The sequence below is a fragment of the Stenotrophomonas maltophilia group sp. Smal13 genome (genome assembly GCF_030236855.1).
GTDB classification, from domain to species: domain Bacteria; phylum Pseudomonadota; class Gammaproteobacteria; order Xanthomonadales; family Xanthomonadaceae; genus Stenotrophomonas; species Stenotrophomonas maltophilia_A.
This window is the reverse complement of sequence record NZ_JASJSQ010000039.1, coordinates 1-43,400: the sequence shown is the minus strand read 5'-3', so window position 1 is coordinate 43,400 and position 43,400 is coordinate 1. Positions and strand designations below refer to the sequence as shown.

Below are 43,400 nucleotides of genomic sequence, written 5' to 3'. Positions count from 1 at the left end.
GTCGACCAAGGTCGACACCTACCAACAGCCGCCGGAATCTGTCAGAGGCGGGGCGGTGTCGGAGTGCGGGGTGTCAGCCGCGTGGATGCGGCTGCCAAGCCTACACGGACGTACTTGCGGCGTCCCCGCACTCCGACACCGCCCCGCCAACCTACGGATAGCTCGCTGTTGCTGTTGCCGTTGCTTCGGCTTGAAGCAGGTGCAGGGCTGCAAGCCCTGCCGAACAACCCCCTACCTACGCGGCAGGTAGGTAACCAGTGACAGGTCGTGCCGACTCTCCGGCACCAGCGCCACGTATTGCAGGTCCAGCAACCCCCGCGTTGGGTGGTTCAGCTTCTTCGCACCTTCGTCGAACCGGCGCACGTCGTGCTCCGGCCACCACTGGCGGAACTCCTCGCTGTGCCCAGCGATGTCCTCGGCCAGCGCCAGGAACGGGGCCTTGTCCGGCGCCTGCGCCATCGCCGCGCGGAAGCCTGCCAGCAGGCCGCGGGTCATTTCTTCCCAGTTGAGGATCAGCGTGCGGTACGGCGGATACAGGAACATCAGCCGCAGCGTGTTGCGCTCGTGCGGCGCCAGCTGGCTGTAATCCACGAACAGCTCGGCGATGGCCGGGTTCCAGGCCAGGATGTCGTAGCGGGTATTGCGTACGTAGGCCGGGATCGGCTGCATGGCCTCGACCAGCTGGCGCAGGCCGTCGGTCACGCTCTCGTCCGGTGATTCCAGCGGCACGCCGTAGCCGGACAGCGCGAACGCGTAGGCGCGTTCGTCGTCGCTCATGCGCAGCACCTGCGCCAGCCGCTCCAGCACCTCGGGCGAGGCGCGCACTTCGCGGCCCTGTTCGATCCAGGTGTACCAGCTGACGCTGACCCCGATCGCCAGTGCGACTTCCTCCCGCTTCAGGCCCGGGGTGCGTCGGCGCCCGGCCGGGAGGCCGAGCGTGGCGGGGTCGACACGGGCACGGCAGGCCTTGAGGAAGCCGCCGAGTTCCTTGCGTTCACTTTCGCTGCGCATCATCGGCCCGTCCTACCCTTTGTAGCGTCGAGCCATGCTCGACGCGTCCGCCAGCTCGCGAAAAGCAGCCGAGCATGGCTCGGCTCTACACAAAAACGGTTCAACCACCCTCGGCGTTGCGCGCGAGGGTGACGATCTCCGCGCAGGCACGTCGATCAGGCATCGACGCGCTTGGAGCCCACGGCCAGGCCGGCCTTCAGGCTGGCTTCGACGAATTCGTCGAGGTCGCCGTCCAGCACCTTCTGCGTATCCGAACGCTCGATGCCAGTACGCAGGTCCTTGATACGGCTCTGGTCGAGCACGTAGTTACGGATCTGGCTGCCCCAGCCGATGTCGGACTTGGTGGCTTCCACGGCGTCCTTTTCGGCGTTGCGCTTCTGGATCTCCAGCTCATACAGCTTGGCGGCCAGCATCTTCATCGCGTTGTCGCGGTTCTGGTGCTGGCTGCGGCCGGTCTGGCAGGCCACGACGATATTGGTCGGGATGTGGGTGATTCGCACCGCCGACTCGGTCTTGTTCACGTGCTGGCCACCGGCACCGGACGAACGGTACACGTCGGTCCGCAGGTCGGCCGGGTTGATGGTGATGTCGATGTTGTCATCGATTTCAGGCGACACAAACACCGAGGTGAAGCTGGTGTGGCGGCGGTTGTCCGAGTCGAACGGCGACTTGCGCACCAGGCGGTGCACGCCGGTCTCGGTCTTCAGCCAGCCATAGGCGTAGTCGCCTTCCACGCGCAGCGTGGCCGACTTGATGCCCGCGACGTCACCGCCGGAGACTTCCATCAGCTCGGTCTTCCAGCCGCGCGATTCACACCAGCGCAGGTACATGCGCAGCAGGATCTCGGCCCAGTCCTGGGCTTCGGTGCCACCGGCACCGGCCTGGATGTCGACGAACGCGGCAGCATTGTCCATCTCGCCGGAGAACATGCGCTGGAACTCCAGCTTCTCCACGTGCGACTGGTGCTTGTCCAGGTCGGCGACCACGGCCAGCGCGGTGTCTTCGTCCTGTTCGGACTCAGCCAGCTCAAGCAGTTCGGTGGCATCAGCCAGGCCGTCCAGCACCGAGGCGATGCCGCCCACGGTCTTTTCCAGGCTGGAACGCTCGCGGCCCAGGTTCTGGGCGTATTCGGCGTTGTTCCAGACGTCGGGGCTTTCCAGCTCCCGCGTTACTTCTTCAAGACGCTCTTTCTTGGCGTCGTAGTCAAAGATACCCCCGAAGCGACAGCACGCGATCGGTCAGATCGGTGATGCGCTGGCGGACAGGATTCAGTTCGATCATGTCGGCGGTTATGCATTCAAAAGATGACTGGTAATGATACCGCAGGCCGGGGATGCCCGGAATGAGGGCCTCACCCTGCCCCCAGCGCCTGCCGCAGCAGCGGCAGCTGGCGCCGGCTGCAGGGCACCTTCGCTCCATCGGCCATGTGCAGCAGGGCCTCGCCGCCGTCCAGCGGCTCGATCGAGCGCAGCTGGCCCCGATGGATCAGCCAGCTGCGGTGCGGACGCAGGAACTCACCCGGGTCCAGCCGCTGCTCCAGCACCGCCATGGTGATCCGCAGCGGGTAGTCGTGGCCGCGTACCCGCAGGTTCACGTAGTTCCCCGCCGCCTGGGCGTACTCCACGTCGGCGGTGGCGACCAGGAACTCCTTGCCCAGCTTGCGCACCAGGAAGTGCTGGGGGCGCTCGACCGGCTCCACCGGCGGGCCGACATCGGGCTCGGCCAGCAGGTGCGCTTCACCCTGCCGCTGGCGGCCGAACCAGGCCACGGCGTGCACGGCAATCACCAGCAGGCTGTAGGTCTGCACGTCCTTGAAGAACTCGTAGAACCACTGCGCCGGCCAGGCGCCATAGGTGTAGTGCTGGCCAATCAGGGCGAAGGCCAGCTTGCGCATCAGCACCATGGCACTGACATGCAACAGCCACCAGGCAACGCCACCCAGCACGTAGAAGCCGATCCGGCGCCGCCAGGTGTCTGCATGCAACGGCCAGCGGTGAGCGGCGGCATGCAGAAGTGCCAGCAGGCCCAGGCTGGCAAGCGCACTGCTGAACTCCTCGATCGAAGCCGCAAGGCCCGGGAATGGCTGGGCGTCCCGCAATGCCCGCATCCACTGCGCCAGCACATTGCCCGCAGCGGTACACAGGAACAGCAGCGACCAGAACACTGCAGCCATGCCCGCGCGGTTGGGACGATCTGCAACAAGGGCGGGATCGACCGCCGGATCTCCATTTTCCATGCCGCCATTGTTGCCCATCCGACCCTTTCCGCATCGGCCATTGGTCCCAACAACCCCTCCATTGGACCCTGCAAGGCTGCCACTGCACCCTGTCCGCTGGCGACGCTGAGCCTTGCGGCGGAAGGTGAAGCATCCTCCTGACGCCCATTGCCATGCACCGTCGCCACGATCTGGACACCCTGCGCATCGCCGCCTTCGCGTTGCTGATCCTCTACCACGCCGCCATGGCCTATGTGGCCGGCTGGGACTTCCACCTCAAGAGCGCCTACACCGCCGAATGGCTGCAGTGGCCGATGATCGCGCTGAACCGCTGGCGCATGCCGCTGCTGTTTGCCATCAGTGGTATCGCCTTGGGCCTTTCCCTGCCAGACCACGGGCGACTGCAGCACACGCTCCGCCGTAGCTGGCGCCTGCTGCTGCCCCTGGTCTTCGGTATCGTCGCGGTGGTGTCCCTGCAGGCCTACTGCGAGGCCTTGGACAAGGGTGACGTGGCACCGGGGCTGGGCCATTTCCTATGGCGCTACTGGCAGTTCCGGCCGTGGCCGGGCGCGCACTTCAGTGGTGCCGCCTACGGCTTCACCTGGAATCATCTCTGGTACCTGGCCTACCTTCTGCCCTACACGGTGCTGGCGGTCGTGCTGGCCAGCCTGCTCCGACCATTGCGCAGGGCGCTGCCGCGCTGGCAACCCGGTGATCGCCTGCTGGGCACCCTGCTGCTGGCGCTGCCGGTAGCCTGGCTGGCCTGGTCCCTGCTGGTACTGATGCCGCGTTGGCCACCCACCCATGCCCTGCTGGACGACGTGTATGTGCATGCCGAGTCGCTGCCACTGTTCCTCGGCGGCTTCCTGGCGGCACGCTGGCAGCGCGGCTGGGATCTGCTGGTGCGCGGGCGTCGCCTGACCCTGGCCCTGGCGGTGCTGGGGCTCTGCCTGGAGCTGGGCATCCGCGCGCTGGCGCGCCTGCCGCATGTGAGCGATCTGGATGCGTGGGTGCTGGCACTGCCGTGGGCCCAGACCGAACGCGTCGGCCGCGCGTTGTATACGTGGTGCATGCTGCTGACCCTGTTCGGCTGGGCGCGCGTGTTGCTGGACCGTCCCTGGCACGGTCTGAACTACTGCCGCGAAGCCGTGTTCAGTTGGTACATCCTGCATCAGACTGTGCTGATCGTTCTGCTGTACGCGCTGCGCCCGCTGCAGCTGGGCCCGTGGCTGGAACCTGTACTACTGGTGGCTGGCACGATAAGCGGCTGCCTGCTGATCCACGAGCTGCTGATCCGCCGCTCGCGCTGGCTGCGGCCGCTGTTCGGCCTACGTGCCGATCCGCCAGCGTCGCCGATTGCACGCGCCGCAACGGCGCGCTGAGTTCGGTGCCGTTGTAGAGCCGAGCCCGCGATCGGTTGCTTCTGCCGTGAGCCGAGTATGGGCTCGGCTCCACCTTGAGGCAGTCGAGCAAGCTCGACTCTACAAAAGCCCGGGATCGATCATTTCACCTCGAACTCGCCAACCAGCACAGTCTCGGCACGGTCCTTCAACCGCATCGTGACCATCTGGTCCTTCTGCTTCGGCATGCCCCAGTGCGTGGTCAGCCGCAGCATCAGGGTCGTCGCACCGGTCACCAGCTGCTGGCGGCTGCCGAAGTAGTTCGCCTCCACCTTGTACTTGCCGGGCTTGGCGTTGCGCAGCGAGAACTGCTCAGGACCGTAGCCGCCGGTGAAGTCCTGCGACATCTGCCCACCCTGATAGGTCAGGCGGTTGCCGTAGTAGGCGCGCTCGCCGTTCGGGTCGGTCACCCACAGGTCCATGTCGCTGTTGTCGGCATCCCACGACAGCACCACGCGCAGGTCCAACGGCATCGCCTGCAACAGGCGCGGGTCGATGCCGCGGGTATCCAGCCGTGTCGTGCTGCCTGCCACCAGGTTGGTCAATTCGTCCAATGCGATCAGGGCGATGCCGTCGAAGCGGTTGTCCCACGGCCGCACCACCACCTGGTACAGCGGCGCCAACGCCTGCTGCGGCTTGCCCGCAGCCGCCAGTGCCAGGCCCAGATCGCGGAAGCTCTGCGGTTCCTCCTGGCCCATCGCGAGCACCTGCTCGAACACCGGCACCGCCAGTGCCGGGGCATCGGCCTGCATCAGCCGGTAGCCGAGCACACGTAACAGGTGGCGGTTGTCCAGGTCCATCTCGGCCAGGTTCGACAGCACGCGCAATGCCAGTTCGCGCTGGCCCTGCTCCAGCAGCAGGTCGGCCACGTCGAGGAAGAACGCACTGCTGTCGGCGTGTGCATCGCGCTCGGCCAGGTAGCGGTCATACAGTTGCGACGCCGGGCCCTGGCGCAGGCGCCGGGCGATGGCCGAATCCGGCTGCCACGCCGCCAGCTGGATGCCGAGCTCCCCATTGTTGGCGGCAGCGGGCGCAGCGACACGACCACCAGTGACCGTGATTGAATCCAGGGCCTTGTTCGATGCGGACGCTGAGCGACGTGCACGCGCGCTGCTGGCTTCCATGCGCTGCTCGGCAGCTGCGGCCATCGGTGCCGGCGCGGGCGGTGCCGCGGGGGCCGGCGCAGCGAGCATCGCCACCGGCGCCGAGTCCATCGCGTAGTCCGCGGATGCAACTTCCAGCGCCCCGCCTTTCAACTGTGGAGGCGCTCCCTTCGGCCAGCTGCGGTTCCACCACTGCTGGCGCTCCTTCCAGCGTGCGGCAACCTGGTCCAGGCGCTGGCGATCGGCGGCGGCGCGATCGCTCACCTGCCGTGCGAAGCGGGCATCGTACTCGGCGCGCAGATTGCCGGACGGGCGGATCGCGTAGCGCAGGTAGTCCTCCAGGGTTTCCAGCACGATCAGCGAGGTGTCCGGTCCGACCAGGCCGAACTGCTGCGACAGCAGTTGCATTGCCTCGCGGTTGCCTCGGCGGTCGGCGCCGAGTTGCTGCAGACGGGCCTGCGCCCACAAGCCGGCCAGCAGCTCACCGTCGTCACTCTTCTGCGTTGCCGGCAGCGCCTGCCATTCACCGCCGCCCACGCGCACCCGCATCGGCACGCCGTCCGCCGCAAGGCGGGCATGCAGCCATAGCCAGCCTTCGGCCTCGCTGCGACGATCGATCACAACATCCTGTACGCCACGGCCCGCATCGACCTGCACGTCCAACGGCGACGACAGCAGTTCGCGAGCGGCCGCATCAACATCCTTGCCCAGCGCGACGAAGCGTCCGCCATGGGCTTCGCTCCAGCCGTGCAGGCGCACTGCATCGGTTCGCGCGCCAGCACTGCTGACCGCGAACAGGCGCTGCTGCGGTGCGATTGCTGGCAATGCTTCCGGTCCATAGGTCAGCAGGCCATCGCTGACCAGCAGGTATTCCTTCACGCTCGGTTGCGGCTGCCACTGCGCCAGCGCGCTGGCACCGTCAGGGCGTACGGCCTGCAGTGCTGCACGCAGCTCGCTCCAGTTGCCCGCACGGACACGGAAGCGACGCACCGGTTCGGCGCGGTCGCGCAGCACGGTCAACGCCACTGTGCCGTCACCCATCGCGGCGAAATAGCGATCCAGCAGTGCGAACTCACGTGTGCGGTCGCGCTGACCCGAGGACCCGGAGCCGTCCCACAGCAGGCCGATTTCGCTGGGAAGCGTGCGCGGCGTGCTGCGGGGCGACACCGGCAGCTGCGCCAGCAGGTAGTGCCCGTCCTGCCAGGGCGCCACCTGCACCTGTGCCTGACGTGCTGCGGGCAGGCTCCACTGCAGCTGGGTCGGCAACCGCGCGCCCTTTCCCTGCCAGTGCAGCTGGCCCGCGTTGATGCGGAACGGAGCCGTACCTGCGGTGGCCGCTTCCGGCGCCTGCAGCTTCAACTCAACCGATGCAGCGCCAGCGGCGAACTGCAGCGGCAGCGTCCACTGCCAGCCCTGGCCGGCGAAGGCCAGCGGTTCACGAATCACCAGCTGCACGCGCCGGCTGCCGCCGGCCGGCAGCGGATAGATACGCAGGCGGAACTGGTTGCCGGCAGTCTGTTCCAGCAGGCCCGGGTCGACACCGCGGCGGGCGATTTCCTCGAACACCTGGCGGCCACGGTCCTTGGGCACCGGCACGGCGTCACGCAGTTCACCGTTGATGTCCAGCGCGAAGCCCGTGATCTGCTGGCCATCGGCCAGCGGGAACTGCAGCTCGCCCTCCAGCACGCGCCGGTTCGGGTTGTGGAATTCGAGGGTGATCCTGGTCTGGGCGACGCCGGCCTGGACCCCGCCTTCGATGCGGGCACGCTGCAGCTGCACCGGCTGTTCGGCGGCGGGCGCAATCAACAGCGGGGTGGTGGCTTGCGGCCTGGCAATGCGTGGCGACTGAGCGCCGACAGGCCCGGCCGCGAGGGCCAGCAACAACACAGCGCAGCAACGGACGAAGAGCATGACAGGGCTCCAGAGGAATCGTGGACGTTTGAACGCACGGACAGCCGGAATGGGGTTGGACCGTGCTCGGCTTTTCTTTGCCCCCATCCACAGGCACCATGCCCCACGCTCCCACACGCGCAAGGATGCCGATGCGATTGCCCCTGCTGGCCACTCTGTTGGCACTGGCCTGCCCCCTGACGGCCCTTGCTGCGGCTCCGGCCAAAAGCCTGTATTTCCAGCACCACGACTGGGTCGTGGCCTGTGACAACACCTTGACCTGCCGCGCCGCCGGCTACGCCACCGACGATGACAGCACCCTGAGTGTGCTGCTCACCCGCAAGGGCGGCCCGGATCAGGCCATCCAGGGCCGCCTGACGCTGCAGCCGGAAGAAGGCCAGACCCAGCCCAAGGGCGCACTGCATCTGCGCATCCAGCAGCAGGATCTGGGCGTTCTGGCAACCGCAAAGGGCGAAGGCACGCACAGCTTGAATGCCGCTCAGACCAGCGCACTGTTGTCCGCACTGGTACGCGATGGAGGAATCAGCGTGACCGATGGCGCTGGCCATCGCTGGCCGCTGTCGGACAAGGGTGCCGCAGCGGTACTGCTGAAGATCGATGAGTACCAGGGCCGCCTCCGCACGCCCGGCGCCGTGATGCGCAAGGGCAGCATGCCTGAATCCAGCGTCCCCGCCGGACTGCCGGCGCCGGTTGTGCGCAAGGCCGCCACCCTGGACTCGACCCCGGACGCCCCGGCGTTCGCGCGGCTGGCCGCCTCACCCGCCCTGCGCGCAGCACTGCGTGCCACGCTGGAGGACGACAGCTGCGAAGGCCTGCAGGAAACTGATGCCGACGTTCCGTTCAGCAACTCCCCGCTGCAGGTCCGGCGCCTGGACGCGCAGCATGTGCTGGTCACGGTCCCGTGTTGGCGCGGGGCCTACAACATCGGCGATGGCTATTGGGTCGCGCGCCCGCAGGCGCCGTTCCAGGCGCAATGGGTGACCAGCGATGCGATCGACTACGCCGACGGCCAGATCATTGCCGCGCAGAAGGGCCGCGGCCTCGCTGACTGCATTTCGCACGCAGCCTGGACGTGGGACGGGACGAACTTCATCGCGACGTCCGAGGTGGCACCGGGTCTATGCCGGGGCGTACCCGGTGGCACCTGGGAACTGCCGATGCTGGTCAGCGAGGTCCGCTGACGCCACAGAAAAAGGGGACGGAGGGGATTAAGTCGCAAGTGGCAAACAAGGCACAAGCGACTTAATCCCCTCCGTCCCCTTTTTCTCATGCAGGCAGGCAGTGCTCGACGATCAGTTGGATGGCGCTGCCGCCGCGATAGTCGTCGCAGGCCAGTCGATAGGCCAGATGCACATGACGGCCGGGTGCGTTGCCGTGCCAGCCGCCGAAATGGATCGCATTGATCGTGCCAGGCACGCCCGGCAGGCGCAGTTCCAGCTTCAGGTGGCGCTCCTTCAGTACGCGCCAGTTGGCCACTTCGAAGTGGCCATCGAACAGCGGTTCGGGGAAGCCCTGACCCCACGGTCCAGCCAGGCGCAACGCATCGGCGTGACGATGGTCCAGCTCGTCGGCGGCCAGTTCGCCGTCGCTGAGAACCTGCTGCTGCAATGCCGCGGGGTCGAGCATTTCCAGCACGACAGCCACGAAGGCGGCCTTGAAGTCATCGACGTGATCCAGCCGCATGCTCAATCCAGCCGCCATGGCATGCCCACCGAAGCGTTCGATCAGACCCGGATGGCGCGCGTCGACCAGTGCCAGCGCGTCACGGATGTGCAGGCCGGGAATCGAGCGCGCCGAGCCACGCAGCGTGTCGGCGCCCGGTTCGGCCGGGGCGAAGGCAATGACCGGGCGATGCAGGCGATCCTTCATCTTCGATGCGACCAGGCCGACCACGCCCGGGTGCCAATCGGCATTGAACAGGCAGGCCGCCACCGGGCGCTGGCCGGCCATGTCCAGCACCACGTGGGTCAACGCCTGCTCGGCGTCATCGGTCATCGATTGCTGCACCGCGCGCCGTTCCGAATTGATCTGCTCCAGCGTCTGCGCGATCTCGCGCGCCTGGCGCGGATCTTCGGTCAGCAGCAGCGCGATGCCCAGCGCCATGTCCTCCAGCCGGCCCGCCGCGTTCAGGCGCGGGCCGAGTGCGAAGCCGATGTCGGTGGCAGTCAGTCGCGCGGCGTCACGGCCGCTGGCTTCGATCAGCGCACGCAGGCCGACACAGCCCTGCCCTGCGCGTAGACGGCGTAGGCCCGCACTGACCAGCGCACGGTTGTTCGGATCCAGTGCCACCAGGTCGGCAACGGTGCCGACCGCCACCAGGTCCAGCAGCGTGGTCAGGTCCGGCCCCTTGCCATCGGCAAAGACGCCGGCCTCGCGCATCTGCCGGCGCAGCGCCATCAGCACGTAGAAGATCACGCCGACACCGGCCAACGACTTGCTGGGGAAGGCGTCGCCGTCCAGATTCGGATCGACGATGACATCGGCAGGCGGCAGCTGCGGACCGGGAAGATGATGATCGGTGACCAGCACCTGCCAGCCACGCGCCTTGGCCGCGATGACACCCGCGTGGCACGCAATGCCGTGGTCGACCGTAACCAGCAGATCCGGCTGCAGCTCGGCCAACTCCTCCACCAGTGAAGGTGACAGGCCATAGCCGTGCACCATGCGGTTCGGCACCGCGTGGAAGACATGCTGCGCGCCGAGCATGCGCAGGCCACGCACACCGACCGCACAGGCGGTAGCACCATCGCAGTCGAAATCGCCGACCACCAGGATGCGCTTGTCGTTGGCGATGGCCTCGACCAGAAGGCCCACTGCATCGTCGATGCCGGTCAGCAGCTCGGGCGCATGCAGGCTGCCCAGCTTCGGCAGCGCCAGCTCCGGGGTACCGGCACCGCGACTGGCGTAGAGCCGCGCCAGCAACGGCAGAGTGCCCTCCGGCCAGTTGGCGGGCGCAACCGCATCGCGGCGGCGGATCGTCGGCGTATCAGAGGAGGGCTGCACGGCATCGGCGGCAAGGGACATCGGCATCGCCGGTTACGAAAGACAGAGGGATGATACCGCGCGTGGGAGAGGCTGGCGGGATTGCGCCCGGCTCCTGCGGTAGTGCCGGCCGCTGGCCGGCAACCCCGGCAAACATCGGGGGTCAGAGCCGTTTTCCGATGGAAAACGGATCCGATCCCGCTCAATCGTGAAGCTGCCGCGGCTTTTTCCAGAACTGCCAGCGCTGGCCACGATCCAGCTGAAACTGCAGGCCATCCTCGAAATCCAGCACCAGCCGCTGCAGCTCGCCACGCTTCAGCGCAGCCAGCAGCGGACGGATCGCATCATTGCCGAGCTGCTGCAGGGAGCGCAGCTGGCGCAGGTCGACCAGTGCATCCACCGCCTGCTCGCCATCCACGGCCACGCCCGCCGCCAGAGCCAGGCCCTGCAGCAGGGCATCACGACTGCGCACCTGCGCATGCGCTGTGCTGACCGACACTGGCATCACGCCACCGCCCCAGAACCACAGCGAATTGATCGGCTGTTGTCCCTGCGCGGCGCGCTGCTGGTTCCAGGAATGGTTGTGCAGCAGCACCTGCGCTTCGGTCATGAGCGCCCGCCAGCGGCGACCGCCCTCGCCTTCCGGCAGGTGCGAGAACAGGTCATCGCCCAGCACCTCGTCCGGACTGTCGAAGTCCGGCAGGGCCAGGTCGATCGGAAGCCGCAGGTACCAGCGCGAGGGATCGGGCGCGTCGAGCACGAACCCGGCATCGGCGAACAACGGCTGCAGCACCGGCAGCAGGGCCAGGCTGTCGGCCAGCGTCGGCCGCAGTGTTTCGCCATAGGCCATCATCCGCGCACCGTGCATGTCCGGCACCATGCAGGCCGGATCGGCACGCAGCCAGCCTGCGCCGGCAGCATCGCCGACGTCACGCTGGCGGCTCAGTGCGGCCACCGGCCAGTGCGGCGCGGCGACCGTGAAATGGCGCTGCAGCTGTGCCCGCTCGCCGGCTTCGAACTGCGAGGCGTTGGCGCGGCCCAGGGCACGCGCCACGTCATCAGGCAGCGCAGCCGCTGCAAAGCGGCTGCGCGCGGGCAACAGCAGGGTCGCCGTTGCCACCGGGTCAGTCCACGTAGCTGACGCTGACGATCTCGTACTCGCGCTGGCCGGCCGGGGCGTCGATCACGATCGAATCGCCTTCCAGCTTGCCGATCATCGCGCGCGCCACCGGCGAGGAGATGGCGATCAGGCCCAGCTTGATGTCCGCTTCCAGGTCACCGACGATCTGGTACTTCTTCTCTTCGTCGGTTTCCACGTCGGCCAGAGTCACGCTGGCGCCGAACACCACCTTGGAGCCGGCATTGAGCTTGCTCACGTCGATGATCTCGGCGTGCGACAGCTCGCCTTCCAGCTGCTTGATGCGGCCTTCGATGAAGCCCTGTTCCTCGCGCGCGGCGTGGTACTCGGCATTTTCCTTCAGGTCGCCATGCTCACGCGCTTCGGCGATCGCGGCGATCACCTTCGGGCGCTTGACCGACTTCAGGTGATCCAGTTCGTCGCGCAGCTTCTGCGCGCCCTTCATCGTGATGGGGGCTCTCATGCATTCAACTCCTTGTGCAGCTCCTGCAGCGACCAGACGGGGCCGGTGCCGCGGAATTCCAGTGAATCCACCAGCGCCTTGGCGCCGGCAATGGTGGTCGAGTAGGTGACGCGATGCTGCAGCGCCTCGCGACGGATCGAGAACGAGTCGTTGATCGCCGAACGACCTTCGGTCGTGTTGACGATGTAGACGATCTCGCCGTTCTTGATCGAGTCGACGATGTGCGGACGGCCTTCGACCACCTTGTTGATGATCTCGCAGTCCATGCCGTGCTGCTGCAGCCACGCGGCGGTGCCACGGGTGGCGACCAGGCTGTAGCCACGCGCCAGCAGTGCCTTGGCCACCGGCAGCACGCGCTTCTTGTCCGGATCGCGGACCGAGACGAAGGCCTTGCCGACCGGCGGCGCCTTGATGCCACCGGCTTCCTGCGCACGCGCGAAGGCGGCGTTGAAGGTGCGACCGACGCCCATCACCTCACCGGTGGAGCGCATCTCCGGCCCGAGGATCGGGTCGACGCCCTGGAACTTGGCGAACGGGAAGATCGCCTCCTTCACCGAGTAGTAGTCCGGCACGATTTCCTTGGTCGCGCCCTGCTCGGCCAGCGTTTTGCCGGCCATGCAGCGGGCGGCGATCTTGGCCAGCGGCATGCCGGTAGCCTTGGACACGAACGGCACGGTGCGCGAGGCACGCGGGTTCACTTCCAGCAGGTAGATGGTGTCGGCACCTTCATCGCTGGTCTGGATCGCGAACTGGGTGTTCATCAGGCCGACCACGTTCAGGGCCTTGGCCAGTTCCACCACCTGGCGACGCAGCTCGGCCTGGGTTTCAGCCGACAGCGAGTACGGCGGCAGCGAGCACGAGGAATCGCCCGAGTGCACGCCGGCTTCTTCGATGTGCTCCATCACGCCGCCGATCAGGACGTTGCCCTGGGCATCGGCAATGATGTCGACGTCGCACTCCACGGCATTGTCGAGGAAGCGGTCCAGCAGCACCGGCGAATCGTTGGACACCTTGACCGCGTCGCGCACGTAGCGGGCCAGGTCGGCTTCGCCGTAGACGATTTCCATCGCACGGCCGCCCAGCACGTAGCTCGGGCGCACCACCAGCGGGTAGCCGATCTCGCGGGCCAGCAGCAGGGCTTCCTGGTCGTTGCGGGCGATGCGGTTCGGCGGCTGCTTCAGGCCCAGCTTGTCCACCAGCTGCTGGAAGCGCTCACGGTCTTCGGCCAGGTCGATGGAGTCCGGGCTGGTGCCGATCACCGGCACGCCGTTGGCTTCCAGCGCGCGCGCCAGCTTCAGCGGGGTCTGGCCGCCGTACTGCACGATCACGCCCTTCGGCTGTTCCAGTTCGACGATTTCCAGCACGTCTTCCAGGGTCAGCGGTTCGAAGTACAGGCGGTCGGAGGTGTCGTAGTCGGTCGACACGGTTTCCGGGTTGCAGTTGACCATGATGGTTTCATAGCCATCCTCGCGCAGCGCCAGTGCCGCGTGCACGCAGCAGTAGTCGAACTCGATGCCCTGGCCGATGCGGTTCGGGCCACCACCCAGGATCATGATCTTGTCGCGGTTGCTCGGCGCGGCCTCGCACTCGTCCTCGTAGGTCGAGTACAGGTAGGCGGTGCCGGTGGAGAACTCACCGGCGCAGGAATCCACGCGCTTGTAGACCGGGCGCACCTTGTGCGCACGACGCAGCGCGCGGATGGCGGCTTCGTTGGTGCCGGTCAGCTGCGCCAGGCGCGCGTCGGAGAAGCCGGCGCGCTTCAGCTTGCGCAGGCGGGCGGCGTCCAGCGCGTCGATGCCACCGGCAGCGACTTCGGCTTCGGCCGCGATGATTTCCTCGATCTGGTCCAGGAACCAGTGATCGATGAACGACAGTGCGTAGATCTCTTCCACGCTCATGCCGGCGCGGAACGCATCAGCGACGAAGAACAGGCGCTCCGGGCCCGGGGCCTTCAGCTCGCGGCGCAGGGTCTGCAGGTCTTCTTCGTTGCTCAGGTCCAGGCCGGTCGGGTCGAAGCCGACCTTGCCGGTTTCCAGGCCACGCAGCGCCTTCTGCACCGACTCCTGGAAGGTACGGCCCATTGCCATCACCTCGCCCACCGACTTCATCTGGGTGGTCAGGCGGGCATCGGCGGCCGGGAACTTCTCGAAGGCGAAACGCGGGATCTTGGTGACGACGTAGTCGATCGACGGCTCGAACGAGGCCGGGGTCAGGCCACCGGTGATTTCGTTCTTCAGTTCGTCCAGGGTGTATCCCACGGCCAGCTTGGCGGCGACCTTGGCGATCGGGAAGCCGGTGGCCTTGGAGGCCAGCGCCGAGGAACGCGACACGCGCGGGTTCATCTCGATGACGACCACGCGGCCGGTCTTCGGGTTGATGCCGAACTGCACGTTCGAGCCACCGGTATCGACGCCGATCTTGCGCAGCACGGCGATGGAGGCATCGCGCAGGCGCTGGTATTCCTTGTCGGTCAGGGTCTGCGCCGGCGCCACGGTGATCGAGTCACCGGTGTGCACGCCCATCGGGTCCAGGTTCTCGATCGAGCAGACGATGATGCAGTTATCCGCCGTATCGCGGACCACTTCCATCTCGAACTCCTTCCAGCCCAGCACCGACTCTTCCACCAGCACTTCGGTGGTCGGCGACAGTTCCAGGCCGCGGCTGACGATCTCGACCAGCTCTTCGCGGTTGTAGGCGATGCCGCCACCGCTGCCGCCCAGGGTGAAGCTGGGGCGGATGATGGTCGGGTAACCGACGCGGGTCTGGATCTCCAGCGCTTCGTCCAGGGTGTGGGCGACGGCGGCGGTCGGGCATTCCAGGCCGATCTCACCCATGGCGACGCGGAACAGCTCGCGGTCTTCGGCCATGCGGATCGCTTCGCGTTTGGCGCCGATCAGCTCGACGTTGTACTTCTCCAGCACGCCGTTGTCGGCCAGGTCCAGCGCGCAGTTCAACGCGGTCTGGCCACCCATGGTCGGCAGCAGCGCATCGGGCTTTTCCTTGGCGATGATCTTCTCGACCGTCTGCCAGTTGATCGGCTCGATGTAGACGGCGTCGGCCATCTCCGGGTCCGTCATGATCGTGGCCGGGTTGCTGTTGACCAGCACCACGCGGTAACCCTCGTCACGCAGGGCCTTGCAGGCCTGGGCGCCGGAGTAGTCGAACTCGCAGGCCTGGCCGATGACGATCGGGCCAGCACCGATGATGAGGATGGTCTTGAGGTCAGTGCGCTTGGGCATTTTCTTCTCTAAGTCAGTACAGCGTGACAAGGGGGGTGATCGCACGCTGTCGATCAGGAATCTTGATCCGCAGCGCCGCGCCAGCGGCAGCAGCGTTGCGGGGTTTACGGTCCATCGCGACGCCACCGGGGGGCCGGCGGCGTACTGATCACGCCTTGGCCTGCTCCATCAGCACCACGAAGCGGTCGAACAGCGGGCCGACATCGGTCGGGCCGGGCGACGCTTCCGGGTGGCCCTGGAACGAGAACGCCGGCACGTCGGTGCGGGCCACGCCCTGGTTGGTGCCGTCGAACAGCGAGCGGTGGGTCACGCGCAGGGTGGCCGGCAGGGTCGCTTCATCGATTGCGAAGCCGTGGTTCTGCGAGGTGATCATCACCCGGCCGCTGTCCAGGTCCTGCACCGGGTGGTTGGCACCGTGGTGGCCGTGGCCCATCTTCATGGTCTGCGCGCCCGAGGCCAGGCCCAGCAGCTGGTGGCCCAGGCAGATGCCGAAGGTTGGGATCTTCACGTCGATGAAGGTTTTGATCGCTTCGATGGCGTAGTCGCACGGTTCCGGGTCACCCGGGCCGTTGGACAGGAACACGCCATCCGGCTTCAGCGCCAGCACTTCGGCGGCCGGGGTCTGTGCCGGCACCACGGTCACTTCGCAGCCACGCTCGGCCAGCATGCGCAGGATGTTGGTCTTCACGCCGAAATCGTAGGCCACGACCTTGTACTTGGCCGGCACGCTGACGAAGGCGTTGGCATCCAGGTCCAGCTGGCCCTCGGTCCAGGTGTAGGTCTTCTCGGTAGTGACGACCTTGGCCAGATCCATGCCCTTCAGCCCCGGGAACTTGCGGGCGGCTTCCAGTGCCTTTTCCACGTCGATGTCACCGGCCATCAGCGCACCGTTCTGCGCGCCGTTCTCGCGCAGGATGCGGGTCAGCTTGCGGGTGTCGATGCCGGCGATGGCGACCACGCCGCGCTGGATCAGCCAGTCCTGCAGCGACACCTGGCTGCGCCAGTTGCTGGGACGGCGGGGAACATCGCGCACGATCAGGCCGGCCGACCACACCTTGGACGCTTCATTGTCCTGGTCGGTCATGCCGGTGTTACCGATATGCGGATAGGTCAGCGTGACCATCTGCCGGGCGTAGGACGGGTCGGTCAGCACTTCCTGGTAGCCGGTCATGGCGGTGTTGAACACCACCTCACCGACGGACAGGCCGGGCGCGCCTACGGATTCGCCCTCGAATACGGTGCCGTCTTCGAGGACGAGGATTGCGGCTTGGGTCACGGGAATCTCACTTTGGCTACCGAGGGGGCTGCCGAAGTCACGCCTGCGCTTCACGGAAATCCGGTTGCAAAAAAGCGCGGACGTGCGGTCTGGGACCGGTCCGGCTTTCGTGATTCGGCGAGTGCGAATTGTAGCGCTGCCGGGGCGCTCGCGCCAGCGGTTATCGCACTTCATGAACAGGCGATTGCGCATTCATTTCAATCCGGCGGCGTATGCGGGCCGCCATGACCCTGGTAGACGCCAACCTTGGTTGGCGCTTCCCGGAAAGCCTGCCAACCAAGGTTGGCATCTACCATCGGCCTGGACCGTTACCGGGGGCCGTCCAGCAGGTCCCGCACCCGGTAGCTACCCGGGGCGCGGCCCTGCAGCTGGCGGGCGGCAAACAGGGCGCCGCGGGCGAAGATGTCGCGGTTGGTGGCCCGGTGCACCAGCTCGATGCGCTCACCCAGGCCGGTGAACTGCACCAGATGCTCGCCGACGATGTCACCGGCACGCAGGCTGGCGTAATGCGGCTCCGCCCCACCCCGCTGCGCGGCCGCGCCCAGGGTCAGCGCGGTACCCGACGGCGCGTCCTTCTTCTGCGTGTGGTGCGATTCGACGATGTCGCAGTCCCAGCCGGCCAGCGCCTGCGCCGCGCGCTCGACCAGCTCATCCAGTACCGCCACGCCCAGGCTGAAATTCGACGCCCAGACCAGCGGGATGGACGCCGCCGCGGCCTCCAGCGCCTGCCGCTGTGTGCTGGAGATGCCAGTAGTGCCCGAGACCAGGCCCGCACCCCGCTCCACGCATAGCGCCAGCATCGGGTCGAAGCCCTCCGGCAGGCTGAAGTCGATCGCCACATCGAACACCGGCGCGCCAGGCAGTTCGCTGGCGCCGAAGAACGGCACGCCGTCGACCACGCGCTGGGTCGGCGCACGGCCGGTTACCGCAGCCACGATCTGCAGGGTTTCGGGATGTTCGGCGGCCAGCCGCAGCAGGGCCTGGCCCATGCGCCCGGAGGCACCGTGAATGAGCAATCGCAGGGGAGTCTGGTTCATGCCTGCAGGCTAGCGGCAGCACGCCCGCTCCGGCAAGCGCCATCGCTGCTACGCTGCATGCCCTTTCATGCAATGGATGGCAGCTCCTTCATGCAGATCAGCGAACAGCTGGTGCTGGTCACTGGCGCCGGCCGCGGCCTTGGCAAGCACATTGCCCGCGCCTTCGCCGCCCAGGGCGCCCGCGTCATCATCAACTACCACCGCAGCGAAGCCGCCGCACGTACGCTGGCCACTGAGCTGGGCGGACAGGCGATCGCGCTGCCGGCCGACGTCACCGACCGCGCCCAGGTCGATGCGATGCTGCAGCACGCGCTGGCCCACTTCGGCCAAGGTGTCACCACCGTGGTCAACAACGCGCTGGCCGCTTTCTCGTTCAATGGCGATGCCCGCGACGGCGCCGCGGAAATCGGTTGGCCGGCCTTCCAGGCGCAGTTCGAGGGCAGCGTGCGTGGCGCACTGAACACCGTGCAGGCCGCCCTGCCCGGTATGCAGGCCCGCCGCTTCGGCCGTGTGATCAACATCGGCACCAACCTGTTCCAGAACCCGGTGGTGCCCTACCACGACTACACCGCCGCCAAGGCCGCACTGCTGTCGCTGACCCGCACACTGGCCGGCGACCTCGGCCCGCACGGCATCACCGTCAACATGCTGTCCGGCGGCCTGCTGCGCACCACCGATGCCAGTTCCGCCACGCCCGAAGCGGTGTTCGACTACATCGCCGCCAACACCCCGCTGCGCAGCGTCACCACCCCGGCCGAATTCGCCGATGCCGCGCTGTTCTTCGCCAGCCCGTGGTCACGCGCGGTGACCGGCCAGAACCTGGTGGTGGATGGCGGATTGGTGCGGGACTGAGCCGATGCGCATCTCCGAGGTCAGCCGCCTGACCGGTGCCAGCGCCAAGGCCATCCGACTGTACGAGGCGCGCGGCCTGCTGCCGCCGGTGCCACGACTGAACCGCTACCGCGACTACAGCGAACAGGACGTGGCCTGGGTGCAGCTGATCCGCCAGGCGCTGGGGCTGGGTATCACGCTGGCGGCAATCTCGCGCCTGCAGGGCCGCGACGGGCGGCTCGACTGGCAGGCAGTGCTGACCCTGCTTGAGCAGCAGCGCAGCCGCATTGCCAGCGAGCGGGCACGGCTGGCGCAGGTCGAGCTCGACCTGCAGCAGGTCAGCGACGAACTGCAGCAGTGGCTGCTCTCCGGCAGCAATGACTGCGTGCTGGAACCCAGCGGCTGCACGACCCAGGCTTGACTCTGCCCTTGGGGCAGACCGCAGCCTCGCGCACTTTCCATTGCCCGAGGTTGCCGTGTCCCGTTCCATCCTGATCCTGCTCGGCCATCCCGACCGCGACAGCCTGTGCGGCGCCCTCGCCCAGCGCTACGCCACCGCCGCCGAGAATGCCGGCCACCGGGTGCGCCTGATCGCATTGGGTGAACTCGAGTTCGATCCGGTGCTGCGGCATGGCTACCGCCAGATCCAGCCGCTGGAAGCCGACCTGCAGGACGCGGCGGAAGCGATCGAGGCCTGCGATCACCTGGTGCTGGTCTATCCCACCTGGTGGGGTGCGATGCCGGCGCTGCTGAAGGGCTTCTTCGATCGCGTGCTGTTGCCGGGGTACGCCTTCCGCTACCGGCGCGATTCGGTGTGGTGGGACCGGCTGCTGGCCGGGCGCAGCGCGCGGGTGATCACCACGCTGGATACGCCGCCCTGGTACTACCGCTGGATCTACCGCGACCCGGGCATCACCCAGATCCGCGCCCCCCTCCTGGAATTCTGCGGCATCCGCCCTGTGCGGGTCAGCCGTCTCGGTGCGGTGCGCAGCAGTACCCCAGCACAACGCAGCAAGTGGCTGGCGTTGGCAGCAGAGCTGGGTTCACGCGCCAGGTAGATCCACGCCATGCGCGGATGAAATGCCGGCCACGTTCCATGTGTCGCGTTTGCCAATTGACCGCCAGGCACCGTGCCTCAAGGCTGAGGGCCCCTCTTTCGGCCCAGGCAAAGCCCATGAAATCCTCGACTGTCTTCAGCAAGTGCGCCAGGAAGACCGGCTTTTCCGGCACGTCGACGACCCGCTACCGCTTGCTGGATGCCGCCCTGCTTGTCGTCAATCACCAGCGCGCCAGCGAAAGCCGGGGCTTCTATGTGAATGCTGGGCTCTACTTTCCAGAACTGCTCGAGCATCCCCTTGCGCCTGACGATCTTGAAACGGCTTTCCGGTACCGCTCCAGCATTCCCACACCCCATGTCGACTGGCGGATCGAAGAGACGCCCGGCCTGCGCCGGGCTTTCATCCAGCAGGATCTGGATGATCTGCTGGAGGCCGGCAATCGCGACGGGATGAAATGCCTGCTGCTCGGTGCCCTTGCCGACGTGGCGGGCTTCGCGGCAACCCATGGAAACCGGGAGTCGGTGCGGCGATTGAATCAGGACGGGAACTTCCGCGCGCTCATCCGCAGAGAGGTCTAGTAGATCCACGCCATGCGTGGATGGACTCCAGGAGTGTGCGAACCAAGGTTCGCACCTACCAGGACACATTCAGTGCTGTTTGGGCGGCGTCGGCCCGCAGCTGTCGCAACCGCCACAGGCGCCACCGCCTCCGCTCACCGGCGGTGCGATCTTCCGCCCCAGCGCCTGCAGCCAGGCAGCGCGGCCCGGCTTCAGCAGGGCCAGCGCCAGCGCGCCACGCAGCTTGCGCACGGTGCCGGGGAACTGCTTCTTCAACACCACCCAGGCACTGACCAGTACGGCCACCGCGATGATCAGGTACTGGATCAGCAGGCCGGTATCCATCAGCCGCCTCCCAGCGCCTTGGTCACCTGGTAGGTGATCAGCGCCGCCACGTAGGCCGCAGCAAACAGGTAGAACGCCGAGAAGGCCATCGTCTTCCACGAATTGGTCTCGCGCTTGATGGTGGCCAGCGTCGAGATGCACATCGGGGCGTAGATGTACCAGACCAGCAGCGACAGCGCGGTGGCCAGCGACCAGCCGTCGCTGATCAGCGGGGTCAGTGCCTGGCTGGCGGCATCGTCATCGGCTGCGGACAGCGCGTACACGGTCGCCAGCGAGGACACCGCCACTTCGCGCGCGGCCAGGCCCGGAATCAGCGCAATGCAGATCTGCCAGTTGAAGCCCAGCGGCGCGAAGAACACCGCCATCGCATGGCCGATCTGGCCCGCATAGCTGTAATCGATGGCCGGCATGGTGGCGCCGGCCGGAGCCGCCGGGAACGACAGCAGCACCCACAGCAGGATGGTCAGCGCCAGGATGATGCCGCCGACACGCTTGAGGAAGATCATGCCGCGCTCGTACAGGCCCACCGCCAGGTCGCGCACGTGCGGCAGGCGGTACGACGGCAGCTCCAGCATCAGCGGGTGCTCGCTCTTGTCGCGGCGCCACTTCTTCATGATCCACGACATCGCCAGTGCACTGAGAATGCCGGCCGCATACAGGCCGAACAGCACCAGGCCCTGCTGGTTGAACAGGCCCCACACCGTCTTCTGCGGGATGAACGCGCCAATCAGCAGCGCATACACCGGCAGGCGTGCCGAGCAGGTCATCAGCGGCGCGACCAGGATCGTGGCCAGGCGGTCACGCGGGTCCTGGATGCTGCGCGTGGACATGATGCCCGGCACCGCGCAGGCGAAGCTGGACAGCAGCGGGATGAACGAGCGGCCGGACAGGCCGGCGGCGGCCATCATGCGGTCGAGCAGGAACGCCGCACGCGGCAGGTAGCCGGATTCCTCCAGCACCAGGATGAAGAAGAACAGGATCAGGATCTGCGGCAGGAACACCACCACGCCACCCACACCGGCGATGATGCCGTCAGTCAGCAGGCTGGCCAGCGGGCCTTCCGGCAGCACGCTGCCAACAAACGCACCAAGCCAGGCGAAACCGGCCTCGATGCCGTCCATCAACGGTGTCGCCCAGGCATACACCGCCTGGAAGATCAGGAACATCACCACCGCCAGGCTGATCAGGCCGAACACCGGGTGCAGCAGCCAGCGGTCCAGCGCGTCGTCGACTTTGGCGGTCCGTGCCGGCATGCGCACGGCCACCGACAGGATCTCGCGCACCTTGGCGTGGTAGTCGATGCCACCTTCCGGGCCCGGCACCGGCGCATCCAGGTGCGGCACCATCGCATCGAGGCGCTCGACCAGGGCCTTGGCGCCCTGCTTGCGCACCGCCACGGTTTCCACCACCGGCACGCCCAGCTCGCGCTCCAGCGCGGCCACGTCCACCTGGATGCCACGGCGCTGGGCCGCATCGACCATGTTCAGCGCAACCACCATCGGCTTGCCCAGCTCGCGCAGTTCCAGCGCGAAGCGCAGGTGCAGACGCAGGTTGGTGGCGTCGATCACGCACAGCAGCACGTCCGGTGCAGCCTCGCCCGGGTAGAAGCCCCGGCACAGGTCACGGGTGATCGCCTCGTCCAGGCTGGCCGGGTGCAGGCTGTAGGCACCTGGCAGATCGAGTACGGCGAACTCGCGGCCGGACGGCGCGCGCAGGCGGCCTTCCTTGCGCTCGACGGTGACGCCGGTGTAGTTGGCAACCTTCTGCCGGCTGCCGGTCAGCTGGTTGAACAGCGCGGTCTTGCCACTGTTGGGGTTACCGACCAGCGCAATGCGCAGGGGCGCGGTAGAAGTTGCAGCGGTCATGCGCGACGCTCCTGGCGGTTGGCGTCGACCACGACGCGCTTGGCTTCACTGATACGCAGCGCAAACCGGGTAAACCCGACCTGCACCAGCAGCGGCTCGCCACCGACCGGGCCCTTGGCCACCAGGCGCACTTCCTCGCCCTTCACGAAACCCAGCTCGCGCAGGCGACGGGCGATGGCATCGTTGGCATGGAGGTCCTGCACGGACTCGACCACGGCCGAGGCGTGCAGCGGCAGTTCGGACAGCGTCATCTAGCGCATTCTCTGCTGGATGTAAATGGTTCTCGATTCTAACATTCCCGCGTCGCGTCATGGCCCATGACCAATGGCCCGCTATGATCCATACAGGTATGGAGTGACCCTGGAATCCCATGAACGATGCTTTGCAGATCGAGCGCAGCGGCGCCGTCCTCACCCTCTGGCTGAACCGGCCCGAGCTGCACAATGCCTTTGACGCCGGCTTGATAGCGCGGCTGACCGCCGCCCTCGAAGCCGCCGGACGCGACGACGCGGTGCGCGCGGTAGTGGTGGCCGGCCACGGCGCCTCCTTCTCGGCCGGCGCCGACATGCAGTGGATGCGTGGCATGGCCGCCGCCAGCGAGGCCGACAACCGCGAGGACTCGCTGGCCCTGGCGCGGCTGATGCGCACCCTGGACGAGCTGCCCAAGCCAACCCTGGCCCGGGTCCACGGCGCGGCCTTCGGTGGCGGCGTCGGCCTGGTCGCCTGCTGCGACATCGCCATCGCCAGCACCGCGGCCCGCTTCGGCCTGACCGAAAGCCGCCTCGGTCTGCTGCCGGCGGTGATCTCGCCCTACGTGATCGAGGCCATCGGCCCGCGCCAGGCCCGTCGCTGGTTCGCCACCGGCGAGCACTTCGATGCCGATACCGCACTGCGCATCGGCCTGGTCCACCAGCTGGTCGAGCCGGAACGCCTGGACGAGGCCGTGCAACGCCAGCTGGCCCTGCTCGACAAGGCCGGCCCGATCGCTTCTTCCAGCGCCAAGCAGCTGGTGCGGCAGGTGCGTGACAGCCATGACCGCGATGCCCTGGATCGCGATAATGCCGCCCTGATCGCGCGCCTGCGGGTGTCCGCCGAGGGCCAGGAAGGCCTGGGCGCCTTCCTCGACAAGCGCGCGCCCCACTGGGTCACGGAAGCCTGAACATGCTCGATCATCTTGGTTTGACCAGCGCCGACCTGGCGCGCAGCAAGACCTTCTTCCTGCAGGCGCTGGCGCCGCTGCAGATCGGCGTGGTGATGGAAGTCACCGCCGAACAGACCGGCGCGCACGACCACATCGGCTTCGGCAGCGAGGGCAAGCCGTTCTTCTGGCTCGGCAATGGCGGCACCGCCAGCCACGGTGTGCACGTGGCCTTCGCCTGCGCCAGCCGCGCCCAGGTGGACGCCTTCCATGCCGCCGCCCTCGCCGCCGGTGGCCGCGACAACGGCGCGCCGGGCCTGCGCCCGTGGTACCACCCCGACTACTACGGCGCCTTCGTACTCGACCCGGATGGCAACAACATCGAGGCGGTATGCCACCGCCCTGCCGACGAGGTGGCCGCATGAGCGACTACGTCCGCATCGTCGAGGTCGGCCCGCGTGACGGTCTGCAGAACGAAAAGCAGTCGGTGTCCACCGCCGACAAGATCGAACTGATCAACCGCCTGTCGGCCACCGGCCTGCGCAGCATCGAGGCGACCAGCTTCGTCAGCCCGAAGTGGATCCCGCAGCTGGCCGATGCCGCCGAGGTCTACGCCGGCATCCAGCGCCGGGCCGGCATCCACTACCCGGTGCTGGTACCGAACGAACAGGGCTACGACCGCGCCCGTGCGGTGGGCGTGGAGGAAGTGGCGGTGTTCACCGCCGCTTCGGAGGCGTTCAACCGCACCAACACCAATGCCGGCATCGACGAATCGCTGGCCCGGTTCGAGCCGATCCTGCGCCGCGCCGCCGCCGATGGCGTGCGCGTGCGCGGTTACGTGTCCACCGTACTCGGCTGCCCTTACCAGGGCGAGGTACCACTGGCCGACGTGGTGCGGGTGGCGCGTGCCCTGCACCAGATGGGCTGTTACGAAATCTCGCTGGGCGACACCATCGGCGTCGGCACCCCGCGCAAGGCCCGGGCGATGCTGCAGGCGGTTGCCGCCGAGATTCCGATGGCCGCACTGGCCGTGCACTTCCACGACACCTATGGCCAGGCCATCGCCAACATCGCCACCTGCCTGGAAGAAGGCGTGCGCGTGGTCGACAGCGCGGTGTCCGGCGCCGGTGGCTGCCCGTATGCCAAGGGCGCCAGCGGCAACGTCGCCAGCGAGGATGTGGTCTACCTGCTGCAGGGCCTGGGCCTGGACAGCGGCGTGGACCTGCCGGCACTGGCCGAGACCGGCCGCTGGCTGGCCGGTCTGCTCGGCCGCGCCACTGCCAGCCGCACCGGCCAGGCACTGGCCGCCGCCGGCTGACCGCTGCACTTCGCCGCCCTGCACCGGCGGCGCAGTGCACAACAGCGGCGGTCACGGCTTCCGTTAGAATCGGCGGTTCTCGAACCTGCAGGACCGTTCAATGCAGCTGTCTTCCGTACGTGCCGTGATCACTGGCGGCGTCTCCGGCCTCGGCCTGGCCGTGGCCCAGCACCTCGTCGCCCAGGGCGGCAAGGTGGCCCTGTTCGACCTCAACGACGACAAGGGTGCAGCCGCCGTTGCCGGGCTGGGTGCCGACAAGGCCCGCTATTTCAACGTCAACGTCAGCGATGAAGCGGCCGTTTCGGCAGCCATCGACCAGGCCCACGATTTCCTCGGCGGCCTGAACGTGGCGATGAACTGCGCCGGCATCCTCGGCGCCGGCCGCGTGCTGGGCAAAGAAGGGCCGATGCCGCTGGCCGGCTTCCAGGGCACGGTGATGGTCAACCTGGTCGGTAGCTTCAACGTGGCCAAGGCCGCGGCCAACCGCATGCAGCACAACGAGGCCGGTACCGATGGCGAGCGCGGCGTGATCATCAACACCGCCAGCATCGCCGCCTACGAAGGCCAGATCGGCCAGGCCGCGTATGCCGCCAGCAAGGGTGGCGTGGTGTCGATGACGCTGCCGATGGCGCGCGAACTGTCGCGCTTCGGCATCCGCGTCAATACGATTGCTCCAGGCGTGTTCTGGACGCCGATGGTGGACGGCATGCCCGAGGCCGTGCAGCAGTCGCTGGCCGCCTCGATTCCGTTCCCGTCGCGCCTGGGCAAGCCGGAAGACTTCGCCAGCCTGGTTGGCTTCATCCTCGGCAACACCTACCTCAATGGCGAGACCATCCGCCTGGACGGCGCTACCCGCCTCGCTCCGAAGTGATTCCCCCGGGCGCCGGGACGGCGCCCTCCCCCAACGACCTAGATCACCATGAAAGCCAACGACATCAAGAAGGGCAACGTCGTCGAGTACAACAACGGCGTGTACCAGATCCGCGACATCGAGCGCAGCTCGCCGCAGGGTCGCGGCGGCAACGTCCGCTTCCGCTTCATCATGTACAGCGTGCCGGGCGGCAACAAGCTCGACGCCAGCTTCGATGCCGACGACAACCTGGTCGAAGTCGAACTGCTGCGCCGCCAGTCCACCTATTCGTACAAGGACGGCGATGCGTTCGTGTTCCTCGATGACGAGGACTACACCCCGTACACCCTGGACGCGGACGTGATCGGCGACGACGCCGGCTACATCACCGACGGCCTGACCGGCATCTACGTGCAGGTGATCGACGAGCAGCCGGTGGCGATCCAGCTGCCAGCCTCGGTGGTGCTGGAAGTGATCGAGACGCCGCCGGAACTGAAGGGCGGCACCGCCACCAAGCGCCCGAAGCCGGCCAAGCTCAACACCGGCATCGAAATCATGGTGCCGGAGTACATCGTCAACGGCGAGCGCGTGCTGGTGAATACCGCCACCGGCGAATTCGCTGGCCGTGCCGACTAAGCGCCTTGCGCTGATCGGTTGCCTGTCCCTGCTTGCGGCATGTTCGCCGCAGGCAGCGGACAATGCTGCCGACGCTACGCCGAAGGCCACGCCGGCCGGACCGGCGGTGACGGCCGCACCTGCGGTGGAGGCACCAGCCGCCGTGGAGGCTACCGCCGAAGCCGAGCCCGCTACCGACCTGCCCTCGGGCGATGAAGCGCTGGACAAGGCACGTGCAGCCGCTGGCTGTCCGGTCCCAGGCGATGTGTACGACGTCGACGACGTGCGCATCTACTGCGCGATGCCGGCCGACGTGCAGGCCTTCCTCGCGCGCGAGAACACCTGCCAGCATTTCGCCGGCGAAGAGCCGTACGACGACGAGCGTCGCCGTGAACTGGAAGAGGCCAGCGCCAAATACTGCGAAGGCCGCGAGAAGAACTTCACCGATCTGGTCGCGCGTCATCGCGGTGACTGCGCTGTCCGCGCAGCGCTGATCGGGATCAACGGCCGCTATGACCTGGACTTCGATCTCGACCTGAAGCCCTGCGGGGGCTGACCCCTCGATGATGTAGAGCCGAGCGTGGGCTCGGCTCTACAGATGGCTTACGGCTGCTTCGCGCCGAAGTTGCCGCAGCCGTGATACTGGCGGGTGCCGATGGTCAGGTTCACCCTGGCCTCGAACGCCTCGCCACTCATGTCGTCCTGGCAGGTGGTGCGCTGGAAGCTGAGCTTGACGTCAGTACCGTCGGACGCCTTGCCGCTCCAGCCGTCAGCGCCTTCGGTGGGTTTGGCCACGTCGAAGCGGCGCTCACCGTAATCGACTTCCACCTGCAGGCCTGGCGTGTCGCCATCTACGACCGCGAGCCACCCCGGTTCGTTGCCGGTGGCACGGAACGCGGCATTGCCGGCGCTGCCATCGCCTTCGGTGGCTTCGACCGCATGGCACTCGCGATCGGCTTCGCCCTTCAGGCTCAACAGGCCGTCATCGCTGCCCTTGGTCCAGAAGCTGTTGCCCTGGCCATCGCCATACTTCGCGCCCGACGCCGCACGCTCGGAAGTCATGGCGAAGGTACGTTCGCCGATCACTACCGTCGCCGCATCCTCGCCATTGAAGGTCGCGCGCACGTTCAGATCACCACACCGGTACATGGTCTCGCTGCCGGTACCGGCGCCGGTGCTGGCAGCCGGTTCGGGCGCGGCCGGCGGCGCGGCATCAGTGCCGCCCGCAGCGGGTGGCTGTGCCGGCTGGCACGCGGCCAGGACCAACCCGAGGGAGGCTGCCAACAGACTGGGGACTACACGCATGGCTCGACTCCTTGTCGACACTACAGAGATCTTCGACCCTACCACCTGCCGGTGAGCGGGGCCTGAAAGCGGCCTGACCGCGCTCATGCAGCCAGCACCGCCATCGACAACAACTGCGCACCGCTGCCGCCGGAACTGCAGGTCCAGACCCGCAGCAGGCGCAGTTTCAGCTCGCGCTCCTGGCCCTGCCCGCGCACCGACAAGCGCACGTCACTGGACAACAATGCCAGGCGTCCGCACAGCAGCGTTTCCACCGCGTACGATTGCAGGCTGCTCACCCGCAGGTTCCCGGCCAGCCAGTCGCCCAGCCAGGGCAGATCGAGCATGCGCCCGCCCTGCCCATCCATCATGAACAAGGCCGGCGATACCAGCGCGGTCAGCGCATCGTGGTCGTCATCCAGCAATGCCTGCCGCAGGCGCTGTTCCAGCGCTGCCAGCTGCCGCTCATGCAGGTCTTCAACGATGTCCCGTTCCATCCACGGATCCTTCCGGCATCGGCCGGCGCCTGCGCAGGCGTTGCGCGATCCACTGCCGCGCGCCCTGCACTACTACATAGAAGACCGGCACGAAGAACACCGCCAGCACGGTCGCACTGACCATGCCGCCGAACACGCCGGTTCCGATCGCCTGCTGGGTTTCCTTCGATGCGCCCTGCGCCAGCATCAGCGGCACCACGCCCAGCGCAAACGCCAGCGAGGTCATCACGATCGGCCGCAGGCGCAGCCGTGCCGCCTCCAAGGCCGCTTCCACCAGGCCACGGCCCTGTTGCTGCAGCTGGCGTGCGAACTCGACGATGAGGATCGCGTTCTTCGCCGACAGCCCGATCACCGTGATCATGCCGACCTTGAAGAACACGTCGTTGGGCATGCCGCGCAACAACACGGCCGCGACCGCACCGAGCAGCCCCAAGGGCACCACCAGCATCACCGCCAGCGGAATCGACCAGCTCTCGTACAGCGCCGCCAGCACCAGGAACACCACCAGCATCGAGAGCAGCAAAAGCCACGGCGCCTGCGCACCGGATTCGCGCTCCTGCAGCGACTGGCTGGTCCATTGCAGGGCGAAGCCGGACGGCAGCTTCTCCGCCAACCGCTCCATCTCCGCCATCGCCTGGCCAGTCGACACGCCGGAGGCCGGGGCGCCGGACAGATTCAGCGCCGGGAAGCCGAGATAGCGCTGCAGCTGCAGCGGCGCCTCGGTCCAGTGCGGGGTCACCAGTTCGGACAGCGCCACCATGCCGCCCTCGCTGTTCCGCACGTACAGCTTCAGCACGTCCTCCAGTTCCATCCGGTGCGAGGCGTCTGCCTGCAGGATCACCTGCTGCAACCGGCCCTTGTTGGGGAAGTCATTGACGTACTGCGAGCCCATCGCAGCCGACAGCGTGCTGCTGATGTGTTCGAAGCCAACGCCCATCGCCTCGGCCTTGGCCCGGTCGATGTCCAGCCGCACGCTGGTGCCGGCCGGCAGGCCATCGGCATGCACCTCGGACAGCAGCGGGCTGGCCTCGGCCAGCTTCAGCAGCTGCTGCAGGGCGGCGCGCAGTTCAGCCTGGCTCTGCCCGGTACGCGCCTGCAGGGCGAGCGAGAAGCCGGACGAACGGCCCAGGCTGTCAATCGCCGGCGGCATCACGCTCATCACCTCGCCCTCGGCAATCGTGGACATCGCCTTCTGCGCGGCCTCCACCTCGCCGGCCGCGGTGGCACCGGCGCGCTCGCCCCAGTCCTTGAGCATGGTGTAGGTCAGCGCCGCGCTGGGACCGGAGCCAGAGAAGCTGTAGCCAAGGATCGACTGGTTGGAGCCGATGCCCGGGCGTGACGCCACATGCCGCTCGTAGGCTTCGACCACGGCCAGCGTGCGCTCGGCGGTGGCTTCGGCAGGCAGCTGGATCGATGTCATGAAATAGCCCTGGTCTTCTTCCGGCAGGAACGCACCCGGCAACCAGTGCAGTCCCAGCAGCAGCGCCACCACCAGTGCGGCGAACACGCCCATCACCCGCCCACTGCGCTGCAGCACCGAGGCCACGCCACGCTGGTAGCGCCCGGTCATCTTCTCGAAGCCACGATTGAAGGCACCGAACAGCCCGCCACGACCATGGTGTCCATGGGTATTCGGGCGCAGCAGGGTCGCGCACAGCGCCGGCGTCAGGCTCAATGCCAGCAGCGCCGAGAACAGGATCGACACCGCCATCGCCACGGTGAACTGGCGGTAGATCGCGCCCACCGAGCCGCTGGCCAACGCCATCGGAATGAACACGGCGGTCAGCACCAGGGTGATGCCGATCACCGCACCGGTCAGCTCGCGCATCGCCTTGATGGTGGCCTCGCGCGGCGGCAGTCCTTCCTCGGCCATGATCCGTTCCACGCCCTCGACCACCACGATGGCGTCGTCGACGATGATGCCGATCGCCAGCACCATGCCGAACATGGTCAGCACGTTGATCGAGAAGCCCAGCGCCAGCATCACCGCGAAGGTGCCGAGCAGCGCGATCGGTGCGACCAGCGCCGGAATCAGCGTGTAGCGCCAGTTCTGCAGGAACAGGTACATCACCGCGAACACCAGCAGCATGGCCTCCAGCAGCGTCTGCACCACCTTCTGGATCGAGATCTTCACGAACGGTGCGGTGTCGAACGGAATGCTCGACTCCACGCCGCGCGGCAGCAGCGGCGCCAGTTCGGCCATGCGCTCACGGACCGCCGACGCGGTGCGCACTGCGTTCGCGCCAGGACGCAACTGCACCCCGGCGGCGGTCGCTGGGTGGCCATCCTCGCGGGTGCCCCACGCATAGCTCTGCGCGCCCAGTTCGACGCGGGCGACATCGCCCAGCACCAGCCGTGAACCGTCGGCCCCGGCGCGCAGCACGATGGCTGCGAACTGCTCCGGCGTGGACAGCTGCCCATCGGCGCTGAGCGGCACGGTGATGCGCTGGCCTGGAACACCCGGCGAATCACCGATGCGTCCGGGCGAGATCTCCAGGTTCTGCTGCTCGATGGCGGTGGCCACATCACCCATGGTCAGGCCGTAGCCGGTCAACCGGGTCGGGTCCAGCCACACCCGCATCGCCTGCTCGGCACCGAACAGCTGCACGCGGCCGACGCCATCGATGCGGCGCAGCTCTTCGATGATGTTGCGCGCCATGAAATCGCCCAGCGCGGCTTCGCTGACGCTGGCATCCGGCGAACGCAGGCCGACCAGCATCAGGAAGCCGGAATCGGCGGCCTCCACGAACAGGCCGTTCTGGCGCACGCTGCGCGGCAGGCGCGGCTCGATCGCCTTGATCCGGTTCTGCACGTCCACCTGCGCCAGCTCCGGGTTGGTACCAGGCTTGAAGGTCGCAGTGATCGAGGCTTCGCCGGAGGTGTCCACCGACGATTCGAAGTACAGCAGGTGCTTGACGCTGGACAGCTCGCGCTCGATCAGGCCGACCACCGCATCATTCAGCGTCTGCGGGCTGGCACCCGGGTAGCTGGCATAGATGCTGACGCTGGGCGGCGCGACCGCCGGATAGCGCTCCACGGCCAAGCGCGGAATCGCCAGTACGCCGGCCAGGATGATGAAGATCGCCAGCACCCAGGCGAACACCGGGCGATCGATGAAAAAACGTGCCATGTTGGATTTTCCTGGATGGGCTGGCCCGGGAAAGGCTCAGCCCTTGCTGCCGGCCTGCACCGCGCCGGCGCTGGCGACCGGCACCTGCCAGTCGCGCGCATCGACCACCACGCCTTCCTGCAGGCGTTCCTGGCCCTCGACCACCACCTTTTCGCCCGCCTTCAGACCGGTGCGCACCAGCCACTGGCGATCAACGCTGCCGTCGACTTCCAGCGTGCGGATCACCGCCTTGCCATCGCCACCGATCACCCAGGCATAGGCCTGGCCACCGGCGCTGCGCAGCACGGCCTGCTGCGGCACGGTCAGCGCACTGGCCGGTGCACCCCTCGGCACTTTCGCGCGCACATACATGCCGGGCAGCAGCTGGCGCTGCGGGTTGTCGACCAGGATGCGGAGGATCACATCACCGGTACGCGCATCGACGTTGATGCCGGAGAACAGCATCTGGCCACGCTCGGACAGCGGCTTGCCGGCGGCACCGATGATCGTCACCGGCAGCTCGCCACCACCGGCAGCACTGCGCTGCAGCGATTCCAGCTGGGCCGCCGGCTGGCGCACATCGACGTAGACCTGGTCGATCTGCTGTACCACCGCCATCGGCTCGGCATCGGCCACGCCGACCAGTGCGCCTTCGGTCACCAGCGCCTGGTCGATGCGGCCGGCAATCGGCGCGCTGACCGTGGCATAGCGCAGGTCGAGCTGGCGACGGGCCAGGATCGCGCGCGCTTCATTCACCGCGGCACGGGCCTGTTCGTACTCGGCACTGGCATCGTCGCGATGCTGCTGGCTGACGGCCTGTGCCGCGGCCAGTGCATGCAGGCGCTGCGACTGCACGCGACTGCGGCCCAGGGCGGCCTCACTGCGCTGCAGCGCGGCCAGTGCCGAATCGACATCGGCACGGAAGGCCGCCGGATCGATCTGGAACAGGGCCTGGCCGGCGTCTACTTCCGCGCCCTGGTCAAACAGCCGGCGCTGCACGATGCCACCCACCTGCGCTCGGATCTGCGCGGTGCGCACGGCGGCCACGCGGCCAGGCAGTTCGTCGTCACGCTGCACCACCTGCGGGCCGACGGTAACCACGCTCACGCGGGGTGCGGCTTCGGGCGTGGCTTCGGGGGTGGAGCAGGCCGTCATGGCCAGGGCGAGGGCCGCGATCAACGCGACCGGAGTCCTGAAGGTTCTCATTGCTGTGCACAATGCCGCGCGGGCGGCTGATAGGTTCTGAAGAACCCAGTGTGCGTGGCGATGATGGGGTTTCGATGGAGGAACTGTGGAGATACGATGGAGGCAAGCACCTTAAGGCCCCGCCCCTGCATGCATGCCGCCCCTGCCCTCGCCGCCCTCGTCCTGATCGTCGAGGATGAGGCCGAGATCGCCGACATTCTTACCGCCTATCTGGAACGCGAAGGACTGCGTACGCTGCGCGCCGCCGACGGCCACAGCGCACTGGACCTGCATCGCAGCGCCCGCCCCGACCTGGTCCTGCTCGACGTGCAGCTGCCGCGGCTGGATGGCTGGAGCGTGCTGACCCAGCTGCGCCAGCGCGGCGAGACGCCGGTGATCATGCTGACCGCACTGGACCAGGACCTGGACAAGCTGACCGCACTGCGCATGGGCGCTGATGACTACGTGGTCAAACCATTCAATCCGGCCGAAGTGGCGGCGCGCGTACGCGCCGTGCTGCGGCGTACGTTGCGCGCCTCGCGCGTGGATGCCCCGACCGCGCTGCGGGCGGGCCCGCTGCTGATCGACTCGGCCACCCACGCCGTACACGTGGAAGGCGAAGGCTACAGCCACGAAGTGCTGCTCACGCTCACCGAGTTCAAGCTGCTGCACTGCATGGCGCTGGCGCCGACCCGCATCTTCAGCCGCAGCGAACTGATGCACGAATGCCTGCCGGAAAGCGAGGCGCTGGAGCGCACGGTCGACAGCCATGTCAGCAAGCTGCGCCGCAAGCTGGATGAAGTGGGCATGGTCAATGTGCCGGCCAGCGTGCGTGGCGTCGGCTACCGGTTGATGGCCGACCGCTGATGGCCCGCCTGCGCCGCTCCGGGCTCAGCCGCCACATCATCGTCTCGATGTCGCTGATGGTGATCGGCGTCATTGTGATGATGATCCTGTCATCGTGGCTGCTGTATGCGGTCCTGGTCGAATTCTTCCCCGGCACTACCGAGGAGCCGGAAAGCTGGCTGCCGACCGGCCCTGAACTGGCATGGATGGTCGGCGTGATCCTGACCGGCCTGGCGCTGGCCATCGCCGCCTCGTTCCGTCTTGCCCATCGCATCCTGTCGCCGTTGAATTCGCTGGTGGACAGCGTGCGCGCGCTTGCCGGCGGCGACCTGGGTGCGCGTGCCAGCGTCGAGGAAAACTCGCCGGGCGAAGTGGCCACCTTGGTCGAGGACTTCAATGCCATGGCGCGGCGGCTGCAGCACGTGGAGAGCGAGCGTGCGATGTGGCATGCAGCCATCGCCCATGAACTGCGGACTCCGGTGACGATCCTGCGCGGCCGCCTGCAGGGCCTGGCCGAGGGCGTCTTCCAGCCGGACGAATCACAGTTCCGCAGCCTGCTCGCCCAGGTCGAGGGCCTGTCACGACTGATCGAGGATCTGCGCGTGCTGAGCCTGTCCGACAATGCGCGGCTGGACGTGCGCCGCGCACGTACCGATGTGGTGGCCGAAGTGCATTCGGTGATGACCCTGGTCGATCCCCAGTTCCGCGCCGCCGGCTTCGTGCTGGAGCTGGAAACCAGCCGCGAAGAACACAACGCGCACTGCGACCCGACCCGCCTGCGCCAGGCGCTGCTGGCGCTGCTGGAGAACGCGCGCCGCTATGCCAGCCCGGGCAAGGTGCGGATTGCCGTGCATGACACACCGGGCCATGTGCAGGTAGCGATCGAGGATGAGGGCCCGGGCATCGACCCTGAGCTGCACGCCGACATCTTCTCTCCGTTCATGCGTGCCGACGGTTCGCGTTCGCGCCAGGGTGGCGGTAGCGGGCTCGGCCTGGCGGTGGTCAAGGCCATCGCCGATGCGCACGGTGGCCGCGTCTACTGCACGGCGGGCAACGCTGGTGGCAGCCGTTTCGTTATCGAGCTGCCGCGCCAATAGCCGGCGTGGCTGCCTGTTCCCGCAGGCGGGCACCGAGCGCAGCGAGGTTGGCGTCGATCGCATCCATTTCGTTGCGCTGCTTCTCCGGCAGCTGCTGACGCAGCTGTACGCGCAGCGCCTGCCAGGCCGGCACCGCCTGTGCGCTGGCGGTGGCAACCGCTTCGGCCAGCACCGCCTGCTCATCGGCCAGCGGCAACCCGTAGCCGCCGTCCGCCAGCAGCGTACCCGGGCGCAGCCATTGCCCACCCTGCTCCAGCAACTGGCGCAGGCCCCGGGTCTCGGCACTGTCCGGTGCGGCCAGCAGGCGCCGTTTCAGCACATCGCGCGCGCGCAGCTCGGCGCGGCGTTGCGCAGCCTGTTCCAGCAGCAGCAGGCCGGCGCTTGCGCGCAGGTCGCCCTGCAGCAACCACAGCGCACGCTGCTGTGCGGGCAGCTTCAACCAGCCGCGTACGTCGCGTGCGGGCAATGCCAGCTGGGCTGCCGCCACGCCGAACAACTGCTGGTAGTGATCGCGTGCCGAGGCGAAGTAGTAACCCTGCGCCTGTGCTGCATTGCGGTCCGTGAGTACCTGCTCGTCCAGCACATGCAGCTGCGACAGCCGACGCTTCAAACCACGCGGACTCAGCTGGGCCAGCCCGGCCTCGCCCAGCCGCGGCACACCCGCCTGCAGCAGCTTGGCGGTTTCCACCGCGCAGTTGTTGCTGACGAAGTAGTAGCGCCCGTCGTAGCTCCAGTGCACCTGTGCAGTGCGCTCGAGCAGGCTGGCGATCTCGCCGGGCGACAACTGCAACGGCAGCGACTGCAACCCGCGCAGTTCCACCTTGGTGTACTCATCCACCACCTGCTGCAGCGGCAGCACGAACAGTCGCGACGGGTAGCCACCGGTAAGGCCACGCCAGTTGGAAATCTGCACGTCACCAACGAAGGCACGGAACGAAAGCACACGGTGGTATTCCAGGTCCAGGCGACAGTCCGGCCCCGGCGCACGGCCCGGCCGGCAGATCACCAGCCGCAGCATGCTGTGGCCCCAGCGGCTCATCGGCTGCGCGCTGCCTTCGGCAAACAGGTAATCCACCGCGTAGACGCGTGCCGGGTCGAGTTGCAGCAATGACGCCGCGCCCTCTTCCGATTCAGCCTGCAGCAAGGGCAGCGTGGTCGCGCAGTGCGACTGCGGCAGCGATGGCGGGGTTCCGAAATGGGCCTGGTACCACTGCGCCAGTGCCGGGCGCCGGCAGGCAAACTCGCTGTCGAGCACGAAATGCTCGGCGTTCACTGCCAGGTACTCGGCCGGATCTTTCAGTTCATACGCATCGGGACTACGGTCTCGGAAGTCATTGCCGCCACGGCCGAGATGCCAGGGCTTGCGCTGCCATCCGGCCAGATCACGCCAGCGCACACTGCGCGACCAGTTCGCCCCGGTACGGTCGGCAACATGGCTCAGTTCGTGTACCAGCGCGCTGCGGCGTGCGCGGCGCGCACCGGGCACGGCATCATCCAGCAGATCGCGGCGCAACGTGATGCGGCCGGCGAAGGCGCGGCCATGCACCTCGGCGGGAAGGCCATCACTCCAGCGCACCTGCACCTGCGCCGGCAGGGCGCGCAGCAGGCCATCTGGCAACAATGACTGCACGTCGGCCAGGGTCTGCGTCGCCACCTGCTGCTGTGCAGGGCTCAACCCCGCAGGATCGAGCTGCAGGCGGTCAGCCGCGTGCGCGACGTGAGCGATCAGCAGTAGAGCCACGCCGTGCGTGGCTGCGTTCCTTGCAGTTGTCATGGCGTTGCCGGCCAGCGGCCGGCACTACCCGAAGGCAGGATCAACGCGCCAGCAGCGCGCGGGCCAGTTCCAGATCGCTCTGTTGCTGCGCGGCAGTGCTCTGCTCACGCAGGTGGACCAGCGCGGCTTGCAGGCGGGCACCACGGATCTGGCCATCGCTTGCGACGAACGCAGCGGCATCGTCGCGTGCAGCCAGTACCACCTTGTCATCGCCCGAGCTGCTGCCCGAGGAACCGGAGGAAGCACCCGTGGCCGAACCGGCCGACGTGCCGGCGAAGCTGGAAGCGAAGCCGGCCAGCGGCAGGGACAGCAGGGCGAGCAGCAGAAGCGGACGGGTCATCGGTTCGAAGCCGGTTGTTAGGAAGCGTGGAGCGTAACGGGTGCGTGAAGGATTTGCCCGGCTCAAACGTCGAACAGCTTGCCGGGATTCAGCCGCGCTTGGGGATCGAACGCGCGTTTGACCGCCTTCATCAGGGCGATCTCGGCCGGGCCGCGGGTGCTGTCCAGGTAGCCCTTCTTGACCAGACCGATGCCGTGCTCGGCCGAGATGCTGCCATCGAAGCGGGCCAGCACCTGCGCCAGCAGCTTGGTTACGTGCTCGCATTGCGCCACGAAATCAGCGTCACTGGTGTCGTCCGGCTTGAGCACGTTGATGTGCAGATTGCCGTCGCCGATGTGGCCGAACCACACCACATCGAAATGCGGGTAGGCCTGCCCGATCAGCGCCTGGGTCTCGGCCAGGAACGCCGGCATCGACGAGATCCGCACCGAAACATCGTTCTTGTAGGGCTTGTAACGGGCAAGCGACTCAGTGATGCCTTCGCGCAGGCGCCACAGCTGCGCGGCCTGCGCGTCGCTGGCACTGATCACGCCATCGCTGACCCAGCCATTGCCCATGCAGTCCTCGAACGCGGCCATCGCAGCCGCTTCCTGGGCCTCGTCGCCGGCCGCGAACTCGGTCACCACGTAATACGGGTGCACTTCGTCGAACGGCGCCTGCGCGCCATGCGCCAGCACGTGCTCCAGCGCCCGGTCGGTGAAGAATTCGAAGGCCTGCAGCTGCAGGCGCGCGCGGAACGCGGCGAATACCTGCATCAGCACGTCGAAGCTGGGCAGCGCCAGCAGCATCACGTTGCTGGCCGGCGGCGGGTCGGTCAGTTTCACCGTCGCCTCGACGATCACGCCCAGCGTGCCCTCCGAGCCGATCAGCAGCTGGCGGAAGTCATAGCCGCTGGAGTTCTTGATCAGCCCCTTGTTGAGTTCCAGCAACTCGCCATCAGCCGTGACCACTTTCAGCCCGGCGATCCACTCGCGGGTGTTGCCGTAGCGGATCACGCGGATGCCACCGGCATTGGTAGCGATGTTGCCGCCGATCGAGCAGGACCCGCGCGCGGCGAAATCCACCGGGTAGATCAGGCCGTGATCCAGCGCGGCGTTGTGCACGGCCTCCAGCGGCATGCCGGCCTGCACCACCAGGGTGCGATCGACCGCGTCGTAGGCCAGTGCCTTGTTCATCCGTTCCAGGCTGAGCACCAGCTCGCCGTTGGCGGCCACCGCGCCACCCGAGAGGCCGGTGCGGCCACCGGACGGCACCACGGCCACGCCCTCGCCTGCGCTCCAGCGCATCACCGCCTGCACTTCCTCGACCGTGGCCGGCAGTGCGATCGCCAGCGGCGCCGGCGTCCAGCGCCGGGTCCAGTCGCGCCCGTAATGCTCCAGGTCGGACGGATCGGTCTTCAGCTTCAGGCCGGGGCAGGCTTGTTGCAGCGAGGCAATGCGGGAATCAGTCATGACGGTCCAGCGCGGTGCGTGAAGAACGGGCAAGCGTGCCAGCGGCACGCGCCAGCGTCCAGCCCCGCAGTCGTGCAGATGGCTACGGATGCAACCAATTGCGCACTGCACCATGGTCGCTGCGATCTGGCATAGTGGTCAGCCCCTGTCCCACTGGCCGTGTCGCCCCATGTCGCCGAAGAAGACCTCGTTCCCGAAGCAGGATATCCGCGTGCTGTTGCTGGAGGGGGTCAGCCAGACCGCCGTGGAGGTATTCAGCGCCGCCGGCTACAGCCAGATCGAAGCGCACACCAAGGCGCTGCCCGAGGACGAACTGAAGGCGCGCATCGCCGAGGCGCACATCGTCGGCATCCGTTCGCGCACCCAGCTCAGCGCCGAAGTGCTGGCCGAGGCCAAGCGCCTGATCGCGGTGGGCTGCTTCTGCATCGGCACCAACCAGGTCGACCTGGACGCGGCCGAGCTGGCCGGCATCCCGGTGTTCAACGCGCCGTACTCCAACACCCGCAGCGTGGCCGAGCTGGTCATCGCCGAAGCGATCATGCTGACCCGTGGCATTCCGCAGAAGAACGCCGAATGCCATCGCGGCGGCTGGTCGAAGTCGGCCAGCGGCAGCCATGAAGTGCGGGGCAAGACGCTGGGCATCATCGGTTACGGCCACATCGGCACCCAGGTCGGCGTGCTGGCCGAATCGCTGGGCATGCAGGTGATCTTCCACGACGTGGAAACCAAGCTGGCACTGGGCAATGCCCGTGCGGCGGCCAGCCTGGACGACCTGCTGGCGCGCGCCGACATCGTCACCCTGCACGTGCCGGAGACCCCGTCCACGCAGTGGATGATCGGCAGCACCGAGCTGGCGAAGATGCGCAAGGGCGCGCACCTGATCAACGCCGCGCGCGGCACCGTGGTCGACATCGATGCGCTGGACGCGGCCCTGGCCAGCGGCCACGTCGGCGGCGCCGCGCTGGACGTGTTCCCGGTCGAACCGAAGGGCAATGGCGATATCTTCGAATCGCCGCTGACCCGCCACGACAACGTGATCCTGACCCCGCACGTGGGCGGCAGCACGCTGGAGGCGCAGGACAACATCGGCGTTGAAGTGGCCGCCAAGCTGGTGCGCTACAGCGACAACGGCAGCACCCTGTCGGCGGTCAATTTCCCGGAAGTGACCCTGCCCGAGCACGCCGACAGCCTGCGCCTGCTGCACATCCACCAGAACGTGCCGGGCGTGCTGTCCAAGGTCAACGAGATCTTCTCGCGCCACAACGTCAACATCGACGGCCAGTTCCTGCGCACCGACCCGAAGGTGGGCTACGTGGTGATCGACATCACCGCCAGCGAGGAACAAGCCGCCGCCGTGCGCGACGAGCTGGCCGCGATTCCGGGCACGCTGCGCACGCGCATCCTGTACTGAGAAAAGGGGACGGAGGGGATTAAGTCGTTTATGGCGCATGTGCGGCAAACGACTTAATCCCCTCCGTCCCCTTTTACCTCAACGTGCCAGCCAGCGACGGGCCATGCGCTGCATGGATTCGTCCGATTCCGGATCGGCCGCGACCTCGGTCACCGGCCGCCAGGCCAGTTCCAGCGACTCCTCGCTGAGCACGAAGGCCTCGCCACCCAGCGCGCGGATCACGAAACGCACGTCGTAGTGCCAGTGGCCCGGCACCTCCTTGCGCTCCGGAATCCAGTGCTTGTCCAGGTCGAAGATGGCCGGGTCTTCCAACACCAGGCCGCTCAGTCCCGATTCTTCCTCGGCTTCCTTCAGTGCCACCTGGGCCAGGTCGCGATCGCCGTCGGCGTGGCCGCCCAGCTGCAGCCAGCGCTGCAGCTTGCGGTGGTGGGTCAGCAGCAGGCGCTGGCCATCGGCACTGACCAGCCAGCAGCTGGCGGTGAAGTGGCCGGCCAGCCGCTCGCGCCGGAACGGATCTTCCGGATCGTCCAACAATGTGCCGAATTCGGCAGCCAGTGCGTCGTGGGCGGGCTCGCGCCGGGCATAGTCCCGCAGCAGGCCACGCAGGCGATCGTCAAGCAGGGCAAGGGTTTCGGCGGTCTGGCTCATGAATGGGCGGCGTTTGGAAAAATACTGCTCATTATCGCCGTTCATTGTTGCGATTGCGCTTGTGCGTTGGCTTCAGCTTTGGCTAAGGTACAGCGGGCCGTTCGCGCGGCCTTCACCATTCCAGGGTTGCCGGCAACGTATCGGCGGCCCACCCAATCCGATCACTAGGAAGTACTGCATGCTGAAAGCTCTGTTGAGGGTCAAGCCGGTTGAACCGGCCGGGCACGTCGATGCTGGCGAACCCATCGAAGGCAGCCTGGACGGCGAAGCCACGTTGAAACGGACCCTCACGGCTAAACACCTCATCCTGCTTGGCGTGGGTGCGGTGATCGGCGCAGGTATCTTCGTACTGACCGGCCAGGCTGCGGCCAACCACGCTGGCCCGGCAGTGATGCTGTCGTTCGTCATCGCCGGTTTCGCCTGCGCCCTGGCGGGCCTGTGCTACGCCGAATTCGCGGCGATGATGCCGGTCTCCGGCAGCGCCTACTCCTACTCCTACGCCACCCTCGGCGAGGGCATGGCCTGGTTCATCGGCTGGTGCCTGGTGCTGGAATACCTGTTCGCCTCGGCCTCGGTCGCGGTGGGTTGGTCGGCGTACCTGATCAGCTTCATCACCACCACGCTGCACATGCCGTTCCCGGATGCCCTGAGCGCGGCCCCGATTGCCTGGACCGGCAGCGAGTTCATCGCGTCGGGCAAGCTGTTCAACCTGCCGGCCGTGCTGATCGTGGCGGCGGTGTCCGGCCTGCTGTACGTGGGCGTGACCCAATCGGCCTTCGTCAACGCGATCATCGTGGCGATCAAGGTCACCGTCATCTGCCTGTTCATCGGCATCGGCGCGGCCCACATCGACCCGGCCAACTGGCAGCCGTTCATCCCGGAAAACACCGGCGTGGCGGGTGAGTTCGGCTGGAGCGGCGTGTTCCGTGCGGCCACCATCGTGTTCTTCGCCTACATCGGCTTCGATGCGGTCTCCACCGCCGCCGGCGAAACCAAGGACCCGCAGCGCAACATGCCGATCGGCCTGCTCGGCTCGCTGGCGGTGTGCACCATCGTCTACATCATCGTCTGCGCGGTGCTGACCGGCATGATGCCGTACCACCTGCTGGGCACCGACAAGCCGGTGGCCACCGCGCTGGAACCCTACCCGACCCTGTCCTGGCTGAAGACCCTGGTTGAGATCGGCGCCATCGCCGGCCTGTCCTCGGTGGTGCTGGTGATGATGATGGGCCAGACCCGCATCGCCTACACCATCTCCCGCGACGGCCTGCTGCCGAAGTTCTTCGGCAGGGTCCACGCCCGCTTCCGCACCCCGTACGTCGCCACCATCGTGGTCGGCGTGATCGCCGCGGCACTGGCCGGCCTGGTACCGCTGAACGTGCTGGGCGAACTGGTCTCGATGGGCACCCTGCTGGCCTTCGCCACGGTCTGCATCGGCGTGCTGGTGCTGCGCTATACCAAGCCGGAGATCCACCGCCCGTTCCGCGTGCCGGCGGTCTGGATCATCTGCCCGCTCGGCGCAGCCACCTGCCTGTTCCTGTTCTGGCAGGCGTTCGTGGTGCACTGGCACCTGTTCGTTGGCTGGACCCTGCTCGGCCTGCTGATCTACCTGGGCTACGGCATCCGCAACAGCAAGCTGGCCAAGTCGCCCTGATCCGCCTACGGGCCGGCCTCGCGCCGGCCCGTCCGTTTTCCCCGCGCGCCGGTCATGGCGCGCTTCGACAAGACCACCACACATGTTCAAGCAACTGTGGGCCACCAAGCACCCGCATGCCGCCCATGAAGACGCCAACGGCCTGAGCCTGCGCCGCCACCTCGGCCCCTGGGGGCTGACTGCCCTGGGTATCGGCGCGGTGATCGGCGGCGGCATCTTCGTCATCACCGGCCAGGCCGCCGCCAACCACGCCGGCCCGGCCATCATGCTGTCCTTCGTACTGGCCGCCATCTGCTGCGCCTTCTGCGCGCTGGCCTACGCCGAATTCGCCTCGATGGTGCCGGTCTCCGGCAGCGCCTACACCTACACCTACGCCACCTTCGGCGAGCTCTCGGCCTGGTTCATCGGCTGGATGCTGGTGCTCGAATACGGCGTCTCCGCCTCGGCGGTCGCGGTCAGCTGGACCGGCTATTTCCTCAGCCTGCTCAGCCAGTTCGACATCCATCTACCGGCGGCGCTGGTCAGCGCGCCACTCGACGCGCAGCTGCGCCCGACCGGCGCGATCGCCAACCTGCCCGCCGCCGCACTGGTGCTGCTGCTGACCTGGCTGTGCTACGTCGGCATCAGCAAGTCCTCGGCGATGAACATGGCAATGGTCGTGCTCAAGACCGGCCTGATCCTGCTGGTCATCGTGGTCGGCTGGAAGTACGTGGACACCAGCAACTGGACCCCGTTCATTCCGGCCAACGAAGGCCCCGGCAAGTACGGCATGGAAGGCGTGCTGCGCGGTGCGGCGATGGTGTTCTTCGCCTACATCGGCTTCGAGGCGGTGTCGGTGGCGGCGCAGGAGTCGAAGAACCCGCAGCGCGACATGCCGTTCGGCATGATGCTGTCGCTGGTGATCTGCACCGTGCTGTACATCGCCATGGCCGCAGTGATGACCGGCCTGGTGCCGTTCCAGCTGCTGGGCACCGACGAGCCGGTGGTGACCGCGGTGGCCGCGCATCCGCAGCTGGGCTGGTTACGTTGGGTGGTCGAGGTCGGCGCGCTGGTCGGCCTGTCTTCGGTGGTGCTGGTGATGATCATCGGCCAGCCGCGCATCTTCATGATCATGGGGCGCGACGGCCTGCTGCCGCCGGTGTTCACCAAGATCCACCCGAAGTACCGCACCCCGCACATCAACACCGTGATCACCGGCATCGGCATCGCCCTGCTGGCGGCGCTGTTCCCGCTGGACATCCTGGGCGAGCTGACCTCGATGGGCACGCTGATTGCGTTCGCGGCGGTGTGCGCGGGCGTGCTGATCCTGCGCCGCACCCAGCCGGACCTGCCGCGTCCGTTCCGCATGCCGATGGCGTGGCTGATCTGCAGCCTGGGCGTGTTGAGCTGCCTTGCCCTGCTGTCGGCGATGACGATGCACAACTGGATGCTGATGGGGGTGTGGACGTTCGTCGGCTTCGTGATCTATTTCTGCTACGGCTTCAGGCACAGCCGGCTGCGGGGTAAGTAAAGGGATTGCAGGGCCTGCGGCCCTGCACCCGCCTTTGAAGCCGGAGCAACGACAAGAGCTGGGCTGAGGGTTTGGCGGGGAGGCATGGGTTCGCGGGGGACGCCGTGAATCCATCCCTGGAGGCTTGGCCGCGGCATCCGTGCCGCGGACACCCCCGCGAACCCATGCCTCCCCACCCTGACACTCTCCCGGCGCGTCCGGGGGATCCACGCCAGGCGTGGATGAATTCGGTCTGGGAAATG

38 protein-coding genes are annotated in these 43,400 nt (G+C 67.3%); 17 read left to right on the top strand and 21 right to left on the bottom strand.

Going from position 1 to position 43,400, the window contains the following annotated elements; genetic code table 11:
* Window positions 1-231: 231 nt before the first annotated feature.
* The 3 genes from QRO95_RS14095 to QRO95_RS14085 form a co-directional block, all read right to left on the bottom strand.
* Window positions 232-1,014, bottom strand: coding sequence for a helix-turn-helix transcriptional regulator (locus tag QRO95_RS14095; RefSeq protein ID WP_097048048.1), 783 nt, complete (start codon window positions 1,012-1,014; stop codon window positions 232-234).
* Between the two features lie 152 nt (window positions 1,015-1,166).
* Window positions 1,167-2,292, bottom strand: a protein-coding gene (prfB, locus tag QRO95_RS14090) for a peptide chain release factor 2 (RefSeq protein ID WP_097048047.1) whose coding sequence is annotated in 2 segments (ribosomal slippage) — window positions 1,167-2,216 and window positions 2,218-2,292 — 1,125 coding nt in all. Because the reading frame shifts where the segments join, the coding sequence is not laid out codon by codon here.
* Window positions 2,293-2,362: 70 nt separating this feature from the next.
* Entirely contained in the window at window positions 2,363-3,265 is a 903-nt protein-coding gene (locus tag QRO95_RS14085) for a LytTR family DNA-binding domain-containing protein (RefSeq protein WP_285302832.1), read from the bottom strand.
* Between the two features lie 134 nt (window positions 3,266-3,399).
* Between QRO95_RS14085 and QRO95_RS14080 the strand changes: the two genes are divergently transcribed.
* Window positions 3,400-4,608 carry an acyltransferase family protein gene (locus QRO95_RS14080; protein WP_285302831.1) on the top strand — a complete coding sequence of 403 codons (1,209 nt, stop codon included), beginning with the start codon at window positions 3,400-3,402 and terminating at the stop codon, window positions 4,606-4,608.
* 119 nt (window positions 4,609-4,727) lie between these two features.
* Here the strand turns inward: QRO95_RS14080 and QRO95_RS14075 are convergent, their stop codons facing one another.
* Window positions 4,728-7,640, bottom strand: a complete 2,913-nt coding sequence (locus QRO95_RS14075; RefSeq protein ID WP_285302830.1) for a VIT domain-containing protein — start codon at window positions 7,638-7,640, stop codon at window positions 4,728-4,730.
* A 131-nt stretch (window positions 7,641-7,771) separates the two neighbouring features.
* On the opposite strand from QRO95_RS14075, the gene QRO95_RS14070 reads away from it, so the two are divergent.
* Window positions 7,772-8,821: a DUF1176 domain-containing protein gene (locus tag QRO95_RS14070; protein ID WP_285302829.1), complete on the top strand. Its 1,050-nt coding sequence runs from the start codon at window positions 7,772-7,774 to the stop codon at window positions 8,819-8,821.
* Between the two features lie 85 nt (window positions 8,822-8,906).
* Here the strand turns inward: QRO95_RS14070 and recJ are convergent, their stop codons facing one another.
* The 6 genes from recJ to QRO95_RS14040 form a co-directional block, all read right to left on the bottom strand.
* Window positions 8,907-10,664, bottom strand: a complete 1,758-nt coding sequence (gene recJ / locus QRO95_RS14065; RefSeq protein ID WP_285302828.1) for a single-stranded-DNA-specific exonuclease RecJ — start codon at window positions 10,662-10,664, stop codon at window positions 8,907-8,909.
* A 160-nt stretch (window positions 10,665-10,824) separates the two neighbouring features.
* On the bottom strand, window positions 10,825-11,742 hold the full coding sequence (locus QRO95_RS14060) for a phosphoglycerate mutase (RefSeq protein WP_285302827.1): 918 nt from the start codon (window positions 11,740-11,742) through the stop codon (window positions 10,825-10,827).
* Between the two features lie 4 nt (window positions 11,743-11,746).
* Window positions 11,747-12,211: a transcription elongation factor GreA gene (gene greA, locus QRO95_RS14055; RefSeq protein WP_026347191.1), complete on the bottom strand. Its 465-nt coding sequence runs from the start codon at window positions 12,209-12,211 to the stop codon at window positions 11,747-11,749.
* Between the two features lie 8 nt (window positions 12,212-12,219).
* Entirely contained in the window at window positions 12,220-15,462 is a 3,243-nt protein-coding gene (gene carB, locus QRO95_RS14050) for a carbamoyl-phosphate synthase large subunit (protein WP_032128799.1), read from the bottom strand.
* A gap of 148 nt (window positions 15,463-15,610) precedes the next feature.
* Window positions 15,611-16,738 (bottom strand): glutamine-hydrolyzing carbamoyl-phosphate synthase small subunit, encoded by a 1,128-nt coding sequence (gene carA, locus QRO95_RS14045; RefSeq protein WP_285302826.1) that lies wholly within the window; start codon window positions 16,736-16,738, stop codon window positions 15,611-15,613.
* A gap of 308 nt (window positions 16,739-17,046) precedes the next feature.
* Window positions 17,047-17,727: a 4-hydroxy-tetrahydrodipicolinate reductase gene (locus tag QRO95_RS14040; protein ID WP_032128797.1), complete on the bottom strand. Its 681-nt coding sequence runs from the start codon at window positions 17,725-17,727 to the stop codon at window positions 17,047-17,049.
* A gap of 120 nt (window positions 17,728-17,847) precedes the next feature.
* On the opposite strand from QRO95_RS14040, the gene QRO95_RS14035 reads away from it, so the two are divergent.
* The 4 genes from QRO95_RS14035 to QRO95_RS14020 all read left to right on the top strand — a co-directional run bounded on the left by QRO95_RS14035 (window position 17,848) and on the right by QRO95_RS14020 (window position 20,242).
* Window positions 17,848-18,627 carry a 3-oxoacyl-ACP reductase gene (locus QRO95_RS14035; protein ID WP_071229305.1) on the top strand — a complete coding sequence of 260 codons (780 nt, stop codon included), beginning with the start codon at window positions 17,848-17,850 and terminating at the stop codon, window positions 18,625-18,627.
* Between the two features lie 4 nt (window positions 18,628-18,631).
* The gene (locus QRO95_RS14030) at window positions 18,632-19,027 is read left to right on the top strand and encodes a MerR family transcriptional regulator (protein WP_032128795.1); all 396 of its coding nucleotides are present in this window, start codon (window positions 18,632-18,634) and stop codon (window positions 19,025-19,027) included.
* A gap of 55 nt (window positions 19,028-19,082) precedes the next feature.
* Window positions 19,083-19,664 carry an NAD(P)H-dependent oxidoreductase gene (locus tag QRO95_RS14025; RefSeq protein WP_121503176.1) on the top strand — a complete coding sequence of 194 codons (582 nt, stop codon included), beginning with the start codon at window positions 19,083-19,085 and terminating at the stop codon, window positions 19,662-19,664.
* A gap of 116 nt (window positions 19,665-19,780) precedes the next feature.
* Window positions 19,781-20,242 carry a DUF4304 domain-containing protein gene (locus QRO95_RS14020; RefSeq protein ID WP_164080829.1) on the top strand — a complete coding sequence of 154 codons (462 nt, stop codon included), beginning with the start codon at window positions 19,781-19,783 and terminating at the stop codon, window positions 20,240-20,242.
* Between the two features lie 69 nt (window positions 20,243-20,311).
* Here QRO95_RS14020 and QRO95_RS14015 read toward each other — a convergent pair whose 3' ends face one another.
* Genes QRO95_RS14015 through QRO95_RS14005 form a run of 3 tightly spaced genes read right to left on the bottom strand, consistent with a single transcriptional unit; the run spans window position 20,312 to window position 22,682 of the window.
* Entirely contained in the window at window positions 20,312-20,566 is a 255-nt protein-coding gene (locus QRO95_RS14015) for a DUF6587 family protein (RefSeq protein WP_071229302.1), read from the bottom strand.
* Window positions 20,566-22,431 (bottom strand): ferrous iron transporter B, encoded by a 1,866-nt coding sequence (locus QRO95_RS14010; protein ID WP_121503174.1) that lies wholly within the window; start codon window positions 22,429-22,431, stop codon window positions 20,566-20,568. The genes QRO95_RS14015 and QRO95_RS14010 overlap by 1 nt, the downstream gene beginning before the upstream one ends.
* Window positions 22,428-22,682, bottom strand: a complete 255-nt coding sequence (locus tag QRO95_RS14005; protein ID WP_032128790.1) for a FeoA family protein — start codon at window positions 22,680-22,682, stop codon at window positions 22,428-22,430. Before QRO95_RS14005 ends, QRO95_RS14010 begins: the two co-directional genes overlap by 4 nt.
* A 119-nt stretch (window positions 22,683-22,801) precedes the next feature.
* On the opposite strand from QRO95_RS14005, the gene QRO95_RS14000 reads away from it, so the two are divergent.
* The 6 genes from QRO95_RS14000 to QRO95_RS13975 all read left to right on the top strand — a co-directional run bounded on the left by QRO95_RS14000 (window position 22,802) and on the right by QRO95_RS13975 (window position 26,908).
* The gene (locus QRO95_RS14000; RefSeq protein ID WP_032128789.1) at window positions 22,802-23,590 is read left to right on the top strand and encodes an enoyl-CoA hydratase-related protein; all 789 of its coding nucleotides are present in this window, start codon (window positions 22,802-22,804) and stop codon (window positions 23,588-23,590) included.
* A gap of 2 nt (window positions 23,591-23,592) precedes the next feature.
* Window positions 23,593-23,994, top strand: a complete 402-nt coding sequence (locus QRO95_RS13995; protein ID WP_049400128.1) for a VOC family protein — start codon at window positions 23,593-23,595, stop codon at window positions 23,992-23,994.
* Window positions 23,991-24,887: a hydroxymethylglutaryl-CoA lyase gene (locus QRO95_RS13990; protein ID WP_049400129.1), complete on the top strand. Its 897-nt coding sequence runs from the start codon at window positions 23,991-23,993 to the stop codon at window positions 24,885-24,887. Before QRO95_RS13995 ends, QRO95_RS13990 begins: the two co-directional genes overlap by 4 nt.
* Window positions 24,888-24,987: 100 nt before the next feature.
* Window positions 24,988-25,758 (top strand): SDR family oxidoreductase, encoded by a 771-nt coding sequence (locus QRO95_RS13985; RefSeq protein ID WP_049457458.1) that lies wholly within the window; start codon window positions 24,988-24,990, stop codon window positions 25,756-25,758.
* Between the two features lie 48 nt (window positions 25,759-25,806).
* On the top strand, window positions 25,807-26,373 hold the full coding sequence (yeiP, locus tag QRO95_RS13980; RefSeq protein ID WP_005409468.1) for an elongation factor P-like protein YeiP: 567 nt from the start codon (window positions 25,807-25,809) through the stop codon (window positions 26,371-26,373).
* Entirely contained in the window at window positions 26,363-26,908 is a 546-nt protein-coding gene (locus QRO95_RS13975) for a hypothetical protein (RefSeq protein WP_285302825.1), read from the top strand. Before yeiP ends, QRO95_RS13975 begins: the two co-directional genes overlap by 11 nt.
* 47 nt (window positions 26,909-26,955) lie before the next feature.
* Here the strand turns inward: QRO95_RS13975 and QRO95_RS13970 are convergent, their stop codons facing one another.
* From QRO95_RS13970 to QRO95_RS13955, 4 genes are all read right to left on the bottom strand, one after another.
* Complete coding sequence (locus QRO95_RS13970) at window positions 26,956-27,657, bottom strand: COG3650 family protein (protein ID WP_182267737.1); 702 nt, start codon at window positions 27,655-27,657, stop codon at window positions 26,956-26,958.
* Between the two features lie 83 nt (window positions 27,658-27,740).
* Window positions 27,741-28,133: a nuclear transport factor 2 family protein gene (locus QRO95_RS13965; RefSeq protein WP_049400136.1), complete on the bottom strand. Its 393-nt coding sequence runs from the start codon at window positions 28,131-28,133 to the stop codon at window positions 27,741-27,743.
* Window positions 28,114-31,263, bottom strand: a complete 3,150-nt coding sequence (locus tag QRO95_RS13960; protein ID WP_285302824.1) for a multidrug efflux RND transporter permease subunit — start codon at window positions 31,261-31,263, stop codon at window positions 28,114-28,116. The genes QRO95_RS13965 and QRO95_RS13960 overlap by 20 nt, the downstream gene beginning before the upstream one ends.
* Window positions 31,264-31,299: 36 nt before the next feature.
* Complete coding sequence (locus QRO95_RS13955; RefSeq protein WP_032128781.1) at window positions 31,300-32,448, bottom strand: efflux RND transporter periplasmic adaptor subunit; 1,149 nt, start codon at window positions 32,446-32,448, stop codon at window positions 31,300-31,302.
* A gap of 129 nt (window positions 32,449-32,577) precedes the next feature.
* On the opposite strand from QRO95_RS13955, the gene QRO95_RS13950 reads away from it, so the two are divergent.
* Entirely contained in the window at window positions 32,578-33,294 is a 717-nt protein-coding gene (locus QRO95_RS13950) for a response regulator (RefSeq protein ID WP_020424480.1), read from the top strand.
* A complete protein-coding gene (locus QRO95_RS13945; RefSeq protein ID WP_032128780.1) occupies window positions 33,294-34,370 on the top strand; it encodes an ATP-binding protein in 1,077 nt (358 codons plus the stop codon). Before QRO95_RS13950 ends, QRO95_RS13945 begins: the two co-directional genes overlap by 1 nt.
* On the opposite strand, the gene QRO95_RS13940 is transcribed toward QRO95_RS13945, so the two are convergent.
* The 3 genes from QRO95_RS13940 to QRO95_RS13930 form a co-directional block, all read right to left on the bottom strand.
* Entirely contained in the window at window positions 34,348-36,144 is a 1,797-nt protein-coding gene (locus tag QRO95_RS13940; RefSeq protein WP_285302823.1) for a DUF4105 domain-containing protein, read from the bottom strand. The genes QRO95_RS13945 and QRO95_RS13940 overlap by 23 nt on opposite strands.
* 40 nt (window positions 36,145-36,184) lie before the next feature.
* A complete protein-coding gene (locus QRO95_RS13935; protein ID WP_014037036.1) occupies window positions 36,185-36,484 on the bottom strand; it encodes a DUF2388 domain-containing protein in 300 nt (99 codons plus the stop codon).
* Between the two features lie 62 nt (window positions 36,485-36,546).
* Window positions 36,547-37,935 (bottom strand): FAD-binding oxidoreductase, encoded by a 1,389-nt coding sequence (locus tag QRO95_RS13930; RefSeq protein ID WP_285302822.1) that lies wholly within the window; start codon window positions 37,933-37,935, stop codon window positions 36,547-36,549.
* 169 nt (window positions 37,936-38,104) lie between these two features.
* On the opposite strand from QRO95_RS13930, the gene serA reads away from it, so the two are divergent.
* Window positions 38,105-39,346: a phosphoglycerate dehydrogenase gene (serA, locus tag QRO95_RS13925; protein ID WP_014037034.1), complete on the top strand. Its 1,242-nt coding sequence runs from the start codon at window positions 38,105-38,107 to the stop codon at window positions 39,344-39,346.
* Window positions 39,347-39,424: 78 nt separating this feature from the next.
* Here serA and QRO95_RS13920 read toward each other — a convergent pair whose 3' ends face one another.
* Window positions 39,425-40,039, bottom strand: a complete 615-nt coding sequence (locus QRO95_RS13920; RefSeq protein ID WP_285302821.1) for an NUDIX hydrolase — start codon at window positions 40,037-40,039, stop codon at window positions 39,425-39,427.
* A gap of 133 nt (window positions 40,040-40,172) precedes the next feature.
* Here QRO95_RS13920 and QRO95_RS13915 point away from each other — a divergent pair, with 133 nt between their 5' ends.
* Together QRO95_RS13915 and QRO95_RS13910 are read left to right on the top strand one after the other, a co-directional pair.
* A complete protein-coding gene (locus QRO95_RS13915) occupies window positions 40,173-41,648 on the top strand; it encodes an amino acid permease (protein WP_121503164.1) in 1,476 nt (491 codons plus the stop codon).
* 82 nt (window positions 41,649-41,730) lie between these two features.
* Window positions 41,731-43,158, top strand: coding sequence for an amino acid permease (locus QRO95_RS13910; RefSeq protein WP_010482555.1), 1,428 nt, complete (start codon window positions 41,731-41,733; stop codon window positions 43,156-43,158).
* The last annotated feature ends 242 nt before the right edge of the window (window positions 43,159-43,400 follow it).

Bases quoted from the DNA above. Each gene is read 5' to 3' on its own strand.
- QRO95_RS13990 (WP_049400129.1), top strand. From the start codon at position 23,991: ATGAGCGACTACGTCCGCATCGTCGAGGTCGGCCCGCGTGACGGTCTG.
- QRO95_RS14035 (WP_071229305.1), top strand. From the start codon at position 17,848: ATGGATGGCAGCTCCTTCATGCAGATCAGCGAACAGCTGGTGCTGGTC.
- QRO95_RS14010 (WP_121503174.1), bottom strand. From the start codon at position 22,431: ATGACCGCTGCAACTTCTACCGCGCCCCTGCGCATTGCGCTGGTCGGT.
- yeiP (WP_005409468.1), top strand. From the start codon at position 25,807: ATGAAAGCCAACGACATCAAGAAGGGCAACGTCGTCGAGTACAACAAC.
- QRO95_RS14015 (WP_071229302.1), bottom strand. From the start codon at position 20,566: ATGGATACCGGCCTGCTGATCCAGTACCTGATCATCGCGGTGGCCGTA.
- QRO95_RS14085 (WP_285302832.1), bottom strand. From the start codon at position 3,265: ATGGGCAACAATGGCGGCATGGAAAATGGAGATCCGGCGGTCGATCCC.
- carB (WP_032128799.1), bottom strand. From the start codon at position 15,462: ATGCCCAAGCGCACTGACCTCAAGACCATCCTCATCATCGGTGCTGGC.
- QRO95_RS13920 (WP_285302821.1), bottom strand. From the start codon at position 40,039: ATGAACGGCGATAATGAGCAGTATTTTTCCAAACGCCGCCCATTCATG.
- QRO95_RS14075 (WP_285302830.1), bottom strand. From the start codon at position 7,640: ATGCTCTTCGTCCGTTGCTGCGCTGTGTTGTTGCTGGCCCTCGCGGCC.
- QRO95_RS13910 (WP_010482555.1), top strand. From the start codon at position 41,731: ATGTTCAAGCAACTGTGGGCCACCAAGCACCCGCATGCCGCCCATGAA.
- QRO95_RS13950 (WP_020424480.1), top strand. From the start codon at position 32,578: ATGCATGCCGCCCCTGCCCTCGCCGCCCTCGTCCTGATCGTCGAGGAT.
- QRO95_RS13995 (WP_049400128.1), top strand. From the start codon at position 23,593: ATGCTCGATCATCTTGGTTTGACCAGCGCCGACCTGGCGCGCAGCAAG.
- QRO95_RS13955 (WP_032128781.1), bottom strand. From the start codon at position 32,448: ATGAGAACCTTCAGGACTCCGGTCGCGTTGATCGCGGCCCTCGCCCTG.
- QRO95_RS13940 (WP_285302823.1), bottom strand. From the start codon at position 36,144: ATGACAACTGCAAGGAACGCAGCCACGCACGGCGTGGCTCTACTGCTG.
- QRO95_RS13965 (WP_049400136.1), bottom strand. From the start codon at position 28,133: ATGGAACGGGACATCGTTGAAGACCTGCATGAGCGGCAGCTGGCAGCG.
- serA (WP_014037034.1), top strand. From the start codon at position 38,105: ATGTCGCCGAAGAAGACCTCGTTCCCGAAGCAGGATATCCGCGTGCTG.
- QRO95_RS13915 (WP_121503164.1), top strand. From the start codon at position 40,173: ATGCTGAAAGCTCTGTTGAGGGTCAAGCCGGTTGAACCGGCCGGGCAC.
- QRO95_RS13945 (WP_032128780.1), top strand. From the start codon at position 33,294: ATGGCCCGCCTGCGCCGCTCCGGGCTCAGCCGCCACATCATCGTCTCG.
- recJ (WP_285302828.1), bottom strand. From the start codon at position 10,664: ATGTCCCTTGCCGCCGATGCCGTGCAGCCCTCCTCTGATACGCCGACG.
- QRO95_RS14020 (WP_164080829.1), top strand. From the start codon at position 19,781: ATGAAATCCTCGACTGTCTTCAGCAAGTGCGCCAGGAAGACCGGCTTT.
- QRO95_RS13935 (WP_014037036.1), bottom strand. From the start codon at position 36,484: ATGACCCGTCCGCTTCTGCTGCTCGCCCTGCTGTCCCTGCCGCTGGCC.
- QRO95_RS14095 (WP_097048048.1), bottom strand. From the start codon at position 1,014: ATGATGCGCAGCGAAAGTGAACGCAAGGAACTCGGCGGCTTCCTCAAG.
- QRO95_RS13930 (WP_285302822.1), bottom strand. From the start codon at position 37,935: ATGACTGATTCCCGCATTGCCTCGCTGCAACAAGCCTGCCCCGGCCTG.
- QRO95_RS13970 (WP_182267737.1), bottom strand. From the start codon at position 27,657: ATGCGTGTAGTCCCCAGTCTGTTGGCAGCCTCCCTCGGGTTGGTCCTG.
- QRO95_RS14040 (WP_032128797.1), bottom strand. From the start codon at position 17,727: ATGGGCCAGGCCCTGCTGCGGCTGGCCGCCGAACATCCCGAAACCCTG.
- QRO95_RS14080 (WP_285302831.1), top strand. From the start codon at position 3,400: ATGCACCGTCGCCACGATCTGGACACCCTGCGCATCGCCGCCTTCGCG.
- QRO95_RS13985 (WP_049457458.1), top strand. From the start codon at position 24,988: ATGCAGCTGTCTTCCGTACGTGCCGTGATCACTGGCGGCGTCTCCGGC.
- QRO95_RS13960 (WP_285302824.1), bottom strand. From the start codon at position 31,263: ATGGCACGTTTTTTCATCGATCGCCCGGTGTTCGCCTGGGTGCTGGCG.
- QRO95_RS14005 (WP_032128790.1), bottom strand. From the start codon at position 22,682: ATGACGCTGTCCGAACTGCCGCTGCACGCCTCGGCCGTGGTCGAGTCC.
- QRO95_RS14030 (WP_032128795.1), top strand. From the start codon at position 18,632: ATGCGCATCTCCGAGGTCAGCCGCCTGACCGGTGCCAGCGCCAAGGCC.
- QRO95_RS14070 (WP_285302829.1), top strand. From the start codon at position 7,772: ATGCGATTGCCCCTGCTGGCCACTCTGTTGGCACTGGCCTGCCCCCTG.
- QRO95_RS14000 (WP_032128789.1), top strand. From the start codon at position 22,802: ATGAACGATGCTTTGCAGATCGAGCGCAGCGGCGCCGTCCTCACCCTC.